The organism is Streptomyces sp. NPDC058279 (genome assembly GCF_042881255.1).
GTDB lineage: Bacteria > Actinomycetota > Actinomycetes > Streptomycetales > Streptomycetaceae > Streptomyces.
This window is the reverse complement of record NZ_JBHVYA010000025.1, coordinates 21,528-79,198: the sequence shown is the minus strand read 5'-3', so window position 1 is coordinate 79,198 and position 57,671 is coordinate 21,528. Positions and strand designations below refer to the sequence as shown.

Here is a 57,671-nt window from a genome sequence, read left to right as displayed (position 1 = left end):
CGACCCCGACATCAGGTTCGTCAGAACCTGCGTCCCCATGTCGAACTTCATCCCACACCCCCGTCACGATGGAACGGCCATCAGTCTGACCAATTCTGCCAACATACATCGCTCTTGCAACCTGCAATCCGCCGGTTGTGACCAAAGCCGAACATCTCAACGGCTCGGCTCACGCCCCCTTCAGATGCCGCATCAGCAGCTCGAAGTCCTGCCATCCCGCGAGGTCCGACGGGTCCCCGGGCAGCGGGTAGTACAGCGCGGGACGGGTCTTCGGGCCCAGGGGCACCGGCCGTTCGGCCAGCGGCGTGTTACGGGCCCGGTCGCCGGGCATCGCCCGGACCTCCTCCGCCCCCAGGACGAAGGCCACCGGCACGCCCGGTCCCTCGAAGCGGGGCGGCACCGCCAGGTCACGACGGGCTTTGCGGAGCTGTACGAGCATCGACTGGAGGTGGTGGCGGCCGGCGAGCACCTCGGCGGTCCTGGTCAGGGCGTCCAACGGGGGTTCCTCGTCCGCCCCGTAGCCGAACGCGAGGGTGACCTCCTCCTCGACCCCCGCCTTGGTACGGCGCACCCGCACCGTGGCGAGGCCCGGGCGCTCCGGGGCGCCGACCACCACGAACCAGGTCGGCTCCGGCGCCCGCGCGTGGGCGACGTCGGTCAGCCGGGCCGGTGACCACGGCAGGTTGGCGGGCTCCGCGGTGCCCCACCCGGCCGGCGGCGCGCCGGTCAGCTCCCGCCACACCGCCTCCAGGGCGCCCCCCAGGACGAGCCGGTCGTCGGCGGGGTGGACCGTGCGGAAGGTCACGGCCAACTGCCGCTCCCCGGTCGCGGCGACGTCCTGGTACGCGGCGGCCACCGGGGTACGCGGATCCTCGGGCGTCGCGTCGAGCGCCTCGACCGGGGCGAAGAGCCCGCCCTGCCAGCGCAGTACGGCCCCGGTCAGGCCGTCGTAGTAGCCGTCGCGCTCGTCCTGCACCACCCAGCGCGAGGGCCAGCCGCTCAGGTTCTCCCGGACCGCGGGGGAGAGCGTGGTGCCCGGCGGGGTGACGATCTGCAGGCCCAGCTCGGCTTCGGCGGCGGCCCGGAAGGCGTCCGAGAGCCAGGCGGTCATGGCCACCACCGGGCGGTCCTGGATGACGACGGCCACCCGGTCCGTGAGCACGTCGACGGTGGCCCGCGGGGCGGCCGGCTCCGGCGCCACGCTGACCCCCTCGGTCCGCACCACGGCCAGCGAGCGCCCCGGCTCGCGCGGCCAGGCGGAGCCGCCGGCCAGCGCGGCCAGCCGGGCCGCGAAGGTGCCCGCGAGCCGGGCGGCGTCCGCGACGCCGGTGGTGGCGCGGGCCTCCGTCCACCAGAACGGGACCGGCGGGGCGGTGGCTCCGAGCAGCCGCTCGGCCTCGCCCTCCACCTGCACGAGCAGCGGCGCCTCGATGGCGACGAGCGGGCGCCCCTCCTCGTCGCAGAGCTGTACGACGGCACCGTCGGCCGCCGCGTTCACCAGCTTCCCGGGTCCTCCGGAGAGCAGTCCGGCGAGCACGGTCCAGGGGTCGGGCATCCGCTCGGTGAGGGCGACGACGTCCTTCGTCATGTGCTGGTCAGGTCCTTCGGTCGGCAGGGGTGCGGGGAGGGCACGGCACAGGCCCTCACCCGCGGGTGTACACGGTCTGGATCAGGCGGCTCGACTGGCCCCGGCGGACCAGCACCCCCCGCCCGGCGGGCTGCTGGGCGGCGTACACCCCGGGCAGCAACTGCCCCTCGCTGCGGTCGCCCGCCATGACCAGGGCCGAGGCACCCGACTCGCGCAGCCCCTGCACCAACGGCTCGTACATGCCGCGCGAGGCGCCGGCGACCCGGCGGGTCAGGACGAAGTGCAGGCCGATGTCCGCGGCCGAGGGCACGTACGGCAGGAACGGCGCCAGCGGCGACTGCCCGGCGGTGGTCAGCACGTCGTAGTCGTCGACGAGCACGACGATCCGCGGCCCGCCGCCCCAACTGCCCGGCTCCAGATCCTCCAGGGGCGCGCTGTCGTCGGGCATCCGCCGCTCCAACTCGGTGGCGATCCCGGCCGACAGCCCCGCGCACAGCTTGGCGTTGTACGCGTACCCGCCGTTGAACTCCTCGGGGACCACCCCGCGCAGGCCGCGCCGGGGGTCCATGACGGCGAAGACCAGCTCCTCCTCGCCGTAGCGCTCGACGAGCCCGCCCGCGATGGTCTTGAGCAGGTTCGTCTTCCCGCACTCGCTGTCGCCGAGCACCAGCAGGTGCTGGTCGTGCCGGAACAGGTCGATCAGGACCGGAGCCAGCGCCGCCTGGTCCAGCCCGATCGGCACCCGCTTCGGCTCGGCCGCCGGGCCGGGCAGCAGGTGCGGCTCCAGGAGGTGCGGCAGCACCCGTACCGGCTGGGCGGTCTCCCCGCTCCACGTGGCGCGCACCGTCCGGGCCGTGCGCTCCAGCACCGCGCCCAGCTCCGAGGCGTCGGCGAGCCCGTCCGTCCGGGGCAGGGCGACCTGGGCGAAGAGCTTGCCGTCGGTCAGCACCCGGCCGGGTTCGTCGGGCGACAGGGTCTCGGCCAGCTTGCGGTCCACGCTGGACTCGCCGGCGTCGTTGAGGCGCAGCTCGACCCGCGTGCCGAAGTTCGACTGGGTGGCGATCCGTACGTCGTTCCAGCGCAGCATGCCGGCGACGACGTGGATGCCGTAGCCGCTGCCGCGCTTGAGGATGTCGACGACGGCGTCGTCCAGGCTCTCGAAGTCGTCGCGCAGCGCGCCGAAGCCGTCGATGACCAGGATGATCTCGGCGGAGGCGAGCTGCGGCAGCCGGCCCGCCGCGTGCAGGGTGCGCAACTGCTCGACGGAATCGATCCCGTGCTCGCGGAAGAGGTCCTCGCGCAGCGCGAGCATCGTGCGCACCTCCTCCACGGTGCGGGCGGCCCGCTCGCGGTCCGCGCGGCCCGCGATCCCGCCCACGTGCGGCAGCCCGGCGAGGGCCTGGAGCCCGCCGCCGACCAGGTCGAGGCCGTAGACGCCGACTTCCTGCGGGGTGTGGGTCAGCGCGAGCGAGAGGACCAGGGTGCGCAACAGGGTGGTCTTGCCCGACTGCGGTCCGCCGATGACGGCGGCGTGGCCGCCCGCGACGGTGAGGTCGAGGAACCACTCGCCCTGCCACTGCTTCGTCGGGTCGTCGAGCACCCCGAGCGGGACCATCAGCCTGCCCCGCCGCTTGGCGAGCTGCATGCCGCGCGGGCCCACGTCCAGCGGGCCCGCGACCGCGTCCAGCGCGATCGCGCCGGGCAGCGGCGGGAGCCAGATCCGGCGCACCGGCGCGGCGGCCCCTTCCAGTTGGCCGACGACGATCCCCAACTCGGTCGGCCCGCTCTCCCGGCGCCGCGCCGTGACCTCCCGCGCGTCCGCGCCCTCCGGCTCGGCCAGGGTGTTGAACGCCTCGTACGGGAGGGCCAGGGGCCCGGTGTCCTGCTCGTCGGCGCGCTCGACGGGGCCGCGGTAGGCGCCGGAGACGTAGCTCGCCTTGAAGCGTTCGTAGTGGCTGGTGTCCACCTTGAGGTAACCGAAGCCCGGCAGCGGCGGCAGGTGGAAGGCGTCCGTGGTGTCCAGGACCGTGCGCGACTCGTCGGCGGAGAAGGTGCGCAGGCCCAGCCGGTACGACAGGTAGGTGTCCAGGCCCTTGAGCTTGCCGCCCTCGATGCGCTGGCTGGACAGCAGCAGGTGCACGCCGATGGAGCGGCCGATCCGGCCGATGGACAGGAACAGGTCGATGAAGTCGGGTTTCGCGGTGAGGAGTTCGCCGAACTCGTCGATGACGACGAACAGGTGCGGCAGCGGGTCCAGATCGGGACGCCGGTCGGTGCGCAGCGCGTTGTAGTCGCCGATGTCGGCGATGTTGCCCGCGTCCTTGAGGACCTGCTGGCGGCGCTTGACCTCGCCCGCGAGCGAGGCGTGGACGCGCTCGACCAGACCGGCCTGGTTCTCCAGGTTGGTGATGACGCCGGCGACGTGCGGCAGGCCGGCGAACGGCGCGAAGGTCGCACCGCCCTTGTAGTCGACGAGTACCAGGGCGAGGTCCTCCGGCGGATGCGTGGCCACCAGCGCGAGGACGAGGGTGCGCAGCAGCTCCGACTTGCCGGAACCGGTGGCGCCCACGCACAGGCCGTGCGGGCCCATGCCCAGCTCGGAGGACTCCTTCAGGTCGAGCAGGACCGGCTCGTGGGAGTCGCTGATGCCGATGGGCACGCGCAGGAAGGCGCGCTCGCCGCGGGGCGCCCACAGGCCGTTGACGTCGAGCTGGGCCACGTCCTCGATGCCCAGCAGGCCGGCGAAGTCGACGGGACCCGACAGCGGGGCGTCGATCAGCGACTCGGCGGACAGCCGCAGCGGCGCGAGCATCCGGGCCAGGCCCTCGGCGAAGGGTCCGCCGACCTCGTCCACCGTGCCGTGCGCGCTGACCGGTTCCTCCTCGCGGAGGTCTTCGATGAGGACCCGGTCGCCCTCGACGGTGATCCGGACGCCGACGTGGCCCGGCTCCTGGATTTGCTGGTCGAGCAGGTGCAGGACGGTGACGCCCATCTCGCGCAGCCCGACCGCGTCGTCGGGACGGGGGAGTTCGACGGCGTCCGCGCCGTGCCCGTCGGCGACGACGAGGAGGCGGGAGGTCATGGACAGGGCGTCCTTGCCGGACAGTCCGCGGCGGACCTCGGCGGCGTAGGAGGCCCGGCGGCGCAGTTCGGGGCCGAGCAGGCGGGCGAGCTGCGTCGTGGACGGGGCGATCCGGCGGGCGGCGACGGGGCCGTCCAGCTGCTCGGTGTCCAGCAGGTGCGGAAGCCACTTGGCCCACTCCCAGTCCGCGAGCCGGTCACCGGGCACCGCCAGCGCGATGGCCACGTCGTCCGGGGCGTGGGTGGCGGCGGCCTGCACCAGCAGGGCGCGGGCGACGCGCAGACCGTCCTCGCGCGGGCCGATCACGGTGACGTTGCCGACCCGGTCCAGCGGCACGGTCAGCGGGAGTTCGGTGCCGGTGCGGAACCGGGCGGTCAGCGCCGACGCCTCGTTGAGCATGAAGCGGTCGGGCGGGGTGAGGACGGTGGAACCCTGATCGGCGATCCGCAGGTCCCGTACGGGCATCTCACCCGTCCCGACGCGCACCCGCAGGAAATCCCCGTCGACGCGGCGGCGTTCCCACAGCCGGGCCGGGTCGCGCACGATGTCGTACAGGGCGCTCGGCGGCGGGTTGAGCACGCCGGCGTGCTCCGCCCGCCGGCGCTCCTCGGCGGCGAGCTCCTCCCGGAGGTCCTCCAGGTAGGCGAGGTACGCCTCCCGCTGGGTGCGGCGGGTGCGCTGGGCCTTGCCGCGCTGGGAGAAGACGAGGCCGACGGAGCCTATGACGGTGACGACGAGGATCAGGGCGCCGAGCGCGGCGAACTGGCTGTTGCGGACGACCGTCATCATCACCACCGACGACATCACGCCGGCCACGGGCAGCAGCGACATCGCGATGTTGCCCGCCTTGCCCTCGGGCAGGTTGGGCGGCGCCTCGATGGTGCGGGCCTCGGAGGCGGCCGGTGGCCGGACCGTCCTGGCGGGGCGGTGGATCAGTCGCGTGCTCATCTTCGTCGTCCGTCGTCGTCGTGTCGTCGTGTGGCGCCGTGGTCGTCCGTGGTGGTCCCGTGGTGGTTGGTCAGTGGCGTTTCTGCGAGAGCTGGAAGGCGTCCGCGGCGATCCGGGTGGCCGCCGCCCGGGTCGCCCGGGCGAGCAGGTCGGTGCGCAGGGCGCCGCCGTCCGCCAGGTGGCGGTCGTGCGGCAGGACGTGGACGCTCGCCCCGGTGGTGCGCAGCGTGCGCACCGCCTCGTCCACGTCGATGCCCGCCCGCGGGGCCTGCTCCGTGAGGACGACGACCGTGCCGGCGATCACGTGCGGGGGCAGGCCCTGCATCCACTGGAGCACCGCGTACGTGCTGGCGACGCCGTCGAGGGTCGCCGGGGTGGTGAGGACGCGGGCCTGGGAGGCGGAGAGCGCGACGCGGGCGACCTCGGCGGGCAGCGTCTCGCAGTCGACCACCGTCACGCCGAAGTAGCGGCGCAGCGCGACCATGGCCCGTTCGTAGGACCGGGTGTCGAGCATCGCGCCGATCTGGCCCTGGCTGCCGGGCAGCAACCAGGCGTTGTCGCGGAGTTGGACGAGGTAGCCGGTGACGTCGAGCAGCGACATCTGCGGCTCGATGATGTCGGCGACGTCACCGGTGGTCCAGCGCAGTGACTCGGCGCCGAGCCGGATCGGCAGCGAGCCGAGGGCCGGGTCGGCCTCGACGAAGAGCACCGGGTCCTGGCGGTAGTGCGCGTACGTCGTGCCGAGCAGGGCGGCGACGGTGGACTTGCCGGCGCCGCCGCGGATGGAGGTGACGGCGATCTGCCGGCCGGTCGTCACGGGCTGCTGGAGCAGCTCGGCGGTGTGGGAGGCATCGGCGACCTCGCGGGCGACCGAGGAGGAAACGGTTCGCCAGAGCACGCCCGCGGCCCGGGCCAGGAAGGGTTCACCGTTACGGGGCTTGCGGCGCGCGCCGACCAGGCCGGGGTCGACGGCGGGACGGGAGTCCAGGGTGCGCGCCGGGCGCCCTGCGGCGTCGGCGGCGTAGCCCTGCGCGGGGCGCGGGGCGAGGCCGTGCGCCGGGGGCTGCGGGGCCGGGTGCTGCGGGGTGGGCGGGTACGGCGCGGGGGCGTGCGGCGCGGCGGGGTACGGCACCGGGGACGGGGCGGGTGGTACCTGCGGCGCCGGGCCCTGGGGTGCCGGGGCGGACGGGCCCGGGTAGCCGTACCCGGCGGCCCCGGCCGCCCCCGCGTCCTCGGCGCCCGGGCCCGGGGACGGGGGCGCGCCCTGCGGATCGGGCCCGACCGGCCCCTGCCCCTCGGGCAGCGGCCGACCCGCGCCGCCGCCCTTCAGGTCGCGCAGGACATCGCCCTGCCAGTTGTCTCCGCTCGGCATCCCTGCCCCTACCCCTCTCGTACGACCTGCCGCCCCGCCGGGAGCCGCCTGCGCGTTGACTCAGAACTTGTCGAGCAACTGCCCGTAGATGCCGAACACCCCGACGGCCAGCGGGAACAGCCCCACCACACCGACGGATTCGATGAAGTCGGCCGTGCGCCGCAGCCGCACCTGCACGTGCTCGGGCGGCTGTACGGCGAGCCCGAGCAGCGGCAGCAGCGCGGCCACGCACAGCACGACCAGCGCGCCCGTCCCGCCGCCGTGACCGATCCACAGCAGCACGAGGCGTACGAAGAGGACGGCCGCCGCGGCGAGCAGCGCCACGACCTCGGCGACCAGCGGGAACGCCCGCGCCCGCGACAGCAGCACCACGGCGACGAGCGACGGCAGCACCACGGTCCACACGTTCGGCCGCGCGGCCAGCGTGAGCAGCCAGCCCGCGGCGGCGGCCGAGCCGGCGGTGGCGATCGTCGCGAGGGCGAGACCGCGGTGCGTGGCGGCGAGGGCGTTGCCCACCTGGTGGCGGCTGACGGAGGCGCCGCCGGAGCGCGTGTCGTCCAGCGCGGTCAGTCCCGACGCCATCAGCGCGAGCCGCGGCAGCAGACCGAGCAGCAACACCGAGAACAGGGCCATGACCGTACCGAGGCGCGCCGGTTCCCCCTGGACGGCGGCGACGGCCTCCCACACCAGCGTGATGACCGCGAGGGCCCCGGCGCCGATGAGCCCGCCGCGGCCGAGCGGGGAGAAGTAGCCGAGCATGGCGAACGTCGCGACCAGCGCGCCCGCGACGGCGGCGAGCCGCAGGACCCCCGACCAGTGGTGGGCGTCGGCGGCGGTCCACGCCGTGACCACCCCGAGCCCACCGGAGGCGAACAGCAGGGCGGTGGCCAGTCCCCGGTTGCCCTGCCCGATCCGGGCGCCGATCGCGCCGGCGGCGAGCAGGACGAGGGTGACGACCAGCAGGCCGACGGTCAGGGTGTCGAGGGCGACCTCGCGCCGGGCGAGCAGCGCGGCGGTCATCGTGAACAGGACGGTCGCGACCCCCGCACTGCCCCGGCGGGCGGCGGGGCGCCAGCGCCAGGCCCGCAGGTCGAGGTCGTCGGCCACCAGGTCGGTGACGTCGTGCACGACGGGGGCGGGCGGCGCGGAGTGGATCCTGACGAGCCGCAGGACGGCGCCGTCGGCTATGCCGGCCGAGGCCAGCGTGCTGTCCTGCGGAAGCGCCGAGCCGTCCGAGGTCACCAACTGGCGCGTCATCGGCCGGGAGGCGGCCCGGTCGTCGAGCAACTGGAGTATGTCCGGGAGCAACTGCCCGATCGGCGTGTCGGACGGCAGGACCATGTCGGCCCGGCGCCGCTCGCCGACCAGGGTCACCCGGGACAGCTGTGCTCGGGAAGTCGTTGCTGTGCTCACCACTTGCAGGAACCTACCATCGCGGTGTCGCGGGCCTTCGGGTAAGAGAGGTCGGGGGGATGTCTACGATCCGCTCGGGCGGGGCGACTTCGACACCGGCGCGGACGGCGCTTTCGACGGGTTCGACGGCTTCGGGGACTTCGACGGGTGCCCCGTGGCGGTCGGGTCCGCGGCCTTCGACGCGCCCGGCGCACTCGACGGACCGGCGGGTTGCTTGGGTGACTGCCCGAACGGCTGGAGCTGTTGCTGTTGTTGCTGCTGTTGTTTCTGCTGCTCGGCCTTCTGCTTCGCCAGCGTGGCCTGGATGAAGGACCAGCCGACGCATCCGGCGCAGAGCACGGCCGCGATGGCGATGCCCGCGAACAACTTCCCGAGCCGTTCGTCCGCCGTGCGCCGCGCCCGCTGCGCGCCGAACAGCAGCGCGTCGCGCATCCTGCGACGGCGTACCGCCACCGACTCCAGCAGCTGACTGTCGTAGTCCCGTGCCATGTGCCGTCCGCCGCCTCCCCCGTGTTTTTGCCTGTGCAACATAGAGCATTTATCAGCTTTGAACACAGCGCGGCGGCCCGTCCGCGCGGCGCGCGGACACGTCGTGACGTCTCCCGCGCGGTTCGCCACACCTTCTCCTAAGATCCTCCTCCAGCAGTAGGGTGGTTTCTTTGCGAACGCATTACTCTTGAGCTGACGGCCGCGTCCCGCGGCCACGGAGGAGTGAGATGAGGAGCAGTAACCCGGTCTTCTCGCGACGGGGGTTCAGCCGCGACACCGGCGGCTACGCGGGCTTTGACGCGCAGCAGGCCGGGACCGCGACCAACCCGTACGGGACGAACCCCTACGCCGCGGACCCCGTCACCGGGATGCCGCAGGCGCCGGCGCGCGGCCACACGATGTCGATGGACGACGTCGTGAGCCGTACGGCCATGACGCTCGGCACGGTGGTGCTCACCGCGGTCATCTCCTGGATCGCGCTGCCCGTCGACCCGGCCAACATCAACAAGTCGTACGGCATCGCCATCGGGGCCGCGCTCATCGCGATGGTCCTGGCGCTCGTCCAGTCCTTCAAGCGCACGCCGGTCCCCGCGCTGATCCTGGCGTACGCGGCCTTCGAGGGCGTGTTCCTCGGCGTCATCAGCTCGGCGACCAGCACCTACATCAGCTCGGGCGTGGTCGTCCAAGCCGTGCTGGGCACCATGTGCGTCTTCGCCGCGGTGCTCTTCGCCTACAAGATGCGCTGGATCCGTGTCACGCGCCGCTTCACCGGCTTCGTGATGGCGGCCACCATGGGCTTCATGCTGCTCATGGTCGTCAACCTGCTGTTCTCCCTCTTCGGGGGCGGCGACGGCCTCGGCTTCCGCAGCGGCGGCCTCGGCATCCTGTTCGGCATCGTCGGCGTGATCCTCGGCGCCTGCTTCCTCGCCATGGACTTCAAGCAGGTCGAGGACGGCATCGCGTACGGTGCGCCGCGCGAGGAGTCCTGGCTGGCGGCCTTCGGCCTCACCCTGACCCTGGTGTGGATCTACCTGGAGCTGCTGCGGCTGTTCCAGATCCTCTCCGGCGACGACTAGAACCGGCGGGTCGGCCGGTCCCGGCCCGTTCGGCTCCCTCCACGTCGGGGGCGCCGGGTCCGACAGGGGAAGGCCCCGCGAGCGATGTCGCTCGCGGGGCCTTCCCGCGTCGTGGACCGGTACGGATCAGCGGTAGGGACGGGGGGCGGTCGGGGGACTCGTGCGGTGCGGCACGGGCAGGGGATCAGCCGAGTCTGCGGGCGGCCCTGCGCAGGTCGTACTCGTGGATGATCGCCTTGGCCTGGCCGTACGAGAGGTCGTGCGCGCCGCGCAACCAGCTCACCTTCTCCTCGAACCGGACGAGGGACGGGCCGTCGTCCACGGTGCGCAGCCAGTCGGACACTTCACGACCGGTGGTCACGGGAATTCTGTCGATCATGTTGCGGTGTGTCTGCTCCGAGAACTCTACGGACATGGGCGCCTCCGGAGGTATCGCCTTGTTCTCTTCACGACACCGTGCCTCAGCGTTCGCCCGTTGGCAATGGCGCCGGGGCGGCGCGTAAGGTCGGCCGGGTGCTTGATACTTCGCCCCTGACCGCCGCCGTGGAACGTTTCGCCGACCGACTGCGGTCCGCTCCGCAGAGCCGGCTCCGGCGCGGAGCCGCCGCCGAGGCGCTGGAACTGGCCCGCGAGCTCGCGGTGCGCGCCCAGCGGCTGGAGGACGCGGCCCGGGACCCGAGGGGGGCGGCTCCGGCGCGCGTCGTACCGGACGCCGGCGTCTTCGTCGTCGGCGACCAGGTGGCGGTCACCGGTCAGGACCTCGCCGAGGCGCTGCGCGCCCTGCGCACGGACGAGAGCGGCGAGCGCGGCGAGAGCGGAACGGCCCCGTCCGTGATGCTGGACGAGGCCGTGCGACTGGTGGAGCAGGCGGAACTCAGAGCGATGCGATGACGCGGTCCGCGAGGATGTAGACGTTGCTGTCCGGGTCCTCGGTGTCACCGCAGGAGAAGGTCAGGGCGTAGGCGCCGGAGATCCCCGAGCCGCCCAGCAGCACCGGGGCCGTGCCCGAGCGCAGGGCCTCCGCGAGGCGCTCCGCGGTCTCCCGGTGACCCGGGGTCATACAGAGCGTGGTGCCGTCCGTGAAGACGTACACGTCCAGGGTGCCCAGCGGGCCGGGCCGGACGTCCGCGAGGGCCGTACGGGCCTCCGCGAGCTCTTCCAGGCGGCTCACGGTGCGCTCGTGGTCCACGCCCGGGTGCGGGGCCTGGACGGGGACGAAGTCGGGGTGCGACGGATGCCGTCTGCGGGCGGCCGCCAGTTCGGCGGAGTCCTCGGGGTAGTCGTCGAGCAGGTCCTCGCCGAGAACCGGCTCCAGACCCACGAGGTCGGCCTGCCGGGGGAGGAACACCGGGCTGTCCTCGCCGAGCCCGGGCAGACCGCCCAGCAGCGAGCCCGGGGCCTCGCCGGCGAAGCTGGGGGAGGCGTCGGCGGCGTCGCGGGCCTCCTGCGCGGCCCAGAAGGCCCGTGCTTCGGCCAGCTCCCGCTCCCGCTCCTCGGCGAGGGCCTCGGCGACGGCGGCTCGTATCTCGGCGGCGGGGGACTCCACGGCGCTGCGGGCGTGCGGGACGGTCGCACCGCGCGGCTGGGCCGGCATCGCCAGCTCGCCGCGCAGGGCCGTGACCTGCTTACGCAGTCCGTGTACGGCGTGCAGCGCAGCGGCGCCCACGGCCGTGGCAGCGGCCGTGGTCAGCAGCAGGGCAAGAGACATGGCGCTCACTGACTAACTCCTGGTTGATTCGATCCCCCGACTTCCTACATCAGCTTGACCTGTGCTGGGAATGGCATGCAGTGCATTACGTCATGAATTGGACAGGCCAAAGGTCCCCCGCCGGCCCGAAGCACTTCTCTGACCTGCGGAAATGCCGATCCCCCAGGACATAGGTCACATCCTGGGGGAGATTCGGTCACAGGTCGGCCGCGACGGGGTTGGAACGACTACGGAGAGTCGACGCGGGCGGGGGCCCCTCGGGGCACCCCTACCCTTCGCTACGGCTCAGCTCAGCCGCTCGATGACCATGGCCATGCCCTGGCCGCCGCCCACGCACATCGTTTCGAGGCCGAACTGCTTGTCGTGGAACTGGAGGCTGTTGATCAGCGTGCCGGTGATGCGCGCACCGGTCATCCCGAACGGGTGACCGACGGCGATGGCCCCGCCGTTGACGTTCAGCTTCTCCAGCGGGATCTCCAGGTCCCGGTACGACGGGATGACCTGCGCGGCGAACGCCTCGTTGATCTCGAAGAGGTCGATGTCGCCGACGGTCAGGCCGGCCCGCTTCAGCGCCTGCTTGGACGCCTCGACCGGGCCCAGGCCCATGATCTCGGGGGAGAGGCCGGTCACGCCGGTGGAGACGATCCGGGCCAGCGGGGTCAGGCCCAGCTCCCGCGCCTTCGTGTCGCTCATAATGACCAGCGCGGCGGCGCCGTCGTTCAGCGGGCAGCAGTTGCCGGCCGTCACCAGGCCGTCCGGCCGGAAGACGGGCTTCAGGCCCTGCACGCCCTCCAGCGTGACGCCGGCGCGGGGGCCGTCGTCCGTGGCGACGACCGTGCCGTCCGGGGTCGTGACCGGGGTGATCTCGCGCGCCCAGAACCCGTTCTTGATGGCTTCCTCGGCCAGGTTCTGCGAGCGCACGCCGAACTCGTCCATGTCCTGGCGGGTCACGCCCTTGAGCCGGGCCAGGTTCTCGGCGGTCTGCCCCATCGCGATGTACGCGTCCGGGACCAGGCCGTCCTCGCGCGGGTCGTGCCAGGACGCGCCCTCGCTCTGCGCCACCGCGGCGGTACGCGCCTCGGCGTCCGCGAAGAGCGGGTTGTGGGTGTCCGGCAGGCCGTCGGAGGAACCCTTCACGGAGCGGGAGACCATCTCGACGCCCGCCGAGATGAAGACGTCGCCCTCGCCCGCCTTGATGGCGTGCAGGGCCATGCGGGAGGTCTGGAGGGACGAGGAACAGTAACGGGTGATCGTGCAGCCCGGCAGGTGGTCCATGCCCATCTGTACGGCCACGATGCGGCCCAGGTTGTGGCCCTGCTCGCCGCCCGGCAGGCCGCAGCCCAGCATCAGGTCGTCGATCTCGCGCGGGTCCAGCTCGGGAACCTTGGCGAGGGCGGCCCGGATGATCGTCGCGGTCAGATCGTCCGGGCGGATGTCCTTGAGGGACCCCTTGAAGGCGCGCCCGATGGGCGAGCGGGCGGTGGAAACGATGACTGCTTCGGGCATCGGGGCTCCAAGGGGGTGCGTTGCGGCTCGTACCGGACCAGCATGTGAAGTTACCGGCCCGTACCGTCGAGGTCACCGGCCTCGCGGTGTGATGAGGACCGCACCGGCCCGGTGGGACGCCGGTCCGGCCGCCGTCAGGGGCCGGACACCGGGGCGTCCGTACTTCCGGCGTTCCCGGCCGTCGCACCCGCCACACTCCCGTCGCCCGCCTCGGCGGGCCCGCCGATCGGCTCGGACTCCGGGACCCGCCGGCGCCGCCGGTGCTTGAGCAGGGCCCACGGGCCGCGGGCCGGGGTGACCTCGGTGCCCGCCTCGCCGGCCGCGGCGGAAGCGGCCTTCGCGACCGGCAGCAGGTCCTCGTCCCGGGACACGTCGAGGCGGTCCGACCCGGGCCACAGCCCCAGCGCCGCGCACAGGGTCGGCAGCACGGCCATGGCGGCCGTCGCGTACCCCTCCGCCGACGGGTGGTAGGAGTCGGGGCCGAACATCTCGCGCGGGTTCGCCGCGAACTCCGGCCCGAGCAGGTCGCCCATCGAGACGGTACGGCCCCCCTGCGCGACCACGCCGATCGTCTGGGCGGCGGCGAGCTGGCGCGAGACCCGGCGGGCCAGCATGCGCAGCGGCTGGTAGACCGGTTCGATCGTGCCCAGGTCCGGGCAGGTGCCGACGACGACCTCGGCGCCCGCGAGCCGCAGCCGGCGTACCGCCGCGGTGAGCAGCCGGACCGACTGGGTGGGCGGCATCCGGCGCGTCACGTCGTTCGCGCCGATCATGATCACGCAGACGTCGGGGGCCGGGGCCGCCCCGTCCAGCAGCAGGCCCACCTGGCGGTCGAGGTCGTCCGACATGGCCCCCGACAGGGCCACGTTGCGCAGCTCGACCGGCCGCTCGGCCACCGCCGCCAGGCCCGAGGCGAGCAGGGCGCCCGGAGTATGGCGCGCCCGCCGGACCCCGAGACCGGCGGCCGTGGAATCGCCCAGCATGCCCAGCCGCAACGGACCGGGACTAAGCTCGGGACCACCGAACTCGCTCCCGTACACCCCGTCGGCGCGCGGCGGATCCGGCAGGCCGGTGCCCACCGTGTGCTTGGCGAACTGGACCTCGGCCAGTACCAGGCCCACCGCGGCGACCCCGAGCAGCCCGAGCCCGCCTCCGCCGTACGCCGCTCCCGCCGCGATCCGGCGGGCCGTCCTCGCCCTGGACACCCTTGGGCACCTCGCTTTCCTGCTGCCCCGATGACCTTCCTGCCCCGTAGAGCCGGTCGGTCAATCCCTTTCCGCATACTCTGGCCGGACCTCCCGGAGAACCCGTGGAGTCCCCTCCTTGGAGAACATGGTGCAATTCCACGACTCGATGATCAGCCTCGTCGGCAACACCCCGCTGGTGAAGCTCAACCGTGTGACCGACGGCCTGCAGGCCACCGTCCTTGCGAAGGTCGAGTACTTCAATCCCGGCGGATCCGTGAAGGACCGGATCGCCGTCCGGATGATCGAGGCCGCCGAGCAGAGCGGTGCCCTCAAGCCCGGCGGCACCATCGTGGAGCCGACCAGCGGCAACACCGGCGTAGGACTCGCCATCGTGGCCCAGCAGAAGGGCTACAAGTGCATCTTCGTCTGCCCTGACAAGGTGTCCCTGGACAAGATCAACGTGCTGCGCGCGTACGGCGCCGACGTGGTCGTCTGCCCGACCGCCGTCGATCCCGAGCACCCGGACTCGTACTACAACGTCTCCGACCGCCTCGTCCGCGAGACGCCCGGTGCCTGGAAGCCCGACCAGTACAGCAACCCGAACAACCCCCGTTCGCACTACGAGACCACCGGTCCCGAGCTGTGGGAGCAGACGGACGGGAAGATCACGCACTTCGTGGCGGGCGTCGGCACGGGCGGCACGATCTCCGGCACGGGCAACTACCTCAAGGAGGTGTCCGGCGGCAAGGTCAAGGTCATCGGCGCCGACCCCGAGGGCTCCGTCTACTCGGGCGGGTCCGGCCGCCCGTACCTGGTCGAGGGCGTCGGCGAGGACTTCTGGCCGACCGCCTACGACCGCAACGTCACGGACGAGATCATCGCGGTGTCCGACAAGGACTCCTTCCAGATGACGCGTCGCCTCGCCAAGGAAGAGGGCCTGCTGGTCGGCGGCTCCTGCGGCATGGCGGTCGTCGCCGCGCTCAAGGCCGCCGAGGGCCTGGGCCCGGACGACGTGGTCGTCGTCCTGCTGCCCGACAGCGGCCGCGGCTACATGAGCAAGATCTTCAGCGACGAGTGGATGGCGGGCCACGGCTTCCTGGAGGAGGCCGGACCGTCGGCGCGCATCGGTGACGTGCTCGGGGACAAGGAGGGCGCCATGCCGTCCCTGGTCCACATGCACCCCGAGGAGACGGTCGGCGAGGCCATCGACGTGCTGCGCGAGTACGGCGTCTCGCAGATGCCGATCGTCAAGCCGGGCGCCGGCCACCCGGACGTGATGGCCGCCGAGGTCATCGGTTCCGTGGTGGAGAAGGAACTCCTGGCGGCCCTGTTCGCGCAGCGGGCCTCGCTGGGCGACCCGCTGGAGAAGCACATGAGCGCGCCGCTGCCGCAGGTCGGCTCCGGCGAGCCGGTGTCGGAGCTGATGGCGGTGCTGGGGGAGGCCGACGCGGCGATCGTGCTGGTCGAGGGCAAGCCGACCGGGGTCGTCAGCCGCCAGGACCTGCTGGCGTTCCTCGCGAAGTCCGGCAAGTAGGGCAAGCAGGTCCGTGGGCGGGGTGGCCGGCCGGCCGGGTGGTCGGTCGGCCCACCCGGTCCGCCGCCGGGCCGGTCGGCCTCGGGCCGTCGGCCTGTCGCCCGATCGGTACGGGCCCGACACGTGACGGCAGCACCGGCTTAACACGGCTCCGGCACAGTGGTGGTTGTCGGCAGGGAGCGGTACAGCTCCCCGGCCGACACCACGGAACGGCGTTGGCGTACCTCCGGAGCGGCTCCCGGACCGCGTGAACGCCACGGACGCGGACGGCCCTGACCCGGCCCGTGTCCTGCGCGGGGACCGCCGTCGTCCCGCCCCCCGGGCAACCGGGGGTGCGGCGGTCCCCGCGCCTTTTTCTTTTTGGGGCTCGGTTCGGCTCCGGGGCGCTGTGAGCCTGACTCAGAGCGGCCACGTGCTCATACCGCTCGTACCTCGCGGTCTTCCGCGCGAGGCCCCTCTCCTCCCCCAGCCTCCGGCCGGGAGGCGCCCCCACAGGCGCGCCCCTTCGCCTCACTCGCCCGTGCGGACTTCGAGCGGGGGGTACGCCCCTTGCAGACGGCTTTTGCTTCGCATGTCCGTGGCGGCTTCGGCCAAGGGCCCACGCCCGGCGGTCCTTCGCGCCGGGAGGCGACCCCGGGCAGGTGCGGGCCCCCGCGAACCGGCGGAGCCCTGGGGCCTCAGGCCGTCGGGGGGTGGCGGTGGGTGCGGTGGGGGAAGGATTTGGCGGCGTGGGCGAAGTTGACCGCCACGATTCCGGCCCAGGAGACCACCAGCCCCGTCAGGTGGGCCTGCGTCGCGGCGATGGCGGTGAGGGGGATCGCCAGCACCAGCGTGATGATGGCGAAGCCGAACCGTTCGCCGAAGGCGCCGCCGTCCGAGGACCCGGCAGGGGTGTCGCCGCGGGCCGTCGCCAGCCGTTCCTCCGCCAGCCGGCGTCTGACCTGCGTGTCGATCTTGTCGACGAACGAGTCCACCAGGGCGGTCTCGTACTCCGGCCCCAGCTCCCTCCGCGCGTCCAACGTGGCGTCGAGTTCCTTCTTCAGCTCCTGGCGCTCCATGCGCCCACCGTAGGAATCCCCGCGCGCCCGGGCACTGGGGCTAGCCCCCGTCTCGCGAAGCGGTCCGCGGCTTGCCGTCCTGCATAACCACATGCAGAGTGCTCGGTGACTGAATATTCACCGGGACGGGGATGGAGGGGACGGGATGAGCGACAGCCCGGCCGCGAGGCTGCAGAAGCTGTTCGAGGGGCACCGGCTGACGCCGACGCAGCGGCGGATCGCGCACTGCATGGTGCGGGGGGCCGCGGAAGTGCCCTTCCTGTCGAGCGTGGAACTCGCGGAGCTGGCCGGGGTCAGCCAGCCGTCGGTGACCCGCTTCGCGGTGGCGCTCGGCTTCGACGGGTACCCGGCGCTCCGGCGTCATCTGCGCGAGGTGGCGCCCGCCGAGCGGCCGGAGGGCGGGCCGGAGGACCCGTACAACGAGTACCAGCAGGCCGTCCAGGGGGAGATCGAGAACCTGCGCAGGCTCTCGGCCATGCTCGCCGACCCGGCGCCCGTCCAGGAGGCGGGCCGGGTGCTCGCCGGGTCGCGACCGCTGCCGGTGCTCGGGCTGCGCGCGGCGTCCTCGCAGGCGCGGGGCTTCGCGTACTTCGCCGCCAAGGTGCACCCGGACGTGCGGCTGCTCGACGAGGGCGGGTCGATGCTCGCCGACCGGATCGACGCGGCGGTGGCGGCCGGCGCCTCGGCGCTGCTGTGCTTCGCGCTGCCCCGGCATCCGCGCGAGGTGGTGGAGGCCCTGGACCACGGGCGGGCGTCCGGGCTGACCGTGGTGACGGTCGCCGACTCCGCCTTCGCCCCGGTCGCGCGCCACTCGGACCTGTTGATCCCGGCGCCGGTGGGCACGGGGCTGGCCTTCGACACCGCGTGCGCGCCGATGCTGCTGGGCCGGGTCCTGTTGGAGGCCATGGCCGACGCCCTGCCCGACGCCCAGGCCCGTTTGGAGGCGTTCGACGCCCGCGCGGCGTCCCGCGGTCTCTTCGTCGAGTGAGGCGCGGTGCCGGGCCATCCCGCGAGGGGCCCGGCTACCGGCGCAGCGCGTCCCGGAGGTCGCCGCCCGCCTCCGCGACGATCGACGTCAAGGACTGTGCCGGGCGGGCCAGGGCGAAGCGGACCTCGCCGCCCGCGGTGACCGTGAACCCGTGGACCGCCGGGCGCGGGAGGCTGTTGTAGCCGTAGTGGGCGGTGAAGAAGTAGGCGCCGGTGTCCGGGACCCCGATCAGGTCTCCCGCCGACAGCCGCGGCAGGTCCCGCGCCGTGGCCAGCAGGTCGCCCGCGAAGCAGGCCGGGCCCGCCACGTCTTGGGCGAGCGGCGGACCGGTCAGCGGCGCGCCCTTGGCGTCGTACGGGAGGATGCGCAGCGGCCACGACGCCGGGGCGTACACCGTGCGCGTGGCGACCTGCACCCCGGCGTGGGTCACGGCGATGCGCCGGCCGCCCGTCTCCTTCGCGTACTCGACCCGCGCCAGGATCAGCCCGTGCTTGGCCAACAGGGACCGCCCGAACTCCGTGACCAGGCCGTAGCCGCCGTCGAAGAGCGCCGGGACGGCTTCCCGCAGCGCCGCCACGTACTGCGCGTACGTCGGGGTGGCCGCGTCGGAGGCGAAGTCGACCGGGAGGCCGCCGCCGATGTCGAGGGTGTCGACCTGGCGGCGTCCGGCCGCCGCGTTGATCTCCTCCGCCAGCGCGTGCAGTTCCCGTACGCCCTGCGCGATCAGCGGCAGCGGCACGCCCTGCGAGCCGGAGTGGGCGTGCAGCCGGGTCAGCCAGGGCCGGTCCAGGTAGGCCCCGACCAGCCAGGCGCGGGCCCCCGGGTCGCGCAGCGGGATCCCGAACTTGGAGGTGGCGGTCGCCGTCGAGAGGGCGTCGATGGTGCCGGCGCCCGTCTGCGGGTTGACCCGTACGCCGACCGGCGAGCGGGGCGGCGCCGCGGCCACCAGGGCGTCCAGCCGTTCCAGCTCCTGCCGGTTGTCCGCGTTGACGGCGATCCCGAGGGCCAGGGCCTCGCGCAGCTCCGTCTCCGTCTTGGCGGGGGAGTCCAGGACGGTGGCCCCGGGCGCCACCCCGGCCGCCCGGGCCAGCGCCAGCTCGCCGGGGCTCGCCACCTCGCAGCCGATCCCCTCGTCCGCGAGCAGCCGCAGCACCGGGACCAGCGGGGCGGCCTTGACCGCGAAGGCGTGCAGGACGGGGGTGCCGGGTGCGAGCGCCGAGGCGAAGGCACTGGTCAGGGCCTGGGCCGAGGCGCGGATACCGGCGGTGTCCAGCAGGCAGACCAGCGGCTCGCCCGGATCCGACCCGCTCACCAGTCCCTGTTCCACGGCCGCCCTGACGGCCAGGTCCCGCCGCCGGGCCGCCGCCCGCGCCGGCCCGTCGCCCGCCTTGTCGGGAAGCTCGTCGGACAGCTCGTCGGATGTCCCGTCGTACGCCCTGTCGGAAGCCATGTCCGCATCCCATCATCCGACGCGATCGCCCGCAGCTGTTGACTGGATCTATTCATGCGGCGAGGATGTGAATAGATTGCCCAACATCGGAGGAGGCACCGCCATGTCAGGACCCCGCCCCGTACGTGCCGCGCGAGGTACCGAGCTCAGCGCCCTGGGATGGCAGCAGGAAGCCGCCCTGCGCATGCTGCAGAACAACCTCGACCCCGAGGTCGCCGAGCACCCGGACAAGCTCGTCGTCTACGGCGGGACCGGCAAGGCCGCCCGCGACTGGCGCTCGTACGACGCGATGGTCCGCACCCTGCGCACGCTGAAGCAGGACGAGACGATGCTCGTCCAGTCCGGCCGCCCGGTCGGCGTGATGCAGACCCACGAGTGGGCGCCGCGCGTGCTGCTCGCCAACTCCAACCTGGTCGGCGACTGGGCCAACTGGGAGGAGTTCCGCCGCCTGGAGCACCTCGGCCTGACCATGTACGGGCAGATGACCGCCGGTTCGTGGATCTACATCGGTACCCAGGGCATCCTCCAGGGCACCTACGAGACCTTCGCCGCCGTCGCCGCGAAGAAGTTCGGCGGAACCCTCGCCGGCACCATCACCCTCACCGCCGGCCTCGGCGGCATGGGCGGCGCCCAGCCGCTCGCCGTGACGATGAACGACGGCGTCGCGATCTGTATCGACGTCGACCCGCGCGCCATCGAGCGCCGCATCGAGCACCGCTACCTGGACGTGAAGGCCGACAACCTGCGGCACGCGCTCCAGCTCGCGGTCGAGGCGCGCGACGCCCGCAAGCCGCTCTCCATCGGCCTGCTCGGCAACGCGGCGGACCTGCTCCCGCAGATGCTCGCCGAGGGCGCCCCGATCGACATCGTGACGGACCAGACCTCCGCCCACGACCCGCTCGCCTACCTGCCGACCGGCGTCGCCTTCGACGACATGGCCGACTACGCGGCCAAGGACCCGGCGGGCTTCACCACCCGCGCCCGCGAGTCCATGGCCAAGCACGTCGAGGCCATGGTCGGCTTCATGGACGCCGGCGCCGAGGTCTTCGACTACGGCAACTCCATCCGCGGCGAGGCCCAGCTCGCCGGCTACGACCGTGCCTTCGCCTTCCCCGGCTTCGTCCCCGCCTACATCCGGCCGCTGTTCTGCGAGGGCAAGGGCCCCTTCCGCTGGGCCGCGCTGTCCGGCGAGGCATCGGACATCCACAAGACCGACAAGGCGATGCTCGAACTCTTCCCGGAGAACGAGTCCCTGCACCGCTGGATCAAGATGGCCGGCGAACGCGTCCACTTCCAGGGCCTGCCCGCGCGGATCTGCTGGCTCGGCTACGGCGAGCGCGACAAGGCCGGCGAGCGCTTCAACGACATGGTCGCCTCCGGCGAACTGGCCGCCCCGCTCGCCATCGGCCGCGACCACCTCGACTGCGGTTCCGTCGCCTCCCCGTACCGCGAGACGGAGGCCATGCTCGACGGCTCCGACGCGATCGCCGACTGGCCGCTGCTCAACGCCATGGTCAACGTCGCCTCCGGCGCCTCCTGGGTCTCCATCCACCACGGCGGCGGCGTCGGCATGGGCCGCTCGATCCACGCGGGCCAGGTCTCGGTCGCCGACGGCACGAAGCTCGCGGGCGAGAAGATCCGCCGCGTCCTGACCAACGACCCCGGCATGGGCGTCATCCGCCACGTCGACGCGGGCTACGACATCGCCGAGACGGTGGCGGACGAGCGCGGCGTGCGCGTCCCGATGCGCGAGGGCGACGACGCGTGACCTCGCACACCCCCGACCACGGCGCCGCCGGAGCCCCGGCCCCGGCGGCGCCCGGCGGCGCCCGCTCCTTCCACGGCATGTGGAACGATCTCGCCCCCATCGGCCGCCACACGGACACCGGCGGATACCGCCGGTACGCGTGGACCGGCGCCGACACCGACTGCCGGACCTGGTTCCGCGAGCAGGCGCTGGCCCGCGGGCTCGCGTACGAGACGGACCGCAACGGCAACCAGTGGGCCTGGCTCGGCGACCCCCTCGCGGGCGACGCCGTCGTCACCGGTTCCCACCTGGACTCCGTCCCCGACGGAGGCGCCTTCGACGGCCCCCTCGGCGTGGTGTCCTCCTTCGCGGCCCTGGACGAACTCCGCCACAGGGGTGTGGAGTTCTCCAGGCCACTGGCCATCACCAACTTCGGTGACGAGGAAGGGGCCCGCTTCGGTCTCGCCTGCGTCGGCTCCCGCCTCACCGCGGGGCAACTGACCAAGGAGAAGGCGTACGAGCTGCGCGACGCGGACGGCGTGAGCCTGCCCCGCGCCATGGAAGCCGCCGGACACGACCCCGACGCGATCGGGGCCGACCCCGAACGCCTCGCCCGGATCGGCGCCTTCGTCGAGCTGCACGTCGAACAGGGCCGGGCGCTGGACCTGTCCGGCGACCGCGTCGGCATCGCCTCCGCGATCTGGCCCCACGGGCGCTGGCGGTTCGACTTCCGCGGCGAGGCCAACCACGCCGGCACCACCCGTCTCGTGGACCGGCGCGACCCGATGCTCACGTACGCGGCGACCGTCCTGGCCGCCCGCACCGAGGCGGCCCTCGCCGGCGCCGTCGCCACCTTCGGCAAGATCGCGGTCGAGCCCAACGGGGTCAACGCCATCCCCTCGCTCGTCCGGGGCTGGCTCGACTCCCGCGCCGCCGACCAGGCCACCCTCGACACCGTCGTCACGGCCATCGAGAAGGCCGCCCACGAGCGTGCCGACCAGGACGGCATCGACCTGGCCGTGGTCCGGGAGTCCTTCACCCCGGTCGTGGAGTTCGAGCACGCGCTGCGCGACGAACTGAACCGCATCCTGGGCGGGGCGGTCCCCGTCCTCGGGACCGGGGCGGGACACGACGCCGGAATCCTCTCCGCCGCCGTCCCGACCGCGATGCTGTTCGTACGCAACCCCACCGGCGTCTCCCACTCGCCCCGGGAATTCGCCGCCGAGGACGACTGCGTCGCCGGAGTCCTCGCCCTCGCCGACGTACTGGAAGGTCTCGCGTGCCGTTGAAGACGTACTGGCTGGAACACGCCTGGCTCGGCGCCCACGTCGAGCCGGCCGTCGCCCTGGAGGTATCCGAGGACGGCCGGATCGCCGGGCTGTCCACCGACGTCCACACCCCGCCGCGCGGTGCGGAGGTGCTGCGCGGCCTCACCCTCCCCGGCCTGGCCAACGCGCACAGCCACGCCTTCCACCGGGCCCTGCGCTCCCTCGTCCAGGTCGGCAGCGGCACCTTCTGGACCTGGCGCGAGTTCATGTACCAGGTCGCCCAGAACCTCACCCCCGACACCTACTACGCGCTGGCCCGCGCGGTGTACGCGGAGATGGCCCTGGCCGGCATCACCAACGTCGGCGAGTTCCACTACCTCCACCACGCGCCCGGCGGCGCCCCCTACGCCGACCCGAACGCCATGGGCGAGGCCCTGATCGAGGCCGCCGCCGCGGCGGGCATCCGGATCACCCTGCTCGACACCGCGTACCTCTCGGCCGGCTTCGGCCAGGAACCGAACGCGCACCAGCGCCGCTTCTCCGACGGCACCGCCGACGCCTGGGCCGAACGCGTCGGCGCCCTGCGCCCCCGCGAGCACGCCCTGATCGGCGCCGCCGTCCACTCGGTCCGCGCCGTCCCCGCCGACCAGCTCGCCACCGTGGCCCGCTGGGCCGAGGAACAGCGGGCCCCGCTGCATGTCCACCTCTCCGAGCAGACCGCCGAGAACGAGGCGTGCCAGGCCGCCCACGGCTGCACGCCCACCGAGCTCCTCGCCGAACACGGCGTGCTCGGCCCCCGCACCACCGGCGTCCACAACACGCACCTGACCGACCTCGACATCGGCCTCCTCGGTGGAACCCGCACCGGCACCTGCATGTGTCCGACCACCGAACGCGACCTCGCCGACGGCATCGGTCCCGCGCGCAGGCTCCAGCAGGCGGGCAGCCCGCTCTCCCTCGGCAGCGACAGCCACGCGGTGATCGACCTGCTCGAAGAGGCCCGCGCGATGGAGCTGAACGAGCGCCTGAGCAGCCGCACCCGCGGTCACTGGACGGCGAACGCCCTGCTCACCGCCGCCACCGCCGACGGCCACGCCGCCCTCGGTCTGCCCGACGCGGGCCGCCTGGAGAACGGCGCCCTCGCCGACTTCACCACCATCGCCCTCGACTCCGTCAGGACCGCGGGACCGCTGTCCCGACTGGGCGCCGAGACGGCCGTATTCGCCGCCTCCGCGGCGGACGTGCGCCACACGATCGTGGGTGGCCGGCACGTCGTACGGGACGGGGCGCACACCCTGGTCCCGGACGTCCCCGCAGCCCTCGCCGAGTCGATCGCGGCCGTCCGCGGCTGAAGGAGCCCCCGAACACCATGAACACCCTGAACACGGCGAGCACCGTGAACACCACGGTCATCACCAACATCGCCAACCTGGTCACGAACGACCCCTCCCTCGGTGACGCTTCCCCCCTCGGACTGATCCAGGACGCGGCGGTCGTCATCGAAGGCGACCGCATCGCCTGGGTCGGTGAATCCAGCAAAGCACCCGCCACCGACAACGCCTTCGACGCCGCCGGCCGAGCCGTGATCCCCGGCTTCGTGGACTCCCACTCCCACCTCGTCTTCGCGGGCGACCGGACCGCCGAGTTCAACGCCCGCATGTCGGGCCGCGCCTACTCCGCCGGCGGCATCCGCACCACCGTCGCCGCCACCCGCGCCGCCACCGACGCCGAGCTCGAAGCCAACCTGCTGCGCCACCTCGACGAGGCCCGCCGCCAGGGCACCACCACCTTCGAGACCAAGTCCGGCTACGGCCTCACCGTCGAGGACGAGGCCCGCGCCCTGCGCATCGCCGCCGCGCACACCGAGGAGGTCACCTACCTCGGCGCGCACATCGTCGCCCCGGACTACGCCGACGACCCCGCGGCCTACGTCGCCCTCGTCACCGGCGAGATGCTCGCGGCCTGCGCCCCGCACGCCCGCTGGGTCGACGTCTTCTGCGAGCAGGGCGCCTTCGACGGCGACCAGGCCCGCGCCATCCTCACCGCCGGCGCCGCCGCCGGACTCATCCCCCGCATCCACGCCAACCAGCTCTCCCACGGCCCCGGCGTCCAACTCGCCGTCGAACTCGAAGCCGCCTCCGCCGACCACTGCACCCACCTCACCGACGCCGACGTCGACGCCCTCGCGCAGAGCACCCGCACCGTCGCGACCCTGCTCCCCGGAGCCGAGTTCTCCACCCGGGCCCAGTGGCCCGACGCCCGCCGGCTCCTCGACGCGGGCGCCACCGTCGCGCTGTCCACCGACTGCAACCCCGGTTCCTCGTACACGAGTTCCATGCCGTTCTGCATCGCGCTCGCCGTCCGCGACATGCGGATGACCCCGGACGAGGCGCTCTGGTCGGCCACCGCCGGGGGCGCCCGCGCGCTGCGCCGCACCGACATCGGCGTACTCACCCCCGGCGCCCGCGCCGACCTGGCCCTGCTGGAGGCCCCCAGCCACGTCCACCTCGCCTACCGGCCCGGCGTCCCGCTGGTCTCCGCCGTCTGGCAGCGGGGTGTGCGCGCCGCCTGAAAGCCGCCGCGGCGCCCCGCTCGAACACCCTCGTCCTGTGTCTTCCCTCCACAAGACCCCCGGCGTACCTTGAGCCACCGATCTGATGTTGCGTCAGTAACTTGTGGTCCGAGGGGAAGACGAAGGTGTCCAACCGGAAACGTTCCACCACGCTCGCGCCGGTCCCCGCCCTGCTCTGCGCGGTGGCCGGATCGGCGGCCGCCCTGCTGGCGGCCGCCCCCGCGGCCCACGCCGACGTGGTCGACGTCGCGTACAACTGCCAGACCCCCATCGGGGACAAGTCGGCGGTCTCGCCCATCGACGTCAAGGCCGTCAAGGACGGGGACTCCTACAAGCTGACGATGTCCTTCCAGAAGGGCGTCTCCTCCAGCCCCATCGAACTGGGCAAGGGGGCGATGAACCCCGCCGCCGTCCTGCAGACCGACGGCGCCGAGAAGGTGTCCGTACCGGTCTCCGGCCCCGCGAACTCCGAGGCCGTCCCCGCCGACACCCCCATCAAGATCTCCGACCTCTCGGGCACCTACACCCCGAAGAAGAGCGGCAAGGTCACCTTCATCGCCGGGGTGCTCACCATCAAGGCGATGGGCACCATGACCACCTGCACCCCCGGCAACAGCCCCAAGCCGTCCCTGGAACTCGACGTGACGGCCGCCGGCGGGGGGCAGCAGGAAGCCGACCCCGAGACGCTCCCGCAGACCGGTCCCGCCGACTCCGCCCTCGCGCTCGGCACGCTCGGCGCCACCGTGCTGCTCTCCGGCGCGGCCGGCGTGCTCTGGCTGACCCGGCGCGGCGAGCGGGCCCAGCGGACCCGGTCCTGAACGGAGCGGCCCCGCCCATGCCCGTGCTCCCCACCCGCACGCCCCACCCGCCCCGGCGCCGCGCCCCCCGGCGGCTCGGCCCCGCCCTCCTGACGGCGGCCGCGCTGCTGACCGGGGTGCCCGCGCAGGCCGCCGTCGCCGACACATCGGGCGAGCCCGGCTGGACCGCGGAGCCCGCGGCGGGCCGTGCGGGCGCCGCCGTACGCCCGTACTTCTACCTCGCCGGTGCCGCCGGCACGGTGCTGGAGGACAGCCTCGCCCTGGCCAACCCCACCGACCGGGAGCACACCGTCACCCTGCGCGGGGTCGACGGCCCCCACACCGCCGACGGATCCTTCGCCGTACGCCCCCCGGCGGGCCCCGGCCCCGGCTCGGGTTCCGGCGCCGGCCCCCGCCCCGGCTCGGGCACCGGCCCGGGCTCCTGGATCAGCTTCGGCCGGAGCGCGACCGTCCGGCTCCCCGCCCGCACCCGCGCGGTGGTGCCGTTCACCGTCACCCTCCCGCCCGCCTCCGCGCCCGGCGACCACCCGGCCGCCGTGGTCGCCGGCGAAGCGGGCCACGAGGTGGCCGTACGGGTCCACCTGCGGGTCAGCGGCCCGACCGTGGCGGCCCTCACCGTCGAGGACATCGCCGTACGGGACGCGGGCGGGACGACCGTCATCGCGTACACCCTGGTCAACCGGGGCAACGTCGCCCTCGCCCCCACCCTCGCGGTCCGCGCCGACGGCGGCTTCGGCGCGGCCCCCGGGCGCGCCCCGCACGCCCTCCCGGTGGAACTGCCGCCCGGGCAGCGGGTCGAGCTGACCGAACCCTGGCCCGGGGCCCCCGCGTTCGACCGCGTGCGCCTCACGCTCACCGCCACCGCCCCCGGCGCCCCCCGGGCCACCGGCACCACGGCCGTGTGGTGCCTGCCCCGCTCCCTCGGCGGCCGGCTCGGCCTCGGCCTCGTCGCCCTCGGCGGGACCACCGCGGCCGCGCTGCTCCTCGTCCGCATCCGGCGCACCCGGAGCAGGCGCCGGGCGCCGGACCGGTACGACGAGCACCCGCCGGAGCACCAACCGCACCCCCACCGCCGCCAGTTGACGGGAGCACCCAGGTGAGCAGCCACGTCGGCGGGCCGGCCCGCACCCGGATCGCGGCCCTGCTCACCGCCGGGCTGGCGGTGTTCGCCCTGACTCTGCTCCCCGCCGCCCCGGCCGCCGTCGCCGACGAGGGTCAACCCACCGCCGCGCTCTCCCTCCAAGAGGTCGCCAAGGGCGCCGGGATCAGCGTCACCGGCGCCGGCTGGCGGCCCAGGACCCTGGTGATGCTGCTGGTCTGCGGACAGAACATGATCGGCGGCACCAACAGCTGCGCCAACGCCGACGGGGTCGCGGTCGCGGTCGGCGACGACGGGCACTTCACCGCTCGGCTCCCCGTCGTGGGGCCGCCCAAGCCGTGCCCGTGCGTGGTGGACGTGACCTCCGTCAACGGGGACGGGTCCACCGTCGCCCTACCGATCAAGATCACCGACCATCCGGTGGCGGAACTGCCCGCGGACTCCGGCACCGGCCGCCTCGCGCTGCTCACCGGAGTCCGACTGGAGGGCGACGACGGGGTGCTGACCTGGTTCGGGGCGCCGCCCACGCGGAAGTTCACCGTGACCGTGGGCAACCTCGGATCGGCCCCGGTCAAGGACCCGGTCTTCCGGCTCGGCACCTCGCACGGGGTGTACGCGCCCGTGTGGGAGGAGGCCCGCTGGAAGGGCACCATCGCGCCCGGCGGCAAGGCGGAGGTCCGGCTGGACGTGACGCTGGCGGCGGGCGCCCACGGGGACTACACCGTCTCGCTCAAGTACGGGGACAAGGTGGTGGCCACGCAGCCCTGGGGGGTGGGGCGCCCGTACGGGGTGCTGTTGTTCTGGGCCCTGCTGCTGGTGGTGATCCCGACCGCCGTCTTCCGCGTCGGCATGGCCGTCGTCGACCGCGTCCGGCCGCGCGCCGCCTCCGCCGCCCCGACCTCCGCCGCCTCCTCCGCCGCCCCCGTGGCGGACGCCGAAGCCCCCACGGCGGTCCTGCCGTGGTTCACCCCGGACACCGCGCCGGAACCTGACGCACCACCGGCACCACCGGCACCACACACACCGCAGACATCCGCACCGTCTGAGAACCGTCCGACGACGAAGGGACATTCGTGAAGACCCAACGGAGGGTGAGCGCGACCGCTGTCGCGCTGCTGTTCGGCGGCGCGGGCATCCTGCTGGCGGCCGCCCCCGCCCAGGCGGCCGACGTCTCCTACAAGGTGGAGTGCATCCCGCCCGCGGGAGGCGGCGGCCCGGTCCAGGGCACCACCACCGTCTCCATCACCGCGCCCGCCACCGCGAAGGTCGGCGACGAGGTCGAGGTGGTCTGGAAGACCGTCAAACCGGCCTCGAACAACACCGACCTCATGGACCTGGGCAAGGACACCGTCAAGCCCACCGGCTACGTGACGCTCGGCGGCGCGCTCGGCTCCGAGGCCAAGCTGGAGGGGGAGCGGAAGAACCCGCCCATCCCGAAGAAGGCCCCCATGGTCATGTCCGACATGAAGGGCAAGATCAAGCTGACCAAGGCGGGCGACGTCACGATCACGCCGGGCAAGTACGACGTGGACTTCAGCGGCTTCATCACGAAGTGCTCCCCGAAGGAGACGGTGGGAGTCGCCGCCACCATCAAGGTCACCGAGGGCGGCGGCACGACGGGCGGCACCACGGGCGGCTCGACCACGGGCTCGACCACCGGCGGTTCGACCTCGGGCGGGACCACCGGCGGCTCGACCTCGGGCGGGACCACCGGCGGCTCGACCACCGGCGGAACCACCGGTGGCAGCGGCGGCCAGACCGACTTCCCCGGCAAGCCGATCGAGGTCGCCTACGACTGCGGCGCCGTCGTCCCCGACGGCATCAAGACCCCGGTCACCATCAACGCGAAGAAGAACGGCAGCGGCTACGACCTCACCGTCAAGACCGCCAAGGGCGCGATGGCCAGCCCCATGGCCCTCCCGGCGGGGGCCCTCAAGCCCTCGATGGACATCAAGCTCGGCGGCGCCGACAGCGGCACCGTCAAGGTCACCGGTCCGGCCAACGCGGAGCCGATCCCCGACAAGGCGCCGGTCAGCCTCAGCGACATGACCGGCACCTACAAGCCGGGCAAGACCGGCAAGGTGACGCTCAGCCCGGACCAGCTGACGATCGACGTCACGATGGCCCCGGGCGCCACACCGATCAACGTGCCCTGCAAGGCCACCAGCAGCGGTGTCTCCCTGGAGCTGGACACCACCGCCCAGCCCGGCGGCTCGGGCTCGCCGTCCACCACCGGCAGCACCACCGGCGGCTCCGCCGCGTCCGGTGGCCTCGCCGAGACCGGCGCGGAGGACGGCGGCGGCCTCAAGGCCCTCGGCCTGGTCGCCGGCACGGTCATCCTGCTCGGCGCGGCGGTCTTCACCTTCACCCCCTGGCGCCGCCTGCGCGGCCACCGCTGACTGGCTACCAGTCAGTAACGTATGTCGTGCAGTTCCGTTTTGACCGCCGGGCCCAGGGAACGGGGTTCGGACCGATCGGACCGCTGGCGCGGCGGCTGTGCCCTGGCGGGCAGGCTCTTCGGCGTCCAGTGCTGATGTAACGGCAGGCCAATCCGTACCGCACCCGTGCGGACGGAAACGGCCCGGCACACCTTCCGGTGTGCCGGGCCGTTTCCGTGAGCGGGGCGCGGTACGTCAGTGGACGCTGCCCATAAGGGTCTGGACGCGCTTGCGGTAGGCGTAGACCGCGAAGCCGGCCACGGCGGCGGCGGCCGCCTGCAGGGCGATGATGCCGAGCCCGTTCAGGTCGACACCCGCGATGGAGAGCAGGCTGGTGATGCAGTCACCGGCGGTGACGGCGAGGAACCAGACGCCCATCATCTGCGAGGCGTACTTCTGCGGCGCCATCTTGGTGGTGACGGACAGGCCGACCGGGGAGACGCACAGCTCACCGATGGTCTGGATCATGTAGATCGAGACCAGCCACATCGGGGAGACCTTGGTGTCGCCGCCCGCCATGTTCATCGGGACGATGAAGACGAAGAACGAGGCACCGATCAGGACCAGGCCCATCGCGAACTTCACGATGGTGTTCGGCTCCTGGTTCTTGCGGGCCAGCCACAGCCACAGCCAGGCGAAGACCGGCGCCAGGGCCATCACGAACAGCGGGTTCAGCGACTGGTACCAGGTGGCGGAGAAGCCGAATCCGAACATGGTGTCGGCGGTCTTGCCGTCGGCGAACAGGGAGAGCGTGGAGCCGCCCTGGTCGTAGATCATCCAGAAGACGGCCGCGGCGATGAAGAAGAAGATGTAGGCGGTCATCTTCGACTGCTCGGTCGTCGACAGGTCCTTGTCGCGCTTGATGCGCGCCAGCACGGCGACCGGGATGATCAGGCCGGCCAGGGTCAGCGGGACGAGCGCCCAGTTCAGCGTGTAGGCGCCGAGCGCGACCACGGCACCGTAGAAGACGGCGATCCCTATGACCGCGAAGAAGACCTTCGTCAGGACGGCCTTGCGCTCCTCGGCCGACAGCGGGTTCGGGACCAGGCTGCTCTTGGGGCTGAGGTGCTTGGTGCCGAGCAGGAACTGGGTCAGACCCAGGCCCATGCCGACCGCGGCGAGGGCGAAGCCCAGGTGCCAGTTGTGCTCCTTGCCGACCGTTCCGACCACGAACGGGGCGACGAAGGCACCGAGGTTGATGCCGATGTAGAAGAGCGTGAAGCCACCGTCACGACGCGGGTCCTCGGGACCCTCGTACAGGTGGCCGACCATCGTGGAGATGTTGGCCTTGAGCAGGCCGGAACCCGCCGCGACCAGGATCAGACCGACGAAGAACATCGCCTGGCCGGGGAGGGCCAGGGAGAGGTGACCCGCCATGATCACGAAACCGGCGATGGCGACCGTCTTGCGGGCACCCCAGAGGCGGTCACCGAACCAGCCGCCCGGCATGGCCATCAGGTAGACCATGGAGACGTAGACGGAGTAGATGGCCGTGGTCGTGGCCGCCGTCATCGCCAGCCCGCCGCCCTGGCTGCCCGTCGCGGCGTCGGCGCCGCCCGAGACCAGGTAGTACACGAGGAGGGCGCGCATGCCGTAGTAGGAGAAGCGCTCCCACATCTCGGTCATGAACAGAGTGGCCAGGCCACGGGGGTGGCCGAAGAAGGTCTTCTCGGAGGCCGGAGCCGCCGGTTCCTTCGTCAGGCTGGAAGCCATGGTCGATCCTTGCTTGATCGGGACGCTTCGCTTCGTGAGCGGGACAGCGCCCTGTGGGGGGTGGCCGGCACCGGCGACGGGCCGCCCACCCCACGCCTCGGGGTCTCACCCCACGGGTGGGGGCGAAGGAAGGTCCGTAACCGGGATCCACACCCTCCGCGCACGTCGCGCGCAGGGCCCGGCCCCTAGGTCATTCACTTCATCCGGCGCGGACGGGACGGTCCTTGACACGTGTAGGCATCAAGGCCCCGATCCGCTCGGGACAGAAGGAGAGACCCTTGGCTCGTTTTTCGGCACAAAGGTCCCCTGGGTAGTGCATCAGGCGTCTCGCCACCATACGACACGACACTGCGGCATATGGAAGGACTTGAGATATGGATCACAAGGTGCCGCGGGAACCGTTCGACCTTATTCGAAGGTAGGTAGTAGTCAATAAGCCCAGATCGGCAGGGGTATGCGGGCTGGCCCACGATGCGGTCGCCGCGGACTACCATCACCCACATGACGCGTGTACTGCTCGCCGAGGACGACGCATCCATCTCGGAGCCCCTGGCCCGCGCCCTGCGCCGGGAGGGGTACGAGGTCGAGGTCCGGGAGGACGGCCCCACCGCTCTGGCCGCGGGACTGCAAGGCGGCGTCGACCTCGTCGTCCTGGACCTGGGCCTGCCCGGCATGGACGGCCTGGAGGTGGCCCGACGACTGCGCGCGGAGGGGCACGGCTTCCCGATCCTGGTCCTGACCGCCCGGGCGGACGAGGTCGACACGGTCGTCGGCCTGGACGCGGGCGCGGACGACTACGTGACGAAGCCGTTCCGGCTCGCGGAACTGCTGGCCCGCGTCCGGGCCCTGCTGCGCCGGGGCGCGAACGAGGCGTCGCAGACACCCGCCACCCACGGGGTGCGGATCGACGTCGAGTCGCACCGCGCCTGGATGGGGGAGGAGGAGCTCCAGCTCACCGCCAAGGAGTTCGACCTGCTGCGGGTCCTCGTCCGGGACGCGGGCCGGGTCGTGACGCGCGACCAGCTCATGCGCGAGGTCTGGGACACCACGTGGTGGTCCTCGACCAAAACCCTCGACATGCACATCTCCTGGCTCCGCAAGAAGCTGGGCGACGACGCGGCGAACCCGCGTTACATCGCGACCGTACGGGGCGTCGGCTTCCGTTTCGAGAAGAGCTGAGCGGACCGGACCGTGCGTCGCCGACTGATCAACTCCACGCTCGCCGTGGTGCTCGTGGTGATCGCCGTGTTCGGGGTCTCCCTCGTGATCGTGGAGACCCGGACGATCACCAGCAGCGCCCAGGAGCGGATCGGCTCCGAGGCGCTGCGGCTGGTGGGCGTCGTCGAGGCGGACGTGCTGGAGGGCAAGCCGGTCGACTCCCTCGCGCTGGGCGAGCAACTGGACGCGGGGCGGTACGCCCGCATCACCGTCCCCGGTCGCCCGCCCGTCGAGGTGGGCGAGCGCATCCCGGACAGCGTCATCCGCGGCACCGCCCGCGGCGAGCAGGGCGAGGTGGTGGTGGTCGAGGAGTCCCGCTCCACGGTCACCAAGGAGGTCGGACGGACCCTGGTCGTGGTCGGCGCGGTGGCGTTGCTGGCCGTCGTGGCGGCCGTCCTGCTCGCCGTACGCCAGGCGAACCGGCTGGCCTCACCGCTCACCGACCTCGCGGAGACGGCGGAACGGCTCGGTTCGGGCGACCCGCGCCCCCGCCACAAGCGCTACGGGGTCCCCGAGCTGGACCGGGTGGCGGACGTACTGGACTCAAGCGCGGAGCGGATCGGCCGGATGCTCACGGCCGAGCGGCGCCTCGCCGCCGACGCCTCCCACCAGCTGCGGACCCCGCTGACGGCCCTGTCGATGCGGCTGGAGGAGATCACCGTCACGGACGACCTGGAGACGGTGCGGGAAGAGGCGAGCATCGCCCTGACCCAGGTGGAGCGGCTCACGGACGTGGTGCAGCGGCTCCTGACGAACTCGCGCGACCCCCGGACCGGCTCGGCGGTCCCCTTCGACCTGGACGAGGTCGTCAAGCAGCAGGTGGAGGAGTGGCGGCCGGCCTACCGCAGCGCCGGCCGGGCCATCGTGCGCTCGGGCAAGACCGGCATGCGGGCCGTGGGAACGCCGGGGGCGGTCTCGCAGGTGCTGGCCACCCTCGTGGAGAACGCGCTGATGCACGGCGGCGGGACGGTCGCGCTGCGGACCCGGGTCACCGGCAACCAGGCGGTGCTGGAGGTCACGGACGAGGGCCCCGGCGTTCCGCCCGACCTCGGCAACCGGATCTTCGAGCGGGCCATCAGCGGCCGCAACTCGACGGGCATCGGCCTCGCCGTCGCCCGCGACCTCGCGGAGGCGGACGGCGGCCGTCTGGAGCTGCTCCAGACGCAGCCGCCGGTGTTCGCCCTGTTCCTCAGCCGGACGGCGCCCGTGCCGCCGGAACCCGAGCGGCCGGTCCGCTAGCGGACCGCACGATCCTCGGCGACCCGGCTGGAGGCCGCGGCTAGCGGACCGGCGTAGCGGCCGGCTCGGCCGCGAGGGGCGCGGTCGCGGCGGCCTGGCCGTCGCGCTGCTCGACGACCAGCGAGGCCGCGGCGGGCGTGGGCAGCGCCTTGAAGACCCACGTCCGGTAGGACCAGAAGCGGAAGATCGTGGCGATGCCGATACCGGTGAACTTGAAGAAGTTCGTCGCGAGGGAGCCGTCCCAGCCGAGCCCGTACGTCGCGGTGTACAGCACGCCGTTCTCGATGACCAGGCCGATCACGCTGAACGCGGCGAACAGCACCAGCTCCCGGGTCCGGGTGTGGCTGCTGTTGTTGGCGCGGTCCCGGTAGGCGAAGTAGCGGAACCCGATGTAGTTCGACGCGATGGCCACCACGGTCGCTATGACGCTCGCGCGCACCACTTGGAGGTCGGTCGTGCTGCGGATCAGGTTGAACACACCCATGTTCACCAGCACACCGAGCCCGCCGACCGCCCCGAACTTGGCGACCTCCCGGGCCAGACCGCGTATGCGTTCGAGGACGGATACGTTCGCGGATGCGTTCTTCGGTGTGCTCATGTGATGGTTCAGTCCCTGTCCGTCGTCGCCGCCCCCGGGTCGGGAAGCGTCACTCGTCGTCGGCGACCCACGTCTCGGCGCACACGTCTTCCGCGTCACACGTATCCGTCAACCGAATCTCGTCGCCCGTCCATGGTAAGTGTCGCCCCGCGGCTCCGTCCGCGCCCGGTGCCCCGTGCGACGCACGGCACACGGCCGCCCGGCGAGTCCCCGCCAGGGCTGCGTCCGGATGGCGGAATCCCGACGGATACCCTGGAGAGGTGACGTTCCCGGTAGTCGGCATGGTCGGCGGCGGACAGCTCGCCCGCATGACCCACGAGGCGGGTATCCCCCTCGGCATCAGATTCAAGCTCCTCAGTGACACCCCACAGGACTCGGCGGCCCAGGTCGTGAACGACGTCGTCATCGGCGACTATCGCGACCTGGAGACGCTGCGTGCCTTCGCGCGCGGCTGTGACGTGATCACCTTCGACCACGAGCATGTACCCATCGAACACCTACGGGCCCTGGAAGCGGACGGCATCGCCGTCCGCCCGGGGCCCGACGCGTTGATGCATGCCGCCGACAAGGGGGTGATGCGCGCCAGGCTCGACGAGATCGGCGCGCCCAGCCCCCGCCACCGGATCGTCAGCGATCCGGCGGACGCGGCGGCCTTCGCGCAGGAGGTCGGCGGGTTCCCCGTCATCCTCAAGACGGTGCGCGGCGGCTACGACGGCAAGGGCGTGTGGTTCGTCCGCACCCCCGAGGACGCGGCGGCCCCCTTCAAGGCGGGCGTCCCGGTCCTGGCCGAGGAGAAGGTGGACTACGTCCGCGAACTCGCGGCCAACATCGTCCGCTCCCCGCACGGCCAGGCGGTGGCCTATCCCGTCGTCGAGTCCATCCAGGTCGACGGCGTCTGCGACACCGTCATCGCGCCCGCCCCGAACCTCTCGGCGGAGCTGGCGGGCGAGGCCCAGGCCCTGGCCCTGCGCATCGCGCAGGAACTCGGGGTGACCGGCCACCTGGCCGTCGAACTCTTCGAGACCACCGACGGCCGGATCCTGGTCAACGAACTGGCCATGCGCCCGCACAACAGCGGCCACTGGACCCAGGACGGCGCGATCACCTCGCAGTTCGCCAACCACGTCCGCGCGGTCCTGGACCTGCCGCTGGGCGACCCGCGCCCGCGCGCCCGCTGGACCGTCATGGCCAACGTGCTGGGCGGCGACTACCCCGACATGTACGCGGCCTACCTGCACTGCATGGCCCACGACCCCCAGCTCAAGATCCACATGTACGGCAAGGACGTGAAACACGGCCGCAAGGTCGGCCACGTCAACACCTACGGCGACGACCTGGACGATGTGCTGGAGCGCGCACGTCACGCAGCCGGCTACCTCAGAGGGACGATCACCGAATGAGCACCAGCTCTACCGCCCGCCCCGCAGGCCCCGTCATCGGCATCGTCATGGGCTCCGACTCCGACTGGCCCGTCATGGAGGCCGCCGCCCAGGCGCTGGACGAGTTCGAGATCCCGTACGAAGTCGACGTCGTCTCCGCGCACCGGATGCCGCGCGAGATGATCGCGTACGGGGAGCAGGCCGACGCCCGCGGCCTCAAGGCGATCATCGCGGGCGCCGGCGGGGCCGCCCACCTGCCCGGCATGCTCGCGTCGGTCACCCCGCTGCCCGTCATCGGCGTACCGGTCCCGCTCAGGTACCTCGACGGCATGGACTCCCTGCTGTCGATCGTCCAGATGCCCGCTGGGGTTCCCGTCGCCACCGTCTCCGTCGCCGGGGCGCGCAACGCGGGCCTGCTGGCCGTACGGATGCTGGCCGCGCACGACACCGAGCTGCTCGCCCGGATGCGGGACTTCCAGCAGGAGCTGAACGACCAGGCCACCGAGAAGGGCAGGCGGCTGCGGACGAAGGTCGCCGGCACGGAATCGTTCGGATTCGGCAAGTGAGCGCCGAGCAGCGCCCCGCCGAGCAGCGCCTCCCCGAGGCGCGTGAGCTGCTCGCGGGGCACCCCGTGGTGGACGGGCACAACGACCTGCCCTGGGCGCTGCGCGAGCGGGCCCGCTACGACCTCGACCGGCTGGACATCGGCGCCGACCAGCGCGGCACCCTGCACACCGACATCCCCCGGCTGCGCGCCGGCGGGGTCGGCGCGCAGTTCTGGTCCGTCTACGTACGGTCGGACTACGCGGGCGACACGGCCGTCAGCGCCACCCTCGAACAGATCGACGCGGTGGACCAGCTGATCGCCCGCTACCCGGAGACCCTCGCCCGGGCACTGACGGCGGACGACATGGAGACGGCCCGCGCCGAAGGCCGGATCGCCTCGCTGATGGGCGCCGAGGGCGGCCACTCCATCAACAACTCGCTCGCCACCCTGCGCGCCCTGCACCGGCTCGGCGTGCGGTACATGACCCTCACGCACAACGACACCATCGACTGGGCGGACTCGGCGACCGACGAACCCCGGCACGGCGGCCTCACCGACTTCGGCCGCGAGGTCGTGCGCGAGATGAACCGCGTCGGCATGCTCGTCGACCTCTCGCACGTCGCCGAGACGACGATGCGCGACGCCATCGAGGTGTCCACCGCGCCGGTGATCTTCTCGCACTCCTCCGCCCGGGCGGTGTGCGACCACCCGCGCAACGTCCCGGACGACGTGCTGGCCCTGCTCCCGGCCAACGGCGGGGTGGCCATGGCCACCTTCGTGCCGAAGTTCATCCTCCCCGAGGCCGTCGAGTGGACGCTCGCCGCCGACGAGAACCTGCGCGGCAACGGCTTCCACCACCTCGACACCTCGCCCGAGGCGATGGCCCTGCACCGGGCCTTCGAGGCGGAGCGCCCGCGCCCGGTGGCCACGGCCGCCACCGTCGCCGACCACCTCGACCACATGCGCGAGGTGGCGGGCGTCGACCACATCGGCATCGGCGGCGACTACGACGGCACCGCCTTCACCCCCTCCGGGCTGGACGACGTGTCGGGCTACCCGAACCTGATCGCGGAGCTGCTCACGCGCGGCTGGTCGCGGGCCGACCTGGCCAAGCTGACCTGGTCCAACGCGGTCCGGGCGCTGCGCGACGCCGAGGCGGTCGCCCGCGACCTCTCGACCTCCCGGCGCCCCTCCAACGCGGTGATCTAGTGCTGTGACCGGGCGGCCGCGACCCGGTGGACCTTCCCGGTCACAGCATCAGCCGCTCGGGCGGATCGGCGTTCGGGTGCTCGCCCCACGGTGACACCCGAACGCCACACCCGCCGTGAACCCGCCCGCCCCGCATGTCACCGTGGCCAGACGAACCCCGCTTCCCTCCCTGCTGCGCCGAGACCGCCGAGACCGGAGCGAACGCCATGGCCGACTTGCAGGACGAACCCCTCCAGAGCCCCGGCACCGACGTGGGCCCCGGCTCCCTGGGATCCGAAGACCTCGCCGCCCCCGGTGCGGCGCCCGGAGCCCTGGACCGGGCCATGGAGCTGCTGGCCGAGCATCCCGTCGCGGACGGGTGCAACACCCTGGTCTGGACGCTGCGCCAGAGCCCGTACCACGACATCGACACCCCTGATTTCGGCGTCGACACCGACATCCCGAGGCTGCGCGCCGGCGGGGTCGGCGCCCAGTTCTGGTCCCTGCTGACGCCGAGCGAGGCGCCGGCCGCCGACCAGGTGGTGTCCGACACCCTGGAGCAGATCGACGTGGCGCTGTCCCTCGTGCGCCGCTACCCCGACAGCCTGTGCCTGGGCCTGACCCCCGACGACATGGTGGACGCCCGCAACCGGGGCCGGATCGCCGCGTTCCTCGGCCCCGTGCCCGGCCGTTCGCTGACCGGCTCGCTGGGGGCGCTGCGCGCCTTCCACGCGCTGGGCGTACGCGTCCTCGCGCCCGCCGGGGCGCCGTGGGCGCGGGAGGGACTGACCGTCTTCGGCCACGAGGTGGTCAAGGAGATGAACCGGCTGGGCATGCTGGTCGACCTGGCCGGCTGCCCCTCGGCGGTGGCCTGCCAGCTCGCGGGCGCCTCCAAGGCGCCGGTCATCATCTCGAACACCGGCGCCGCCGCCCTCAATCCGCACCCCGCGAACGTGACCGACGAGGTACTGCTCGCCCTGCGCGCGGCGGGCGGGCTCGCGATGGTCACCTTCGACACCGAGCGGACCGGGGACTCCCTGCACGCGGTGGCGGACCACGTGGACCACGTACGGGCGCTCGCGGGCCCGGACGGCGTCGGTCTCGGCGCCGCGTTCGGAGCCGAACCGGGCAGCCCCCGCCCGACCGGACTGACCGACCCCTCCGGCTACCCGAGGCTGATCGCCGAACTGCTCGAACGGGGCTGGACGGAGCCCGACCTGGCCCTGCTCACCTGGGGCAACGCCCAACGGGTGCTGCGCGACGCGGAGTTCACCGCACGCGCCGCCCAACACCGCCGCACCGTCTAGCGGGTGCCCGCGCGGTCCACGTGATCCGCGCGGTCCCCGCCGGCCGCGCCGGCGGGGGTCACGGTCGCCCTCCACAGCCGGATGCCGGACCACACGGTGGCGTAGAGCAGCATGCCGTTGCGGGCGCAGAGCAACACCGTGCCGGTCCAGGTGTTCAGCAGGACGTCCCCGTACCAGACCGGGAAGATCAGCGACGTCAACAGCGTGGTGACGGCCAGCAGCCACGCGATCGGGCGCTGGGTGGTGTGCCGGGAGGTCAGACAGACGGCCGCCAGACCGAGCAGCCAGATCATGTACTGCGGGCTGATGACGCGGCTGGTGACCGTGAACACCATGATCGCGCAGAGCGCCGCGTCCAGCGGGGTCGCGGTCGTCCAACGCCGGGCCCGCACCCGCCACAGCACCAACAGCAGGAAGCCGATCACGGTGAGCGCGAGCGAGGCCCGCGCGATGACCGGCACGTACGGGCCGACGTACTCGAACGCGCCGTACTGGAAGGTGATCCGGCCCGGCCACACCTTCGTCCGCATGGCCAGCATCAACGCCGAGCCGCCGACGGACTCGACCTGCACGCCCCGGTCGCCCTGGTTGCCGAGGAAGCCCAGCGAGTCCCGGAAGAGCGCCGCGAAGACGGCCAACAGCGCGACGCAGGTCAGCGCGGCGGCGATGACGGCCTCCCGCGTGGACTTGCCGCGCGGGGCGCCCAGCAGGGCGAGCAGCGGCCACACCTTGACCATCGCGCCGATGCCCGCGATCACACCGCCGAGCCGGGGGCGGTGGCGCAGGCACAACAGCGAACCGACCGCGAGCAGCGTCACCTGGACGTCGTAGCGCGCGAACGGCGTCGCCATCAGCAGCGGCAGCGTGAGCAGCCAGAACAGCGCCCCGGCCCGGCTCCCGTCGCCGCGGCGCGCGGCCCGGAGCAGACCGACGAGGATGACGCCGTCACAGAGCACCGTCAGTGCGACGAAGGCCTGGAAGTAGGTGAGGAACGGCAGCAGATCGGGCGAGAGGAAGATCGCGGCGGCGGCGGGCGGGTACTGCCACGTGATGTCGTCGTGCGGCATCGACCACGTGACCAGGATGTCGTACCAGTTGTGGTAGGTCCCGCTGACGTCCACCCGCACGAGGTTCGAGCTGTGGAAGTCGTTGACGAGCATCCAGAGCATCAGCGCCCGGCTCGCCGCCCAGAAGACCGCTATGGCCACCGGCGCGCCGGGTCCCCGCAGGGCCGCTTCGAAGGATCCCCGCCCGGCACGCGTGACGGGCGTCGCCGCGGAAGCGGTGGGGACGGACGGAAGGCTGCTGGTGGCGGTCATCGGCCGCCACTCTACCGATCGGCGTCCGCCGGCCGCGGCGGCCTTGGCCGCCTCTTCGGGCGCGGGGCCGGCCCGTCAGGCGCGCGGGCGGCCCATCGCGCGGTAGGTCCAACCGGCGCCCCGCCACAGGTCGGGGTCGAGGGCGTTGCGTCCGTCCAGCACCAGCCGGTCGGTGACGACCTCGCCCAGCGCGGCCGGGTCCAGCTCGCGGAACTCCCGCCACTCGGTCAGGTGCAGGACCACCTCCGCGCCCCGCGCCGCCTCGACGGCGGAGTCGGCGTACCCGAGGGTCGGGAAGACGCGCCGCGCGTTGTCCATGCCCTTCGGGTCGTAGACGGTGACCTGGCCGCCCTGGAGGTGGATCTGCCCGGCCACGTTCAGCGCGGGGGAGTCGCGCACGTCGTCGGAGTCCGGTTTGAAGGTGGCGCCGAGCACCGCGACCCGCTTGCCGAGGAAGGACCCGCCGACCGCCTCGCGCGCCAGCTCCACCATGTGCCCGCGGCGGCGCATGTTGATGGAGTCGACCTCCCGCAGGAAGGTCAGCGCCTGGTCGGCGCCCAGCTCGCCCGCCCGGGCCATGAACGCGCGGATGTCCTTGGGCAGGCAGCCGCCCCCGAAGCCGATCCCGGCCCGCAGGAACTTCGAGCCGATCCGCTCGTCGTAGCCGATCGCCTCCGCCAGCTTCACCACGTCACCGCCCGCCGCCTCGCACACCTCGGCCATCGCGTTGATGAAGGAGATCTTCGTCGCGAGGAACGAGTTGGCGGCCGTCTTGACCAGCTCCGCGGTCGGGAAGTCCGTCACCACCAGCGGCGTGCCCTCCGACATCGGCGTCTCGTAGACCTCCCGCAGCACCTTCTCGCCGCGGTCGCCCTGGACGCCGATCACGATCCGGTCCGGGTGCAGGGTGTCCTGCACCGCGAAGCCCTCGCGCAGGAACTCCGGGTTCCACGCCAGCTCCGCGTCCGCGCCCGCCGGGGCCAGCGCCGCCAGCTTCGCCGCGAGACGCTCCGCCGAGCCGACCGGCACCGTGGACTTGCCGACGACCAGCACCGGCCGGGTCAGGTGCGGGGCCAGCGACTCCAGCGCGGAGTCGACGTACGACATGTCGCAGGCGTACTCGCCGTGCTTCTGCGGCGTGTTCACGCACAGGAAGTGGACGTCACCGAAGGCGCCGACCTCCTCCCACGAGTGGGTGAAGCGCAGCCGCCCGGACGAGCCCGGCAGCCCGGCCACGTGCGCGGCGAGCAGGTCCTCCAGCCCGGGCTCGTACATCGGGACCCGACCCGCGGCCAGCATCTCGATCTTCTCCGGCACCACGTCCAGACCCAGCACCTCGAAGCCCAGCTCCGCCATGGCGGCGGCGTGCGTCGCACCGAGGTAACCGGTGCCGATCACGGTGATCTTGAGGGGGGCCATGGGTGCTCCAGAGGTGCGGGGCCGATTGCGGCCACTGAGCATAGTCGGGCCCGGCCCGGGGGACGCTCCTCGTGCGCGCACCACGCGCCCGCGCTGTCACGCAGCTCACGTACGCCGTACATATCGCTGCCCCGACGCCGGAGACTAAGCTTCGGGTTACTTAACGGTAGTTAGCATCACGGATCGCGCGCCGACATCACGCCGCGCGCATCACGCATCACACCTGGGGAGTGAGAGATCTTGGCGGGTTCTGCCGACTTCGACCTGTACCGCCCGGCCGAGGAGCACGACATGCTCCGCGAGTCCGTCCGCTCGCTCGCCGAGGCGAAGATCCTGCCGTTCGCCGCGGCGGTCGACGAGGAGTCGCGCTTCCCGCAGGAGGCCCTCGACGCGCTGGTCGCCAACGACCTGCACGCCGTCCACGTGCCCGAGACCTACGGCGGCGCCGGCGCGGACGCGCTCGCCACCGTGATCGTGATCGAGGAGGTGGCCCGCGTCTGCGCGTCCTCCTCCCTCATCCCGGCCGTGAACAAGCTCGGCTCGCTCCCGGTGATCCTCTCCGGTTCCGAGGAGCTGAAGGCCAAGTACCTCGGCCCGCTGGCCAAGGGCGACGCGATGTTCTCTTACGCCCTCTCCGAGCCCGACGCGGGCTCCGACGCGGCCGGCATGAAGACCCGCGCGGTGCGCGACGGCGACTTCTGGGTCCTCAACGGCGTCAAGCGCTGGATCACCAACGCGGGCGTCTCCGAGTACTACACGGTCATGGCCGTCACCGACCCGGAGAAGCGCTCCAAGGGCATCTCCGCCTTCGTCGTGGAGAAGTCCGACGAGGGCGTCTCCTTCGGCGCCCCGGAGAAGAAGCTCGGCATCAAGGGCTCCCCGACCCGCGAGGTCTACCTCGACAACGTCCGCATCTCCGCGGACCGCATGATCGGCGCCGAGGGCACCGGCTTCGCCACCGCGATGAAGACCCTGGACCACACCCGCATCACCATCGCGGCCCAGGCGCTCGGCATCGCCCAGGGCGCCCTGGACTACGCCAAGGGCTACGTCCAGGAGCGCAAGCAGTTCGGCAAGCCGATCGCCGACTTCCAGGGCGTGCAGTTCATGCTCGCGGACATGGCCATGAAGATCGAGGCCGCCCGCCAGCTCACGTACTCGGCCGCGGCCAAGTCCGAACGCGTCGACGGCGACCTGACGTTCTTCGGCGCCGCCGCCAAGTGCTTCGCCTCCGACGTGGCCATGGAGGTCACCACGGACGCGGTCCAGCTCCTCGGCGGCTACGGCTACACCCGCGACTACCCGGTCGAGCGCATGATGCGCGACGCGAAGATCACCCAGATTTACGAGGGCACGAACCAGGTCCAGCGCATCGTCATGGCGCGCAACCTGCCCTGATTTCTCGCACGAACAGCCCGGCCGGGAGTTCCCGGCCGGGCTTTCGGCCGGCGCTTCCGTTTCGTGGAGTCGCCCGAGGCGGACATCGCGACGGACCCGAACGCCGACGGCCGCATACCGAATCCGCAACAACGTCAAGGGCCTTCCCCCCTCCCCTCGCGCGCGGGGAGCCGGTGCCCGGCGGCGTCCGGGGCCCCGACCTGCCGTGCGGGCAACGGTGTTCCGCGCGGCGGCCCCCGCGGCCGCCGCGGCGGACCCCGGCGGCGCGGTCCGCCTCCGGCCTTCGCGCGCCCCCGCATGGGCTAAATTTGAACCTTCGTACGCCCGAACCGGTTGGGGAGAAAGCAATGACGGAAGCGATCCTGCTGGTTGGCGGGCAGGGGACGCGGCTGCGTCCCGTGACGGTGAACACCCCCAAGCCGATGGTTCCGGCCGCGGGCGTTCCGTTCCTCGCCCACCAGATAGCCAGGGCCGCTGCCGCCGGTGTCACGCACATCGTGATGGCCACCTGCTACCTGGCCGAGGTCTTCGAGCCCTACTTCGGTGACGGATCGGCCTTCGGCCTCACCCTGGAATACGTCGTCGAGGACGAGCCGCTCGGTACCGGCGGCGCCATCCGCAACGCCGCCCGGCGGCTGACGGGCGGCCCGGACGCCCCCGTCCTCGTCTTCAACGGCGACATCCTCACCGGCCTGGACATCGCGGGCCTGGTCGAGTCCCACCAGGCGGCCGAGGCCGACGTCTCCCTGCACCTGGTGCGGGTCGAGGACCCGCGCGCCTTCGGCCTCGTCCCCACCGACGCCGAGGGGCGGGTGCTGGCCTTCACCGAGAAGCCGCAGACCCCCGAGGAGATCGTCACCGACCAGATCAACGCCGGCTGCTACGTCTTCCGCCGCAGCGTCATCGACGCCATTCCGGCCGGCCGACCGGTATCCGTCGAACGCGAGACCTTCCCCGGCCTCCTCGCCTCCGGTGCCAAACTGCACGGCGTCACCGAGGACACCTACTGGCTGGACCTGGGCAAGCCCGAGTCCTTCGTCCAGGCGTCCGCGGACCTCGTGCGCGGAATCGTCTCCTCCCCGGCCGTCCCCGGCCCGCGCGGCGAGGCCCTGGTCCTCCCGGGCGCCGAGGTGGCGGAGGGCGCCAAGCTGTCGGGCGGTACCGTTGTCGGGTCCGGCGCCCGCATCGAGGCGGGAGCGGTCGTCCAGGGCTCCATCGTCCTGGAGGGCGCGATCATCGGTGCGGACACGAACGTGAGCGCCAGCCTGATCGGCGCCCGCGCTTCGGTGGGTACGCGCACGGTGCTTGACGGCGCGGTCATCGGAGACGGCGCCGTCGTAGGGGCTGACAACGAACTTCGCGCAGGGGCTCGGGTGTGGTGCGAGGCGGAACTTCCTTCCGGCTCCGTCCGCTTCTCCTCTGACCGGTGACCAACTTCAGTGAGGCATAACCCTGTGATAGGCGAGCAGCAGAATCCCCGCGCGACCGACGTCGCAACCACGAAGCTCCCCGACAGCTGGGCGCACACGCCGCTCACCGTGGTCATGCCCACGTACAACGAGGCAGGCAACCTGCCGGGGATGGTCGAGCTGCTGATGGGCCTCGACCAGCCCGGCCTGCGCCTGCTGGTCGTCGACGACTCCTCGCCCGACGGCACCGGCAAGATCGCCGACGAGCTCGCCGAGGGGTTCCTCACCAAGGACGGCAAGCCGCGGATGTCGGTCCTGCACCGCACCGCCAAGGACGGCCTCGGCCGCGCCTACGCGGCGGGCATGGCCAAGGCCGTCGAGGAGGGCGCCGAGTACGTGCTCCAGATGGACGCGGACGGCTCGCACCCCGCCGGGAAGATCGCCGAGATGCTGGGCGTGGCCCGCTCCACCGGCGCCGGCCTCGTCGTCGGCAGCCGCTACGTCCCCGGCGGCACCCTCTCGGACGCCTGGGGCGCGCACCGCAAGCTGCTCTCCCGCTGGGCCAACGCCTACGCGAGCACCATCCTGGGCACCCGGGTGCGTGACATCACGGGCGGCTTCAACCTGTGGAGCGCCGACGCGCTGAAGTCGATCGACCTGGCGTCGATCGGCAGCGCCGGCTACAGCTTCCAGGTGGAGATGAAGTTCAAGGCCCTGCGCCGCGGCTTCCAGGTGATGGAGGTCCCGATCCACTTCGAGGACCGCACTGTCGGCGAGTCCAAGATGAACCTCGCGGTGCAGTTGGAGTCCATCGCCATGCCGTGGAAGCTGCGCGCCCGCGCGGGCAGGTAACGGTCGAGGACGTACGGGAAGGGGCACCCCGCCGGCGGGGTGCCCCTTCCCGTACGTCCCGTGCCCTCGGGCGCGGGGCGGCTCAGGCGCGCGCCGGCCGGTGTTCCAGCCCGCGCCTCAGCAGCCGGGCGGCCGGGCGTTCCACGTAGCGCTGGATCAGCCAGGACGCCGCCACCATCACCGCGACCGTCGACAGCAGCAGGGTCCACGGCTCGACGTCGCGGTGCCACTGCCGCAGCAGCGTGATGCCGATCTGCTGGTGCAGCAGGTACAGCGGGTACGACATGGCGCCGCCGACCGACAGCCACCGCCAGTCGATCCGGTCGAGCCGGCGCAGGGCCACCGCGGCCATGACGAGGTGGCAGACGGTCAGCACGGCCAGGCACGTCTCCCAGGACAGCCGGTCGCCCTTGACGGTGTTCCAGGCGACGATGTCGTTGAGCCAGCGCTGCGTCAGCAGCCACGAGAGGCCCAGCAGCGCCCACGGCTCGCCGACGCGCGGGCCCTCCCGGCGGATCAGGTAGAAGCAGATCCCGGAGACGAACAGCGGCGAGTACACCGGGTTGGCCACGGTGTCGAGGAGCGGCAGGCCGGACGTCGGCGCGAGGAGCGAGGCGACGGTCCAGATCCAGCAGAAGTTCAGGACCTTGCGGTAGGTCAGTCCCGTCCGGGCGACCAGGGCGAAGAGCAGGTAGAACCGGACCTCGGACCACAGCGTCCAGTAGGACATGTCGAGTTGGGCGCTCTGGAGGGGGGTCTGGAACATGGTCAGGTTCGTCAGGACCTGACTGAGCCCGGGCCCGGCGCCGCCGAACGGCTCGCCGTCGACGAGCAGGACGGCCGCGGTGAGCAGGACGCAGAACCAGTAGGCCGGCCCGAGCCGGATCACCCGGCTGCGCAGGTAGCCGCCCAGCGGCCGGCCCCAGGCCGACATGCAGATGACGAAGCCGCTGATCATGAAGAACAGTTCGACGCCGAGCCAGCCGTAGCGGCCGACCGCGGTCAGCCGGCCGAAGGCGTCGTGCCCCCAGATGTCCCTGCGGGTGTAGTGGTGGAAGAGCACGGCCGCCGCCGCGAGGACCCGCAGCCCGTCCAGGACGCGCAGTCGTCCTCCCGGCACCGCTCCGGCCGCCGCCTGCTCCGGGATGGCGGGCTTGCCGAGGTGGTCACCGTCTGGCTGCGGCCTGGCGAAGGCGCGCGGGGACGGGTGCAGGGACATGGACGCTCCAGAGGGAGGAAGCACGCCCGTCCGGTTCGGTGCCGCACCACAGCACGGACTCCCCGGACTTCCCCCCGGCGCGTGGGCCGCAACAGTTGTACGGCAACCTACCGGACCGGCCCCGTACCCCCGGCGCACACCGTTCCCGCGCGCCCCAGCGCACGCCGGTAACCACGCGCCGCCCCGTACGCGGTTCCCGTACGCCGCCCCGCGCGGTCAGCGGCTCTGGACGGTGACCTTCTCGTCGTTCTGGATCTGCTTCACCAACTGCTGCACCTTCGCCTTGTCCCAGATCAGGTTGCCGCCGCGCTCACCGGAGATGGGCATGTTCATCGACACCCCGTCACCGCCGTTGACGCCCTTCATGGCGAAGAACATCTGCCCCATGTCCCACAAGCCCATGTCCTTGTCCACGATCACCGTGTCCAGTCCCGCGCCCATCACCGGGTACAGGGAGAACGGGTTCAGGATCGTGGACGGGGTCGCCGCCTGACTGGCCAGCGCCGACAGGAACTTCTGCTGGTTCTTCGTCCGTTGCAGGTCCGACTCGGCGAAGGCGTAGCGGGTGCGGACGAACGCGAGCGACTGGGTCCCGTTGAGGGTCTGGCGGCCGGCCTTGAAGTCGGCCCCGGACTTCTCGTCCTTGAACCCCTTCTCGATGTCCAGTTCCACGCCGCCCAGCGCGTCCACGATGTTCGCGAAACCGGCGAAGCCGATCTCCGCGTAGTGGTCGATGCGCAGGCCGGTGTTGAACTCGATCGTGCGCACCAGCAGCTCGGGGCCGTCCTCCGCGTACGCCGCGTTGAGCTTGACCCGGCGGCCCTGCCCGGGGAACTTCTTCCCCGACTGGGAGCCGACGAAAGAGGGGATCTCGACGTCCGAGTCGCGCGGCAGCGAGATCATGGTGTTCCCGCTGGAGCACTTCGCCAGGATCATCATCGAGTCGGTGCGCTTGCCCTCGGCCGAGCCCGTGTGGAGCTTGCGCTTCTCCTCGTCGGACATGCCCTCGCGGCTGTCGGAGCCGACGATGAGGTACGTCGTGCAGTCGCCCTCCTTGGGGCGCTCGATGACCTTCGAGAGGTCCACCTCGCGGCGCACCTTGGAGTCGGCCCAGAAGTAGGTGCCGACCGTGGTGACCACCAGCGCGGAGACGAGGACGATCGAGCCGATCTTGATCCGCCTGCGCCAGTCGACGACGACGCGGACGGGTACGGGGCCCTCGCCGCCGCCCTGTCCGGGGCGGCGCCGGCCGCCCGGCGGACGCCCGGCGCCACCGCCGCCGTCGGGCATGCCGTAGACCTGTCCGGTGTTGTAGCCGCCGTCGTAGCCGCCGGGGCTCTGCGTCTGCTGCGGCGGCACGCCGTACGTGGGCTGCCGCGCCGGGGGGTCGACGGGCGGCCGCGGCGGGCCGGGCTGCCGGACGGGCGGCTGCTGCTGCCGCTGGATGTGCCGCATCCGCTGCGGACCCTCGGGCTCGGGCCAGTCATTCATGTGCCCAAGGATGCCTTCCCGGGGGAGCCCGCCGACAGCCCGGTGGGCACTTCGTACCGGGGCTGTTGCAGAGCTGATGCCTGCGGTACGCATCTAAGGTGGCCGTATGACAGAGATAGCGGGCGAACTGCCGGGGAAGCCGATCTCGGCCTCCCGGACCACCCTCAGCCACATCATGACCGCCAACGACACGAACCTGCTGGGCACGGTGCACGGCGGGGTGATCATGAAGCTGGTGGACGACGCGGCGGGCGCGGTGGCCGGGCGCCACTCGGGCGGTCCCGCCGTCACCGCGTCCATGGACGAGATGGCGTTCCTCGCCCCCGTCCGGGTGGGTGACCTCGTCCACGTCAAGGCCCAGTGCAACTGGACCGGCCGTACCTCCATGGAGATCGGCGTACGGGTCCTCGCCGAGCGCTGGAACGAATCGACCCCCGCCACCCAGGTCGGCAGCGCGTACCTCGTCTTCGCGGCGGTCGACGCCGAGGGCAAGCCCCGCCGGGTCCCGCCGGTCCTGCCCGAGACCGAGCAGGACGAGCGCCGCAACCAGGAGGCCCAGATCCGCCGCACCCACCGCCTCGCCCGCCGCCAAGCGATCATGGTGCTGCGCGAGGAAAGGGCCGCACAGGGGTTCGATGAGTGACGTCGCGCGCGTGTTTCGGGTCACGGATGCCCCGTCACGTCGTGCGGTGATGTGACCCGCCCGTAAGGTGTCGTCAGACGTCGGGGCATTCGCGCCAGGGGGGCGACGTCAGATCCCGAGCCGGAAACGTTGCGGAGTCGAGCCCCTATGTCAGCGCTGATAACACCCCCGCCCGCGTTGGACGCCGTGCCGGCAGGAACGGCCCGGCCGAACGCAGGCGGCGGGCGTCGCCCGCGACTCTACGTCTTGGACGGATTGCGCCTGATAGCCGCGTTGTCCGTGTTGTCCTTCCATTGGGCGGGCGTCAACATCCATCCGGAGGTGTGGGGCGCGCGCCCCGGGAAACTGATGCCTCCCTTCCACGCGTTCGCGTCCTACGGGTGGATGGGCGTCCAACTGTTCTTCCTCATCAGCGGCTTCGTCATCTGCATGTCGTGCTGGGGCCGGTCCGCCCGTGACTACTTCACCTCCCGGGTCGTGCGGCTCTACCCCGCCTACTGGGTCGGCGTCCTCATCACCGCCGTCGTGGTGAACTCGGCGTCCACCGTCCGTGCCGGTCGCAAGTCGATGAGCATCAGCGAGATTCTGACCAACCTCACGATGCTGGAGCGCCCGCTCGGCGTGACCGAGGCCGACGGCGTGTACTGGACGCTCTGGATCGAGCTCCGCTTCTACCTGCTCTTCGCGATCGTCGCGGTCATGGGTCTGACCTACCGTCGAGTGCTGGCCTTCTGCGGGATCTGGATGATCCTGGCCGTGATCACGCCGAGCGTGGGCAGCGCGTTGATGGACACCCTCTTCATGCCGCAGGACGCGCCGTACTTCATCGCGGGCGTGGCCCTGTACCTCATCTACCGGTTCGGCGTGAACCCACTGTTGCTCGGAGTGGTCGCCTTCTCCTGGCTGGTCGCGCAGAACCGACTGCACTACACCGCGGGCTCCTACGAGTTCGAGGTGCACGGCAAACTCTCCTGGACGGTGATGGCCATCGTCTCCGGCGCGTGCTTCCTCGTCATGCTGGCGGCCGCGACGGGTGCCCTCAACTGGATCCGCTGGAAGGGGCTCACGGTGGCCGGCGCGCTCACCTACCCCGTGTACCTGCTCCACCAGGAGCTGGGCTGGGCGATGATCCGGTGGGGCCGCAACTACGACATACCGCCGTTCCCGCTGCTGGGGCTGTGCCTGACCGCGATCCTGCTGCTCGCCTGGCTCGTCCACCGCTTCGCCGAGCGGCCGTTGTCGAACCTGCTCAAGCGCTTGCTGGACGGCGCGAAGGTCTCGTTGCCCAAGAGCGATCCGCCGGTCCGCTCCCGGTGACCCGGGCCGCCCGCCGCGGCGGCGACCGGGTCAATTGGTTGCGTCCCCAGGGCCTGATCTACCCTGGCACGTCGAGCCCGGTCCGGATTTCCCTTGCGCCGGCGCACCGCAGCCGTCCCGATGGACCCGGAAGGTACGAGCAGATGACGAGCAGGAGTACGGCTGCCATACCGGAGGCCGGCTCGGCGCACCGCGCGCCGCGGAGGGCGGCGGGCGGCGCCCGGGCACCGCGAGCGGCGCGCGTCGACTGGCTGTGGGCAGCCCTGCTGACCTTCGGCGTCACCGTCACGGGCAGCGGTACCCCGCAGTTGTGGCGTGACGAACTCGCCAGTTGGAACGCGGCCATCCGCGGTACCGGTGACCTGGTGGCGATGCTGGGCCACGTGGACGCCGTCTCCGGCCTCTACTACCTGCTGTTGCACGGCTGGGTGTCCGTCTTCGGGGACTCCGCGACCATGCTGCGGATGCCCTCGGCGTTCGCCATGGCGGGGGCCGCCGCCTTCGTCGTCCTGACCGCCCGCACGCTCTTCGACCGCCGCACCGCCGTCTTCGCGGGCCTGCTCTTCGCCCTGCTCCCGTCGGTCTCCCGGTACGGGCAGGAGGCGCGGTCGTACGCCTTCGTCCTGCTGGCGGTCACCGCCGCCACCTGGCTGTTGATACGGGCGCTGGACCGCCCGACCCCGCGCCGCTGGGCCCCGTACGCCCTCGCGGTGGCCGCGGCCGGCTTGTTCCACATCGTCTCCCTGCTGTTCCTGCTGCCGCACGCGCTGATCGTGGTGCTGCGCTGGTGGCGGGACCGGCGCGGGCGCACCGTCGTCGCCTTCGCGGTGACGACCGCCGTCGCCCTGGTGCCCGTGATCCCGCTGGTGCTGCTCGGGCAGCGGCAGGTGGGCCGACAGATCAGTTGGATCAAGACGCCCCACCTGCGGAGCATCGCGGACATCTGGGACTCCCTCTTCGGCTCTCCGCTCGTCTCCCTCGCGATCGCGGCCCTGGCGCTGCTCCCGCTCGCGTGGAGCCGCGGCCGCCGGCCCGCCGTCGAACTCGTGCTGGTCGGCGCGGTCCCGATCGTGGCGGCCTGGGTGGTCTCGCAGGGCAGCACCTCGTACTTCATGGACCGCTACCTCCTCTTCACCGTGCCGGCCTGGGTGCTCCTCGCCGCCGCGGGCCTCGCGGCCCTGCGGCCCCGACCGCTCGGAGTGGCGGGTCTGGCCGCGGTGGTCCTGCTGGGCCTCCCCGACCAGCGGCAGCTCCGTACGGAGACGGTCAAGGCCGGCCGGGACGGGGAGGAGGCCGCGGCGGTCATCGCGAAGGGCTACCGGCCCGGCGACGGCTTCGTGCCGGTGCGGGGCACCGACAGCGTCTTCATGACCGACTTCCAGGTCGAGTACTTCCTGCCGCCGAAGGTCAAGCTCCGCGACGTGTTCGCGCAGCGCTCGGCCGTCGCGAACGACGACCTGTTCCCGGTGGAGTGCGGGCAACCCGAGAAGTGCCTCGGCACCACCCGGCGGGTGTGGGTGGTCACCTGGAGCGGGACGCAGAACCCGTACCACAAGCTCCCGAAGGAGCAGGCCGAGGCGCTGGAAAAGCACTACAAGCCCGTCGAGAAGACCAAGGTCCACGGCCTCCAGGTGTCCCTGGTGGAACGCGTCCGGTAGCCGGCGGCGGCAGGCGGGCTAATTGCCGCAGTTCACCTGGTCGCCCGTGGCCACCGCGAAGCGGCCCTGGTAGGGGTCGTCCGCGCGGACCGGGACCACCTTGCGGTAGTCCGTGCCCGCCGTCACCAGGACCGTGCGGCCCTGGCCGGGTACGGCGCGCAGTTCGCTGCCCGGCAGCGCCGTCGCGACCGTGCGCGCCGAGCGGTCCCAGCGGGGGTCGTAGGTGATCACCGTGCGCTGGACGTCCCGGCGGACGGCGCCGCCCGGGCGGCCGGTGGTGTCGAAGCCGGTCGCGCGCAGCGCGGCGTCCACGCGGCCGCCGAGCCCGTCGATCCGGGTGCCGTTCTCGACCTGGACCCGGATCTCGTCGGGCGGCACGTCGACCGCGACCGCCGCCGGCGGGCGGTTGCCGGACCGGTCGGGCTGGCCGGGCTGCCCCGGCTGCCCCGGCTGTCCCGACTGCCCGGGCCGGCCCGGCTGTCCGGCGGGGGCGTCGGCCAAGGGCCGGTCCTCGCGCAGCGATTCGAAGAGCTTGGCCGCCTTCGGCTCGTCCCACCTGACGGTCGAGCCGATCCCCTTGACCTCGTACGCGGTGTCCCCGACCGGCACCGAGGCGAACTCGGAGGAGGACGGGGTGAAGCCGCGCATCGCCTGCCCGAGCGCCAGCATCTGCTCCGAACCGAAGTCCCGGTCGGCCCGCACCGAGCCCAGCAGCGTCGAGCTGACCTGCTTGAACTTCACCGGGTTCAGCAGCACCCCGCTGCCGGTGGCCTGCTTGATCAGGGCGGCGATGAACCGCTGCTGGCGCTGCATCCGGCCGAGGTCGGCGGCGCCGTCGACGTGGCGCGAGCGGACGTACTGCAGGGCCTGGCCGCCGGTGAGGTGATGGGTGCCGGGCAGCAACTCCAGGCCGGTGTAGCTGTCGCGCATCGTCTTGGCGGTGCAGATCTCCACGCCGCCCACCGCGTCGACGGTCTTCATGAAACTGGTGAAGTCGACCTCCAGGTAGTGGTCGATCTTCACCCGGGTCATGTTCTCCACGGTGCGCACGGTCAGGTTCGGGCCGCCCTCCGAGTACGCGGCGTTCAGTTTCATCGGGTGCGGCTTGTGCGCCTCGCCGGTGTTCTGGTCCTGGTGGGCGGGGACCTCCGCGTAGCTGTCCCGGGGCAGGCTGACCACGCTCGCGCGGTCCCGGTCGGCGGACAGGTGCACCAGCATGATCGTGTCGGTGCAGTGGCAGGGTGCCCCGCCGAGGCGGTACTCGCGCTTCTCCTCCGGCGTGATCTTGTCGCGGCCGTCGGTGCCGACGAGCAGGAAGTTCATCCCGTGCCCGGCCTGCGGGCGGTTCTTCATGTCCTTGAAGGGGTCCACCCGGTCGATCCCGGTGTCCAGACCGGTCATCACGGCGTGGCCGACGGCTCCGGAGGCCAGCACCACCAGCGCCAGGCCGCCCGCGAACCGCACGCCCCATCGGGGCCGGTCCCCGGGGCGCGGCCGGGCCTGGCCGGCGGCCCCGGCCGCGCGCCCACCCCCGCCCCCACCGCCGCGCGGCGTGCGCCCGGGCTGCCGTGGCCTGGCGGGACGGGTGGGACGGTGCGGCTGGGGCACGGGGGACACCTCCGCGGGGGAACGGCAGGGACGGATGAGCCGATATCGGCAGGTATGTCGGCTATGAGCGATTGGCTGATCGTCAGAACAGTAGGCCCATACGACCGGCGTCCGTCCGTACCGCTCGTCCGCCGCGCACCCGGTTCCCCCGTACGCGGTAACGTGACACCGATACCCGACCGTGAAGGACCACATGCCCGCCCAGCAGCCCGCAGTCTCGGTGATCATGCCGGTGCTCGACGAGGAACGCCACCTGCGTGACTCCGTCCGGCACATCCTCGCCCAGGAGTACACCGGCGAGATGGAGGTGGTGATCGCACTCGGGCCGTCCACGGACCGCACCGACGAGATCGCCGCCGAACTCGTGCGCGAAACCGCGTCCGACGAACGCGCCCGCGTCCACACCGTGCCCAATCCCACCGGCCGCACCCCGGCCGCCCTCAACGCCGCCATCAAGGCATCACGTCACCCGATCGTGGTACGCGTGGACGGCCACGGCATGCTCTCCCCGAACTACATCGCCACCGCCGTCCGGCTCCTGGAGGAGACCGGCGCGCAGAACGTCGGCGGGATCATGCACGCCGAGGGCGAGAACGCCTGGGAGGACGCCGTCGCCGCCGCGATGACGTCGAGGATCGGCGTCGGCAACGCGGCCTTCCACACCGGCGGCGAGGCCGGCCCGGCCGAGACGGTCTACCTGGGCGTCTTCCGTCGCGAGGCGCTGGAGCGGCAGGGCGGCTACAACGAGGAGTTCATCCGCGCCCAGGACTGGGAGCTGAACTTCCGCATCCGCGAGGCCGGCGGGCTCATCTGGTTCTCGCCCGAGCTGAAGGTCCGGTACCGCCCGAGGCCCTCCGTACGGGCGCTCGCCAAGCAGTACAAGGACTACGGGCGCTGGCGCCGGGTCGTGGCCCGCTACCACGCGGGCTCGATCAACCTGCGCTACCTGGCCCCGCCCACCGCCGTCTGCGCCATCGCGGCCGGACTGGTGGCGGGCGTCGCCCTCACCCCCTGGGCCCTCGCGGTCCCGGCGGGCTACCTCGCGGCGATCACCGCGGGCTCGATCCCGGCCGGCAAGGGGCTCTCCCTCAAGGCCCGGGCCCAGATCCCGGTAGCCCTGGCCACCATGCACATGTGCTGGGGCTTCGGCTTCCTGACCAGCCCCCGCGCGCTGGCGGACAAGGTCATCGCCAGCCGCCGCCCGTCGGTGCCGAGCGACACCCCGTCCGGGGTCTGAACGTACGCACTCGCCGCGGGAGCCGCGAAACGTCGCAAGGGGTGGCCCGGTCCGAGAAGGACCGGGCCACCCCTTGCGTCATCCGTCGTCCGCCGGGGCGGCCCTCAGCTCACCACCGGTAGGGCTTGTAGACGTCCATGCACTGTCCGCTGTCCGCGCCGTTGATCGCCTCGGCCGTGTCCGGGACCGATCCGGCCGCCGGCGGAGCCTGCTGCGGGTACGCCGTCCCCTCCCGCCAGTCGGCGCCGACGATCAGGGTGATCCGGGAGACGTCGGCCGACTGCTGCACCGCGCTCGCGGGGATGCCGAGCGCCGCCGCGACGCTCTGCGCCTCGTCGGCCAGGTCCGCGCTCGGGTAGCGGACCACGGTGGTCTTCTCCGGGATCAGCGCGCTGTCCGCCTTGGCCCCGGTGAATCCCTTGCCGACCAGCGCCCCGGCGACCACCGAGGCCCGCTGCGGCGCGAGCGGCATCCCGGCGGCCGTGCCGTTGACCACGTGCACGGTGATCTGGTCGGGCGGGGTGACCGGCTGCTTCGACGCGTCACCACCCGCCGCCGGCCCGCTCGGCACGCCGGCCGGCTCGCTCGGCTGCGGACTCGGGGAAACCTGCGGAGCGCCGTTCTTGTCGAAGGCCACGTCCTTGCGGACCATCGTCCACAGCTTGTCGGCGTCGCCCGGGTTCACGATCAACCGGTCCCGGTCCCGGGGGTCTTGCAGCGTCGGCATCGTCGTCATCGTGATGCGGTTGATCGGCACGTCCTTGAGCTGCATCGTCAGGTTGAACAGCTTCTTGACCGAGCCGATCTCCTCGGAGACCTCCAGCGCCTTCGTGCCCGCCTCCGCCAGGGCCGTGATCCGGCCGACGTCGGTGAAGGCGTTCTGGCTCTTCAGCTCACGCATCATCGAGTTCATGTACATGTGCTGCGCCTGCGCCCGGCCCAGGTCGCTGCTGAACGCGTGCCGGGTGCGCAGCCACTGGAGCGCCTGCTCGCCCTTGACCTTGGTCACGCCCGCCTTCAGCTTGAGGCCGGAGCCGCCGCTGGAGGTGGGCAGCGGGCGGTCCCAGACGTTGTCCTTCACACAGACGTCGACGCCGCCGATCGCGTCCGCCATCTGCACGACTCCGGCGAAGTCGATCATCATCCAGTGGTCGATGTAGACGTTGGTCAGCTTCTCCCAGGTGGCGAGGGTGCAGCCGGGGCCGCCGCGCCCGAGGGATTCGTTGATCATGGCGTGGGTCTTCTTGAACTTCTCGCCGGTCTTCGGGTCCGTGCACTCGGGTACGTCCACCACGGTGTCGCGCGGAATGCTGACCACCGAGGCGTTCTGCCGGTCCGCGGAGACGTGCAGCAGCATCTGCACGTCGGCGAGCGGAGGCGCCCCGATGCTGTCCCGGCCGCCGCCGAGCTCCACGTTCTCCGGCTTGTTCCGGCTGTCCGAGCCGATCAGCAGGATGTTCAACGGACGCTGGCCCTTGGCGTTCGCCTCGGTCTTGGCCACGCCGCTCTCACCGCTCAGCCGCTGGCCGCTGCGGATGTTGCCGTCGAGGTGCCGGTAGTAGAGGTACCCGGTCGCCGACGTCGCGAGGATCAGGAACGCCAGCACCGAGGCCACCCAGAACAGCACCCGCCGACGGCGCCTGCGGACGGGCCGGCCGCGGCCGACGGGGGGCCGGGCCCCCGCGGAGCCCGACCGCGGTGGGGGTACGACGCCGGTCGCGCCCGCACCGCCACCGGGTATGCCGTCGCCGGTGGCCTGGTCGGGCGCCCCCTCCCCACGCACGCTGCTGTGCCTCACGCGTCCCCCCTCAAGATCACAATGGTCGGTATGGTGCCGGTCCTACCGGCTACCGGCCGTCATACGCCCGGTCTGTGACGAGCAGGGCGGCTGACCACCGCCCCCGGGCGCCCCCTGGCGTCCGCTACTTGGCGCAGATCGCCTTGTCGGCCTCTACCCGTTGGAGCCCCTCGGGCGCCTGTTCCGGTACGGGGCCCGAGATCGGGACACCCGGCTCCTTGAAGTCGGCGCCGAGCGTCAACTTCATCGGCGTGCGGGGCGCGGCGTCGGCCGGGCCCACCTTGAGGGCCGAACCGGCGAGCCCCATCATGTCCGCCAGCGCCCGGGCCTGGTCGGCCTGGTTGGGCGCGTACTCCAACTGTGTGGTGTCGACCTTCACCGGGGCGTTCCCGAGGTTGCTGGCCTTGCCCACGCCCTTGGTGTTCTGCAGCCAGGTCAAGGTGGTGGACGCCGAACCGGCGGGGCCGCCTCCGTTGAGGACGTTCACCCGGACGTCCGCCGCGGGCGCGCGGTTGCCCTGGAGCTGCGCGTCCTGCTTGTTCTTGGCGTCCTGCGCCGCCGCCTTCTCCTTCTGTTCGACCTCCGTGAGCGAGACGTCGCCCCGGATCATCCGCAGCAGCGGATCGGCCTGCGAGGGGTTCAGCACGACGGTGATGTGCTTGCCCTCGGGGTCGTTCGGGTTGTCGAGCACCGGCAGCGTCGTGAAGGTGATGTTCTTGAGGTTGATGCCCTTCAACTCGCCCGCGAGCGCGGTGAGCTGCCCGATGGAGCCTATTCCCTGGTCCACGCTCAGCGACTTGGTGGCCGCCTCGGCGAGGGAGAGGAACTTCTTCGGACTGGTCAGGGTCTCCTTGGACTTCATCTCGCGCATCATCGAGCCGAGGAACTGCTGCTGCGTCTTGATGCGGTCCAGGTCGCTCGCGTTGCCGAAGGCGTGGCGGGTGCGTACGAAGGCCAGCGCCTGCTCGCCCTGCAACCGGCTCTCGCCCGCCGGCAGGTCGAGCTTGGAGTCCTTGTCGTGGACGGCCTTCTCCACACAGACCGGGACACCACCGACGGCCGTGCTCAGGTTCTTCACCGCGTTGAAGTCGACCATCATGAAGTGGTCGACCTGGATCCCGGTGATCTGCTGGACCGTGCGCATCGTGCAGCCCGGGTCGCGACCCTCCTGGCCCAGGCTCTCGTTGAACCGGGTCGCGTGCTGGCCGGGAATGTCCTTGACGGAGCCGTTCGGCTGCTTCGTCGGGCAGACCGGGATGGTGGTGACCAGGTCGCGCGGGATGGACAGCGCCGTCGCGTTGCTGCGGTCCTTGGAGACGTGGAACAGGATCGTCGTGTCCGCGTGGCCGACGCTGTTCGCGTCCCCGTAGCCCTCGTTGCCCTCGCCGCTGCGCTTGTCCGTGCCGATGACGAGGATGTTGATGGGCTGGTCCTTCTTGAAACCGCCCGTGCCCGCGGAACCGGTGTCGATGACGTTCAGGTTGCCGTTGAGGTGCTGGTAGTACATGTACGCGCCGAGCGAGCCGGCGACCAGGACGAACGCGAGCGTCCCGCCACCGATGACCAGCGCCTTCCGGCCCCGGAACGGGCGCTTCCCGCCGCCCCCGCCGCCCTTGCGGGAGCGCCCGGGCCGCCGTCCGCCGCCCCCGGGGGGAGCGTCACCACGCCGCGGGCCCGCCCCCCCCCCCCCCGCGGGGGCGGGGGAGGGGGGTGGCGGGGCCGAACGTGGCGGGCGGCGGGGGGGGGGGTGGGACGGCCGCGGCGGAGCGGCCA

44 protein-coding genes and 1 pseudogene are annotated in these 57,671 nt (G+C 72.3%); 25 read left to right on the top strand and 20 right to left on the bottom strand.

Annotation, left to right across the window (positions count from 1 at the left end; genetic code table 11):
* Nucleotides 1-169 precede the first annotated feature (169 nt).
* From ACFVXJ_RS29720 to ACFVXJ_RS29700, 5 genes and pseudogenes are all read right to left on the bottom strand, one after another.
* Nucleotides 170-1,588, bottom strand: a complete 1,419-nt coding sequence (locus tag ACFVXJ_RS29720; RefSeq protein WP_389666367.1) for a DUF6177 family protein — start codon at nt 1,586-1,588, stop codon at nt 170-172.
* Between the two features lie 55 nt (nt 1,589-1,643).
* Nucleotides 1,644-5,618, bottom strand: a complete 3,975-nt coding sequence (eccCa, locus tag ACFVXJ_RS29715; protein ID WP_389666366.1) for a type VII secretion protein EccCa — start codon at nt 5,616-5,618, stop codon at nt 1,644-1,646.
* A gap of 70 nt (nt 5,619-5,688) precedes the next feature.
* The gene (locus tag ACFVXJ_RS29710) at nt 5,689-6,990 is read right to left on the bottom strand and encodes a MinD/ParA family protein (RefSeq protein WP_389666365.1); all 1,302 of its coding nucleotides are present in this window, start codon (nt 6,988-6,990) and stop codon (nt 5,689-5,691) included.
* Between the two features lie 60 nt (nt 6,991-7,050).
* Nucleotides 7,051-8,406, bottom strand: a complete 1,356-nt coding sequence (gene eccD / locus ACFVXJ_RS29705) for a type VII secretion integral membrane protein EccD (RefSeq protein WP_389666363.1) — start codon at nt 8,404-8,406, stop codon at nt 7,051-7,053.
* Nucleotides 8,407-8,589: 183 nt separating this feature from the next.
* Nucleotides 8,590-8,892 (bottom strand): annotated as a pseudogene (locus ACFVXJ_RS29700) (hypothetical protein); the annotation flags it as partial.
* Between the two features lie 227 nt (nt 8,893-9,119).
* Between ACFVXJ_RS29700 and ACFVXJ_RS29695 the strand changes: the two are divergent.
* Nucleotides 9,120-9,968, top strand: a complete 849-nt coding sequence (locus tag ACFVXJ_RS29695) for a Bax inhibitor-1/YccA family protein (protein ID WP_361318744.1) — start codon at nt 9,120-9,122, stop codon at nt 9,966-9,968.
* 184 nt (nt 9,969-10,152) lie between these two features.
* Here the strand turns inward: ACFVXJ_RS29695 and ACFVXJ_RS29690 are convergent, their stop codons facing one another.
* Nucleotides 10,153-10,383, bottom strand: coding sequence for a DUF4287 domain-containing protein (locus ACFVXJ_RS29690; protein ID WP_389666361.1), 231 nt, complete (start codon nt 10,381-10,383; stop codon nt 10,153-10,155).
* 98 nt (nt 10,384-10,481) lie between these two features.
* On the opposite strand from ACFVXJ_RS29690, the gene ACFVXJ_RS29685 reads away from it, so the two are divergent.
* Nucleotides 10,482-10,859 (top strand): hypothetical protein, encoded by a 378-nt coding sequence (locus tag ACFVXJ_RS29685; protein WP_389666359.1) that lies wholly within the window; start codon nt 10,482-10,484, stop codon nt 10,857-10,859.
* On the opposite strand, the gene ACFVXJ_RS29680 is transcribed toward ACFVXJ_RS29685, so the two are convergent.
* The 3 genes from ACFVXJ_RS29680 to ACFVXJ_RS29670 form a co-directional block, all read right to left on the bottom strand.
* Entirely contained in the window at nt 10,843-11,676 is an 834-nt protein-coding gene (locus ACFVXJ_RS29680) for a hypothetical protein (protein ID WP_389666377.1), read from the bottom strand. The genes ACFVXJ_RS29685 and ACFVXJ_RS29680 overlap by 17 nt on opposite strands.
* Before the next feature lie 285 nt (nt 11,677-11,961).
* On the bottom strand, nt 11,962-13,182 hold the full coding sequence (locus tag ACFVXJ_RS29675; protein ID WP_389666357.1) for an acetyl-CoA C-acetyltransferase: 1,221 nt from the start codon (nt 13,180-13,182) through the stop codon (nt 11,962-11,964).
* A 134-nt stretch (nt 13,183-13,316) separates the two neighbouring features.
* On the bottom strand, nt 13,317-14,387 hold the full coding sequence (locus tag ACFVXJ_RS29670; RefSeq protein WP_389666355.1) for an SGNH/GDSL hydrolase family protein: 1,071 nt from the start codon (nt 14,385-14,387) through the stop codon (nt 13,317-13,319).
* 130 nt (nt 14,388-14,517) lie between these two features.
* On the opposite strand from ACFVXJ_RS29670, the gene ACFVXJ_RS29665 reads away from it, so the two are divergent.
* Nucleotides 14,518-15,903 (top strand): cystathionine beta-synthase, encoded by a 1,386-nt coding sequence (locus ACFVXJ_RS29665; protein ID WP_389666375.1) that lies wholly within the window; start codon nt 14,518-14,520, stop codon nt 15,901-15,903.
* Between the two features lie 677 nt (nt 15,904-16,580).
* On the opposite strand, the gene ACFVXJ_RS29660 is transcribed toward ACFVXJ_RS29665, so the two are convergent.
* Nucleotides 16,581-16,961: a hypothetical protein gene (locus ACFVXJ_RS29660; RefSeq protein ID WP_389666353.1), complete on the bottom strand. Its 381-nt coding sequence runs from the start codon at nt 16,959-16,961 to the stop codon at nt 16,581-16,583.
* 145 nt (nt 16,962-17,106) lie between these two features.
* Between ACFVXJ_RS29660 and ACFVXJ_RS29655 the strand changes: the two genes are divergently transcribed.
* Entirely contained in the window at nt 17,107-17,949 is an 843-nt protein-coding gene (locus tag ACFVXJ_RS29655; protein ID WP_389666351.1) for a MurR/RpiR family transcriptional regulator, read from the top strand.
* A 34-nt stretch (nt 17,950-17,983) separates the two neighbouring features.
* Here ACFVXJ_RS29655 and ACFVXJ_RS29650 read toward each other — a convergent pair whose 3' ends face one another.
* Nucleotides 17,984-19,399, bottom strand: a complete 1,416-nt coding sequence (locus ACFVXJ_RS29650; protein ID WP_389666349.1) for a diaminopimelate decarboxylase — start codon at nt 19,397-19,399, stop codon at nt 17,984-17,986.
* 103 nt (nt 19,400-19,502) lie between these two features.
* Here ACFVXJ_RS29650 and hutU point away from each other — a divergent pair, with 103 nt between their 5' ends.
* The 8 genes from hutU (at nt 19,503) to ACFVXJ_RS29610 (ending at nt 29,302) form a co-directional block, all read left to right on the top strand.
* Nucleotides 19,503-21,167, top strand: a complete 1,665-nt coding sequence (hutU, locus tag ACFVXJ_RS29645) for a urocanate hydratase (RefSeq protein WP_389666347.1) — start codon at nt 19,503-19,505, stop codon at nt 21,165-21,167.
* 77 nt (nt 21,168-21,244) lie between these two features.
* Nucleotides 21,245-22,435: an allantoate amidohydrolase gene (locus ACFVXJ_RS29640; protein WP_389666373.1), complete on the top strand. Its 1,191-nt coding sequence runs from the start codon at nt 21,245-21,247 to the stop codon at nt 22,433-22,435.
* Complete coding sequence (locus ACFVXJ_RS29635) at nt 22,426-23,766, top strand: formimidoylglutamate deiminase (protein ID WP_389666345.1); 1,341 nt, start codon at nt 22,426-22,428, stop codon at nt 23,764-23,766. The genes ACFVXJ_RS29640 and ACFVXJ_RS29635 overlap by 10 nt, the downstream gene beginning before the upstream one ends.
* Before the next feature lie 17 nt (nt 23,767-23,783).
* Nucleotides 23,784-24,986, top strand: a complete 1,203-nt coding sequence (gene hutI / locus ACFVXJ_RS29630) for an imidazolonepropionase (protein ID WP_389666343.1) — start codon at nt 23,784-23,786, stop codon at nt 24,984-24,986.
* 125 nt (nt 24,987-25,111) lie between these two features.
* Nucleotides 25,112-25,804 carry an LPXTG cell wall anchor domain-containing protein gene (locus ACFVXJ_RS29625; protein WP_389666341.1) on the top strand — a complete coding sequence of 231 codons (693 nt, stop codon included), beginning with the start codon at nt 25,112-25,114 and terminating at the stop codon, nt 25,802-25,804.
* A gap of 17 nt (nt 25,805-25,821) precedes the next feature.
* Nucleotides 25,822-26,904 (top strand): hypothetical protein, encoded by a 1,083-nt coding sequence (locus ACFVXJ_RS29620; RefSeq protein WP_389666340.1) that lies wholly within the window; start codon nt 25,822-25,824, stop codon nt 26,902-26,904.
* Nucleotides 26,901-27,980 (top strand): hypothetical protein, encoded by a 1,080-nt coding sequence (locus ACFVXJ_RS29615; protein ID WP_389666338.1) that lies wholly within the window; start codon nt 26,901-26,903, stop codon nt 27,978-27,980. Before ACFVXJ_RS29620 ends, ACFVXJ_RS29615 begins: the two co-directional genes overlap by 4 nt.
* Nucleotides 27,981-27,994: 14 nt before the next feature.
* A complete protein-coding gene (locus ACFVXJ_RS29610; RefSeq protein WP_389666336.1) occupies nt 27,995-29,302 on the top strand; it encodes a hypothetical protein in 1,308 nt (435 codons plus the stop codon).
* 234 nt (nt 29,303-29,536) lie between these two features.
* Here ACFVXJ_RS29610 and ACFVXJ_RS29605 read toward each other — a convergent pair whose 3' ends face one another.
* Complete coding sequence (locus tag ACFVXJ_RS29605) at nt 29,537-31,054, bottom strand: peptide MFS transporter (protein WP_389666335.1); 1,518 nt, start codon at nt 31,052-31,054, stop codon at nt 29,537-29,539.
* Between the two features lie 501 nt (nt 31,055-31,555).
* Here ACFVXJ_RS29605 and ACFVXJ_RS29600 point away from each other — a divergent pair.
* On the top strand, nt 31,556-32,233 hold the full coding sequence (locus ACFVXJ_RS29600) for a response regulator transcription factor (RefSeq protein WP_329195768.1): 678 nt from the start codon (nt 31,556-31,558) through the stop codon (nt 32,231-32,233).
* Nucleotides 32,234-32,245: 12 nt separating this feature from the next.
* Nucleotides 32,246-33,511 (top strand): ATP-binding protein, encoded by a 1,266-nt coding sequence (locus tag ACFVXJ_RS29595; protein ID WP_389666333.1) that lies wholly within the window; start codon nt 32,246-32,248, stop codon nt 33,509-33,511.
* A gap of 40 nt (nt 33,512-33,551) precedes the next feature.
* Here the strand turns inward: ACFVXJ_RS29595 and ACFVXJ_RS29590 are convergent, their stop codons facing one another.
* Nucleotides 33,552-34,109, bottom strand: a complete 558-nt coding sequence (locus ACFVXJ_RS29590; protein WP_389666332.1) for a GtrA family protein — start codon at nt 34,107-34,109, stop codon at nt 33,552-33,554.
* 281 nt (nt 34,110-34,390) lie between these two features.
* Here ACFVXJ_RS29590 and ACFVXJ_RS29585 point away from each other — a divergent pair, with 281 nt between their 5' ends.
* The 4 genes from ACFVXJ_RS29585 (at nt 34,391) to ACFVXJ_RS29570 (ending at nt 38,530) form a co-directional block, all read left to right on the top strand.
* A complete protein-coding gene (locus ACFVXJ_RS29585; protein ID WP_389666371.1) occupies nt 34,391-35,509 on the top strand; it encodes a 5-(carboxyamino)imidazole ribonucleotide synthase in 1,119 nt (372 codons plus the stop codon).
* Nucleotides 35,506-36,054, top strand: a complete 549-nt coding sequence (gene purE, locus ACFVXJ_RS29580; protein ID WP_361318704.1) for a 5-(carboxyamino)imidazole ribonucleotide mutase — start codon at nt 35,506-35,508, stop codon at nt 36,052-36,054. The genes ACFVXJ_RS29585 and purE overlap by 4 nt, the downstream gene beginning before the upstream one ends.
* On the top strand, nt 36,051-37,244 hold the full coding sequence (locus ACFVXJ_RS29575) for a dipeptidase (protein ID WP_389666330.1): 1,194 nt from the start codon (nt 36,051-36,053) through the stop codon (nt 37,242-37,244). Before purE ends, ACFVXJ_RS29575 begins: the two co-directional genes overlap by 4 nt.
* 206 nt (nt 37,245-37,450) lie before the next feature.
* Nucleotides 37,451-38,530, top strand: a complete 1,080-nt coding sequence (locus ACFVXJ_RS29570) for a dipeptidase (RefSeq protein ID WP_389666328.1) — start codon at nt 37,451-37,453, stop codon at nt 38,528-38,530.
* Here ACFVXJ_RS29570 and ACFVXJ_RS29565 read toward each other — a convergent pair.
* Both ACFVXJ_RS29565 and ACFVXJ_RS29560 read right to left on the bottom strand, forming a co-directional pair.
* Nucleotides 38,527-39,849 carry a glycosyltransferase 87 family protein gene (locus ACFVXJ_RS29565; protein ID WP_389666326.1) on the bottom strand — a complete coding sequence of 441 codons (1,323 nt, stop codon included), beginning with the start codon at nt 39,847-39,849 and terminating at the stop codon, nt 38,527-38,529. The genes ACFVXJ_RS29570 and ACFVXJ_RS29565 overlap by 4 nt on opposite strands.
* A gap of 75 nt (nt 39,850-39,924) precedes the next feature.
* A complete protein-coding gene (locus tag ACFVXJ_RS29560; RefSeq protein ID WP_389666324.1) occupies nt 39,925-41,268 on the bottom strand; it encodes a UDP-glucose dehydrogenase family protein in 1,344 nt (447 codons plus the stop codon).
* 240 nt (nt 41,269-41,508) lie between these two features.
* On the opposite strand from ACFVXJ_RS29560, the gene ACFVXJ_RS29555 reads away from it, so the two are divergent.
* The 3 genes from ACFVXJ_RS29555 (at nt 41,509) to ACFVXJ_RS29545 (ending at nt 44,927) form a co-directional block, all read left to right on the top strand.
* On the top strand, nt 41,509-42,666 hold the full coding sequence (locus tag ACFVXJ_RS29555; protein WP_389666322.1) for an acyl-CoA dehydrogenase family protein: 1,158 nt from the start codon (nt 41,509-41,511) through the stop codon (nt 42,664-42,666).
* 347 nt (nt 42,667-43,013) lie between these two features.
* Nucleotides 43,014-44,096: a sugar phosphate nucleotidyltransferase gene (locus ACFVXJ_RS29550; protein ID WP_389666320.1), complete on the top strand. Its 1,083-nt coding sequence runs from the start codon at nt 43,014-43,016 to the stop codon at nt 44,094-44,096.
* 24 nt (nt 44,097-44,120) lie between these two features.
* Entirely contained in the window at nt 44,121-44,927 is an 807-nt protein-coding gene (locus ACFVXJ_RS29545; RefSeq protein WP_389666319.1) for a polyprenol monophosphomannose synthase, read from the top strand.
* Between the two features lie 82 nt (nt 44,928-45,009).
* On the opposite strand, the gene ACFVXJ_RS29540 is transcribed toward ACFVXJ_RS29545, so the two are convergent.
* Together ACFVXJ_RS29540 and ACFVXJ_RS29535 are read right to left on the bottom strand one after the other, a co-directional pair.
* Nucleotides 45,010-46,146: an acyltransferase family protein gene (locus ACFVXJ_RS29540; protein ID WP_389666317.1), complete on the bottom strand. Its 1,137-nt coding sequence runs from the start codon at nt 46,144-46,146 to the stop codon at nt 45,010-45,012.
* A gap of 216 nt (nt 46,147-46,362) precedes the next feature.
* Entirely contained in the window at nt 46,363-47,637 is a 1,275-nt protein-coding gene (locus tag ACFVXJ_RS29535; RefSeq protein ID WP_389666315.1) for an LCP family protein, read from the bottom strand.
* 106 nt (nt 47,638-47,743) lie between these two features.
* On the opposite strand from ACFVXJ_RS29535, the gene ACFVXJ_RS29530 reads away from it, so the two are divergent.
* From ACFVXJ_RS29530 to ACFVXJ_RS29520, 3 genes are all read left to right on the top strand, one after another.
* Nucleotides 47,744-48,280 carry an acyl-CoA thioesterase gene (locus ACFVXJ_RS29530; protein ID WP_361318686.1) on the top strand — a complete coding sequence of 179 codons (537 nt, stop codon included), beginning with the start codon at nt 47,744-47,746 and terminating at the stop codon, nt 48,278-48,280.
* Nucleotides 48,281-48,526: 246 nt separating this feature from the next.
* Nucleotides 48,527-49,597: an acyltransferase family protein gene (locus tag ACFVXJ_RS29525; RefSeq protein WP_389666313.1), complete on the top strand. Its 1,071-nt coding sequence runs from the start codon at nt 48,527-48,529 to the stop codon at nt 49,595-49,597.
* 143 nt (nt 49,598-49,740) lie between these two features.
* A complete protein-coding gene (locus tag ACFVXJ_RS29520) occupies nt 49,741-51,255 on the top strand; it encodes a glycosyltransferase family 39 protein (RefSeq protein WP_389666312.1) in 1,515 nt (504 codons plus the stop codon).
* 18 nt (nt 51,256-51,273) lie between these two features.
* On the opposite strand, the gene ACFVXJ_RS29515 is transcribed toward ACFVXJ_RS29520, so the two are convergent.
* Nucleotides 51,274-52,719, bottom strand: a complete 1,446-nt coding sequence (locus tag ACFVXJ_RS29515) for an LCP family protein (RefSeq protein ID WP_389666310.1) — start codon at nt 52,717-52,719, stop codon at nt 51,274-51,276.
* Between the two features lie 337 nt (nt 52,720-53,056).
* Between ACFVXJ_RS29515 and ACFVXJ_RS29510 the strand changes: the two genes are divergently transcribed.
* Nucleotides 53,057-54,100 (top strand): glycosyltransferase family 2 protein, encoded by a 1,044-nt coding sequence (locus ACFVXJ_RS29510; protein ID WP_389666308.1) that lies wholly within the window; start codon nt 53,057-53,059, stop codon nt 54,098-54,100.
* 109 nt (nt 54,101-54,209) lie between these two features.
* Here ACFVXJ_RS29510 and ACFVXJ_RS29505 read toward each other — a convergent pair whose 3' ends face one another.
* On the bottom strand, nt 54,210-55,898 hold the full coding sequence (locus ACFVXJ_RS29505; protein WP_389666306.1) for an LCP family protein: 1,689 nt from the start codon (nt 55,896-55,898) through the stop codon (nt 54,210-54,212).
* Between the two features lie 124 nt (nt 55,899-56,022).
* On the bottom strand, nt 56,023-57,671 hold a 1,649-nt coding region (locus ACFVXJ_RS29500), incomplete at its 5' end, for an LCP family protein (protein ID WP_389666304.1).

Coding starts and splice junctions, on each gene's coding strand:
- ACFVXJ_RS29720 (WP_389666367.1), bottom strand. CDS start 1,588: ATGACGAAGGACGTCGTCGCCCTCACCGAGCGGATGCCCGACCCCTGG.
- eccCa (WP_389666366.1), bottom strand. CDS start 5,618: ATGAGCACGCGACTGATCCACCGCCCCGCCAGGACGGTCCGGCCACCG.
- ACFVXJ_RS29710 (WP_389666365.1), bottom strand. CDS start 6,990: ATGCCGAGCGGAGACAACTGGCAGGGCGATGTCCTGCGCGACCTGAAG.
- ACFVXJ_RS29695 (WP_361318744.1), top strand. CDS start 9,120: ATGAGGAGCAGTAACCCGGTCTTCTCGCGACGGGGGTTCAGCCGCGAC.
- ACFVXJ_RS29690 (WP_389666361.1), bottom strand. CDS start 10,383: ATGTCCGTAGAGTTCTCGGAGCAGACACACCGCAACATGATCGACAGA.
- ACFVXJ_RS29680 (WP_389666377.1), bottom strand. CDS start 11,676: ATGTCTCTTGCCCTGCTGCTGACCACGGCCGCTGCCACGGCCGTGGGC.
- ACFVXJ_RS29675 (WP_389666357.1), bottom strand. CDS start 13,182: ATGCCCGAAGCAGTCATCGTTTCCACCGCCCGCTCGCCCATCGGGCGC.
- ACFVXJ_RS29660 (WP_389666353.1), bottom strand. CDS start 16,961: ATGGAGCGCCAGGAGCTGAAGAAGGAACTCGACGCCACGTTGGACGCG.
- ACFVXJ_RS29655 (WP_389666351.1), top strand. CDS start 17,107: ATGAGCGACAGCCCGGCCGCGAGGCTGCAGAAGCTGTTCGAGGGGCAC.
- ACFVXJ_RS29650 (WP_389666349.1), bottom strand. CDS start 19,399: ATGGCTTCCGACAGGGCGTACGACGGGACATCCGACGAGCTGTCCGAC.
- hutU (WP_389666347.1), top strand. CDS start 19,503: ATGTCAGGACCCCGCCCCGTACGTGCCGCGCGAGGTACCGAGCTCAGC.
- ACFVXJ_RS29640 (WP_389666373.1), top strand. CDS start 21,245: ATGTGGAACGATCTCGCCCCCATCGGCCGCCACACGGACACCGGCGGA.
- hutI (WP_389666343.1), top strand. CDS start 23,784: ATGAACACCCTGAACACGGCGAGCACCGTGAACACCACGGTCATCACC.
- ACFVXJ_RS29620 (WP_389666340.1), top strand. CDS start 25,822: ATGCCCGTGCTCCCCACCCGCACGCCCCACCCGCCCCGGCGCCGCGCC.
- ACFVXJ_RS29605 (WP_389666335.1), bottom strand. CDS start 31,054: ATGGCTTCCAGCCTGACGAAGGAACCGGCGGCTCCGGCCTCCGAGAAG.
- ACFVXJ_RS29600 (WP_329195768.1), top strand. CDS start 31,556: ATGACGCGTGTACTGCTCGCCGAGGACGACGCATCCATCTCGGAGCCC.
- ACFVXJ_RS29590 (WP_389666332.1), bottom strand. CDS start 34,109: ATGAGCACACCGAAGAACGCATCCGCGAACGTATCCGTCCTCGAACGC.
- ACFVXJ_RS29585 (WP_389666371.1), top strand. CDS start 34,391: ATGGTCGGCGGCGGACAGCTCGCCCGCATGACCCACGAGGCGGGTATC.
- purE (WP_361318704.1), top strand. CDS start 35,506: ATGAGCACCAGCTCTACCGCCCGCCCCGCAGGCCCCGTCATCGGCATC.
- ACFVXJ_RS29570 (WP_389666328.1), top strand. CDS start 37,451: ATGGCCGACTTGCAGGACGAACCCCTCCAGAGCCCCGGCACCGACGTG.
- ACFVXJ_RS29565 (WP_389666326.1), bottom strand. CDS start 39,849: ATGACCGCCACCAGCAGCCTTCCGTCCGTCCCCACCGCTTCCGCGGCG.
- ACFVXJ_RS29560 (WP_389666324.1), bottom strand. CDS start 41,268: ATGGCCCCCCTCAAGATCACCGTGATCGGCACCGGTTACCTCGGTGCG.
- ACFVXJ_RS29550 (WP_389666320.1), top strand. CDS start 43,014: ATGACGGAAGCGATCCTGCTGGTTGGCGGGCAGGGGACGCGGCTGCGT.
- ACFVXJ_RS29540 (WP_389666317.1), bottom strand. CDS start 46,146: ATGTCCCTGCACCCGTCCCCGCGCGCCTTCGCCAGGCCGCAGCCAGAC.
- ACFVXJ_RS29535 (WP_389666315.1), bottom strand. CDS start 47,637: ATGAATGACTGGCCCGAGCCCGAGGGTCCGCAGCGGATGCGGCACATC.
- ACFVXJ_RS29530 (WP_361318686.1), top strand. CDS start 47,744: ATGACAGAGATAGCGGGCGAACTGCCGGGGAAGCCGATCTCGGCCTCC.
- ACFVXJ_RS29520 (WP_389666312.1), top strand. CDS start 49,741: ATGACGAGCAGGAGTACGGCTGCCATACCGGAGGCCGGCTCGGCGCAC.
- ACFVXJ_RS29510 (WP_389666308.1), top strand. CDS start 53,057: ATGCCCGCCCAGCAGCCCGCAGTCTCGGTGATCATGCCGGTGCTCGAC.